The sequence below is a fragment of the Streptomyces mexicanus genome (assembly GCF_902506575.1).
Classification (GTDB): Bacteria; Actinomycetota; Actinomycetes; order Streptomycetales; family Streptomycetaceae; genus Streptomyces; species Streptomyces mexicanus.
The window spans coordinates 4,949,458-5,005,888 of sequence record NZ_LR732544.1 but is presented as its reverse complement, the minus strand read 5'-3'; the positions used below and the strand labels follow the sequence as shown (position 1 = coordinate 5,005,888).

Here is a 56,431-nt window from a genome sequence, read left to right as displayed (position 1 = left end):
GTGGCGGCACGGCTGGCCCGACAATCGGTCTTCGACCGCGATCCGGCGCCGTCGATCCACTTCGTCCTGGAAGAGGGGGCCCTACGTCGTCCGATCGGGGGCACAATTGTGTGGCGTCACCAGCTCGAACGGCTGCTGGAGGTGGGGCGGTTGCACAACGTCGTGCTGCAGGTGATGCCGATGGACTGCGACACCCACTCGGGGCTGGACGGCCGTATCGAGCTGCTTAAGTTCGCGGACGGCACTGCAGTGGGTCGCGCCGACGGCGCGTTCAACGGCCGACCGACCCACGATCCCCGGCGCCTACGCATCCTTGAGCTGCGGTATGGCACCATCCGGGCTCAGGCACTCTCGCCCCGGGAGTCGCTGGCCTTCATCGAACAACTGCTGGGAGAGACATGATCCGCAAGCCCACCACCGGGGACACCTCCGAGCTGGCGTGGTTCAAGAGCAGCTACAGCAGCGGCAACGACGGCAACTCCTGCGTCGAGGTCGCCCACGCTCCCGGCACCGTCCACGTCCGCGACTCCAAGAGCGTCGGCGGTCCTCAGCTCGCCCTCGCCCCGGCCGCCTGGGCCGACTTCGTGACCTACGCGTCGCGCGGCTGATCCGAAACCGACCACCCCACAGGCCCCGTCTGGTCAGGCGGGGCCTTCGCCGTCCCCTGTCCTGCTCGCTCCGACACGCAAGGGACGTGCCCGTGTTCACCGCGATATTCCGCGATCAGGTCGGCTACCTGGCCGCCTGCACTGTGACCGCTCTCGTGCTCGCGGGCGCGGCCTGGGTACTCGCCCGCAGGCTGGGTGCCGCGCACGGGGGGTGGTGGTCGGGCCTCGCCTTCACCCTCACCGGCGTACTGGGTGTCACGTTCATGGACGCCGGCCGGGCGAGCGGTGAGTGCGTCCTCAACCACCGGTTCGCCGAGCCGTTCCACACCACCCAGGGGCTGTGGAACCTCGCCATGACGGTGCCGGTCGGCTTCCTCGCCCTGATGGCCGTCCGGCGTCCGCTGCCCGCCCTGGTCGGCGTCGTCGTGCTGCCGCTGGGCATCGAGTTCACCCAGGCCACCGTGGACGGTCTGGGGCGCGTGTGCGACAGCTCGGACGCCGAGATGAACATCCTGGGCGGACTGGTGGGCTGGACCGTCGCCGCGATCGTGCTCACGGCCCGCCGGACGGTCGTCTGGCGGGCCGGGCTGAAGGGCGCGCTGATCGCCTCGCTCGCGTTCCTGGTCCTCGGCACGGGAGTCGCGCGCCCGATGCTCGCTTACACGAACGTGGACGGCACCGGCCTGTCCGCGGCCGACCCGGAGCAGAAGCGGGCCATGGAGGCCGCCGTGCGGAAGGCGTTCGGCGATCGGTACACGATGGGCCGAGTCTATGCGCAGCCGTGCACGGGAGCGCCGTGCACGAACATCGTCTCCATCCTGCTCAGCCGCGGGAAGGACCATCCGCAGGAGTTCGGTAACGGCACCCTGTCCTGGCCGGACAAGAGACACCTGAACGTGGTGCTGGAGGACGGGGACCGTCTCACCGTCATGGGCTACCCGGTGGCCGGCGCGAAGGCGCCGACGCGCGCCCAGGACGCCTACCGCGTGGCCGAGTCCTACGCCCGGCAGCGGTACCCGTGGGTGGCGGACGCGGACGTCCGGCGGACCTCTCCCGTGGGCGAGAAGGCCCGGCAGGGCTGGGTCACCCGCTGGCGGTGGACGCACAACGGCGTGCTGATGCCCAGGATGCTGGACGTCCAGGTGGACAGGGCCGGACGCATCGCGCAGATCGACGTCACCCTGGGCCCGTCCCGGGTGGACCTCGCGCGGGCCAGGATCGGCGCCCGGCAGGCCGAGGAGGCGGTCCGCGAGGAAGTGACCGCACGGCTGCGGCGCAATGGGAACGCCGACGCCGCGTTCGAGGTCAAGGCCCTCAAGCTGAAGGCGGTCTCCCAGGACGGCGTCTGGACGCCCCAGTGGCTCGTGCAGGTGACGGACGATGTGAGGCCGGCGCCGGACGACACGGCGCAGGAGCCGTACTCCGGTGACCGGTACCGCGTGAACGCCCTCAGCGGAGAGGTGTTCGACTACGACACGGCCGACTGAGGCCCCGCCCGCTCAGACCAGCGCGCCCGCCGACTCCTCCACCTCCAGCAGGGAGGCGCTGCGGCGTTCCTCGTCGAAGGCGCGGCGGCCGCCGCGCAGGCCGAAGAGGCGTTTGGCGACGGCGATGTAGAGGACGGCGAGGATGTTGAGGACCAGGGTGGCGATCTTCAGGGCGCTGACGTGCTCCGTCAGCTCGTAGATCTCCAGCGGCAGGAACGCGGCCGTGGCCACCACCGTCAGGTACTCCGCCCAGCGCTTGGCGTACCACAGGCCGACCGCCTCGATGATCTCGATCAGCGCGTAGGCCAGCAGCAGGGCGGCCACCAGGAGCAGGGTGGAGTGCTGGTAGCCGAAGGTCTTCTGGATGGTGCCGACGACCGGCGAGTGGTCGAGGTCGTAGTGGAAGTGCCGGAAGACCGGGCGGAAGACGTCCAGGTACTCGTCGAACAGCCGCCGGACCGCGTCCTTGCTGTTGCTGAACTTCCAGACGGCCACCGCCGCCAGGACGATGAACACCCCGCGCACGGCCCGTTCGAGGGCCAGGAAGCGCAGGACGAACAGGTCCCGCAGCACCTTGCCGCGCGGCACCAGCGGGGCCTCCGCCGCCGGGCCCGCGCCGTGCGGCTCGCCCAGGACGAAGTCGCCGCAGCGCAGGCAGCGCCACACCTCGCCGAGCGCGGTCTGGGCGTGCAGCCGGATGCGCAGCCGGGGGTCGTCCGGGGCGTAGGTCACATGCCCCTTGCGCGCGCAGGTGCGCCGGTTCCAGTCGATCGCCATCCCCCGAGTGCCTCCATCCACGTGCGGGACCGGATGTGCACGGCCGTGCCGTGACCGGTTGTTTCCGGCCACGGCACGGTAGTGCGTCGGGGTAAGAGACGCAGGCCCAGGGGTGTCAGTTCACCGGTGTCAGTTCACCCGGTCGTCCACCGGCTGCTTCGTCTCCTTCGTTCCCTTGGTCTCCTTCGCCGCTTCGTCCGCGTCCGTCGGTTCCGCGTCCGTCGGTTCCGCGTCCCGCCGGGTTCCGCGCGGCAGCAGCAGGGCCACCACGACGGTGCCCACGCCGAGGATCACGGCGCCGACCAGGCTGGTGTGGGCCACCGCGTCCGCGAAGGCGGAGCCGACCGCGTCCTTCATCTGGCGGGCGCCCTGGGCGAGTTGCCCGGCCTGGGCCTTGAGCTGGGCGGCCTGGTGGGGGTCGGTGGCGTGGGCCGCCTGCGCGGCGAGCTGCCGGGCCTTCGCCCCGATGCCCTGGGCGACGGCGTATCCGGCGCCGACGGAGTCCTGCGCGGTGGCCAGGGCGCTCGCGGGGAGCTTGCTGCCGGCGACGGCGTCGGAGAGCCGGCCGGAGTACGCCGTGGACAGCAGGGAACCGAGGATCGCGATGCCGAGGGAGCCGCCCAGTTCCAGCGAGGTGTCGTTCACGGCGCCGCCGACGCCCAGCTCGGACTCCGGGAAGGAGCCCATGATCGCGTCGGTGCAGGGGGACAGCGCGAGACCGATGGCCAGGCCCAGGATGATCAGGGGGGATACGAAGTCGCCGTAGGAGGAGGTGCCGTCCACCCGGGTGAGCAGGGCGAGGGCGGCGGTGCCGCCGGCCATGCCCGCGGAGACCGTCCACTTCATGCCGACGCGCGGGGTGAGGTAGCCGGTCAGGGCCGAGCCGACGAAGACGGCGCCCGCCAGCGGCAGCATCCGCACGCCGGTGGCCAGGGCGTCGTAGCCGAGGACGAACTGCAGGTGCTGGGTGAGGTAGTAGAAGGCGCCGAAGACGGCCAGGAAGAACAGGGCGACGGCCAGGTTGGCGCCGGCGAAGCGGCGGGCGGTGAAGCGGCGCACGTCGAGGAGGGGCCGCGGGTGGCGCAGCTCCCACAGGACGAAGGCCACCAGGCCCGCGCCCGCGACGACCGCGGCGGTGACCGCCTTGGTGTCCCAGCCGAAGTGCGGCCCCTGGATGATCATGTAGACGAGGGAGCCGGTCCAGAGCACGGACAGCAGGCCGCCGACGTAGTCGATGCGGTCCTGGTGACCGGCCCTGGAGGGCGGGACGAGGGCGAAGGCGGCCACCAGGGCCACGGCGGCCACGGGCACGTTGATCAGGAAGGTCGAGGCCCAGCCGTGGTCCTTGAGCAGGGCGCCGGCGACGACCGGGCCGGCCGCGATCGCAAGGCCCGCGGTGGCCGTCCACAGGGTGATCGCCTTGGCACGTTCGGCGCGCGGGAAGGTCGCGGCGAGCAGGGAGAGCGTGGCCGGCATGATCAGCGCGGCGCCGACGCCCATCACCGCGCGGGCGGCGATGACGGTGGCCGCGCTGCCGGCGAGGGAGCCGAAGACGGCGCCGCCGCCGAAGACCACCAGGCCGAGGACGAGCGCGCCGCGCCGGCTGTACTTGTCGCCGATCGCGCCGAGCAGCAGCATCAGCGCCGCGTACGGCACGGTGTAGGCGTCGATGACCCACTGCAGGTCGGCGCTGGACAGGCCGAGATCGCGGGTCATCTCGGGTGCGGCGACCGTGAGGGCGGTGTTCGCCATCACGATGATCAGCAGGCTCAGGCAGAGCACGAGGAGCGCCCACCAGCGCCGGGCGTAGGGGCGGTCCATCCTTTCGGCCGGTTCGGTCAGGACGAGTCGCATGGCTCAGGTCGCCTTCCTCGGATGCGCGACGGGGGTACTGCACAGCGAGTTGCACAATGACGTGCAACTACACATCCTTGTGCAAGGTACGCCTCTGCACACCACTGTGCAAATCCGCGGGAGGGCAGAATGTCAGCCATGACCACGGGTAACACCAGCCGCGCCGACGCGAACCGGCGCCGCATCCTGGACGTGGCCCTCGCCGAGCTGCTGCGGGACCCCGACGCGTCCATGGACCAGATCGCGCGCGCCGCGGGTGTCGTACGGCGCACGGTGTACGGCCACTTCCCCAGCCGCGAGGCCCTGATCGGCACGCTCGTCGACGACGCGGTGCGGGCGCTCGCGGACGCGCACGCGGCGGGACGGGCCGGAGTGGAGGACCCGGCGGAGGCGGTGGCGCGCTCGGTGCTGGCGATCTGGCCCATCGCCGACCGCTACCGGCTGCTGGTGGCGCTCGCCCAGCGCACGGTCACCATGCAGGGCATCCGCGAGCGGCTGGCCCCCGTGCGCGGCGAGACCGTGGAACTCCTCCAGCGCGGGCTCGACCAGGGCGTGTTCCGCTCCGCGCTGCCCGCGCCCGCCCTCGCCTACGTGCACGAGCAGGTGCTGTTCGCGCTGATGGAGGCCGTGAACGACGGCCTGGTGCCGGCCGGCGAGGCGGGCCGCGCGGCGGCGACGACCGTCCTGACCACCGCGGGGGTGCCGGCGTCACCGGCCGGGGCCCTGGTCAGCAGGATCGCCGACCGCGCGGACGGGGAGAACACGCGAGCGGCCGGGCCCACCTGAGGTGGACCCGGCCGCTCGGCCGCGTGGGGCGGGGGTGCGGACGGCCGGACGCCCGGCCCGGGTTCAGGCGGGGCCGGGCGTCCGGAGTCGGGGGCGGCGCGGACGGCCGCCTCAGGCCGTGGCCAGTTCCTTCTGGCCGTCCTCGCGCTGTTCGGGCCGCTCCGCCGACGCGCCCTCGGAGTCGTCCAGCAGCGTCCGCTCGTCGAACGGCAGCTCACCGGCGAGCACCCGGCGCACCCGGTCCTTGTCCACCTCGTGGGTCCAGGTGCCGATCAGCAGGGTGGCGACGGCGTTGCCCGCGAAGTTGGTCAGGGCGCGGGCCTCGCTCATGAAGCGGTCGATGCCGACGATCAGGCCGACGCCGTCCACGAGGGCGGGCTTGTGGGACTGCAGGGCGCCGGCGAGCGTGGCGAGCCCGGCGCCGGTGACACCGGCCGCGCCCTTGGAGGCGATCATCATGAACAGCAGCAGGGTGATCTGCTGGCCGATGGACAGCGGCTGGTCCATGGCGTCGGCGATGAACAGCGAGGCCATGGTCAGGTAGATCATGGTGCCGTCGAGGTTGAAGGAGTAGCCGGTCGGCACGGTGATGCCGACGACCGGGCGGCTGACGCCCAGGTGCTCCATCTTGGCGATCAGCCGGGGCAGCGCCGACTCCGACGACGAGGTGGACAGGATCAGCAGGAACTCGCGGCCCAGGTACTTCAGCAGCTGGAAGATGTTGACGCCGGCCACCAGGCGGGTCATCGCGCCGAGCACCACGATCACGAACAGCACACAGGTGACGTAGAAGCCGATCATGATGGTGGCCAGGGCCTTGAGGGCGTCCACGCCGGTCTCGCCGACGACGGCGGCCATCGCGCCGAACGCGCCGATCGGGGCCGCCCACATGATCATGGCGAGCACGCGGAAGACCAGCCGCTGGATGTGCTCGATCCCGCGCAGGACCGGCTCGCCCTTGCGGCCCATGGCCTGCAGCGCGAACCCGACGAGCAGCGCGACCAGCAGCGTCTGCAGCACCTGGCCCTCGGTGAACGCCGAGACGAGCGTGGTCGGGATGATGCCCAGCACGAAGTCGACCGGGCCCTCCTTGGCGGCGTCCGCCTGGGCGTGGCCGACGCCCCGGACCGCCTCGGTCAGGTGCATGCCGCTGCCGGGATGGACGAGGTTGCCGATCACCAGGCCGATGGCCAGCGCCACGAACGACATCACGATGAAGTAGCCGAGGGCGAGCCCGCCCACCTTGCCGACCTTCGCGGCCTTGCGCACCGACCCGACGCCGAGCACGATCGTGCAGAAGATGATCGGCGAGATCATCATCTTGATCAGGTTCACGAAGCCGGTGCCGAGCGGCTTCAGCTCCTTGGCGAAGTCCGGCGCGGCGAATCCCACGATCACGCCGAGGACCACCGCGGCGATCACCGCTATGTACAGGTAGTGGGTGCGGTCCCGCTTGGCGGCGGGGCCGGGCCCTGCTGCGGGCGCGGCAGGTGCCGTATCGGCTGCGCTGGTCACGGCGGCCCTCCTTGACGACGTCGTCGGCATCACCGGCGTGCGGCTCACGTCCGGGGGATATCGGGGATGCCGTGACTATCTCGTGCCGTGTGAGGGCGGTCACCCTTGCGTTCATTTAGTTCACGCCACGGCGGGGAGGCAGACTGACGGCATGCGCATACCCGACCTCCCGAGACCTCGCAGCCTGGCGGGCCAGCTCTTCGCGATGCAGGCCGTGCTGCTGGCTCTCGTGGTGGCCGGATATGCACTGTTCACGTTCGTCAGCGACCGCGGGCAGGCGGAGGCGGCGGCCCGCCGCCAGGCCACCGCGGTGGCCCGCTCGATCGCCGACTCCCCCTCGGTGCGGACCGCGATCCGCACCGCCGACCCCACGGCCCGGCTCCAGCCCTACGCGCTGAAGGTGCAGCGCGACACCCAGGTCGACTTCGTCACGATCATGAACCCCGAGGGCATCCGCTGGACCCACCCGGAACCGGACCAGATCGGCAAGCGGTTCCTCGGCACCATCGCCCCCGCGCAAAAGGGCCGCTCCTTCACCGAGACCTACACCGGCACCCTCGGCCCCTCCGTCCGCGCGGTCACCCCCGTCGAGGACACCGACGGCCGCGTGATCGGCCTGGTCAGCGCGGGCATCAAGGTGGAGGCGATCAGCGCGCGGATCCAGGAGCAGGTCACGGCGCTGTTCGCGGTCGCGGGCGGCATCCTGGTGCTCGGCGCGCTGGGCACGTACGTCATCAACGCCCGGCTGCGGCGGCACACCCACGGCATGGGCGCCGACGAGCTCAGCCGCATGTACGACTACCACCAGGCCACGCTGCACGCGGTGCGCGAGGGGCTGCTGATGCTGGACGCGCAGCACCGGGTGGCGCTGATCAACGACGGCGGCCGGGAGCTGCTGGGCGTGGGCGGCCCGGCCGGCGAGGCGGACGTGGTGGGCCGCTCGGTGGCCGACCTGGGGCTGCCGGCGCCGCTGACCGGGGCGCTGCTGGCCTCGGAGCCCCGGGTGGACGAGGTCCACCTGACCGCCTCCCGGGTGCTGGTGGTCAACACCTCCCCGGTGTCGGGCGGGCAGCGCCGCGGCACGGTGGTGACCCTGCGGGACGTCACCGAGCTGCAGTCGCTGATGGGCGAACTGGACTCCGAGCGCGGCTTCACCCAGGCGCTGCGCTCCCAGGCGCACGAGGCGGCGAACCGGCTGCACACGGTGGTGTCGCTGATCGAACTGGGCCGCGCGGAGGAGGCCGTGGAGTTCGCCACCGCCGAACTGGAACTGGCCCAGGCGCTCACCGACCAGGTGGTCGCTGCGGTGAGCGAGCCGGTGCTGGCCGCGCTGCTGCTCGGCAAGACGGCGCAGGCCAACGAGCGGGGCGTCGAACTGGTGGTCGGGCAGGACAGCGGCCTGGACGACGGACTGCTGCCGCCGAGCCTGCCCTCCCGGGACCTGGTGACCATCCTCGGCAACCTCGTGGACAACGCGGTCGACGCGGCCCAGGGCGGCGTACCGGCGCGGGTGACGGTGACAGTGCGCACGGCCGGGGACGAGCTGGTGCTGCGGGTGGCGGACACCGGTCCGGGCGTGGACCCCGCCCACGCGGACCTCGTCTTCGAGCGCGGCTTCACGACCAAGCCGACGGGACCGGGCGGCCGGGGGCTGGGCCTGGGCCCTGGTGCGGCAGGCGGTGCACCGGCACGCCGGAACGCTCACCGTGCGGGAGGCGGAGGGCGGCGGCGCGGTCTTCGAGGCGCGGCTGCCGCTCGGCGGCGGGGACGAGCGGCGCGCGGCCGAGCGGGCCGGCACCGGGACGGCCGGAGGCGCGGCATGAGCCGGACAACGGCGGACCCGGAGCCCATCCGCGTGCTGGTCGTCGAGGACGACCCGGTCGCCGCGGACGCGCACGTGATGTACGTGGGGCGGGTGCCGGGCTTCGTCGCGGTCGGCAAGGCCCGTACCGGCGCCGAGGCCCGGCGGGCACTGGAACGCACCCCGGTGGACCTGCTCCTGCTCGACCTGCACCTGCCGGACGTGCACGGCCTGCAGCTGGCCCGCACCCTGCGGGCGGCCGGCCATCACGCGGACGTGATCGCGGTGACCTCGGCCCGGGACCTGGCGGTGGTGCGCGAAGGGGTCTCGCTGGGGGTGGTGCAGTACGTGCTGAAACCGTTCACCTTCGCCACACTGCGGGACCGCCTGGTCCGCTACGCCGAGTTCCACGCGGCGGTCGGCGAGGCCAGCGGCCAGGAGGAGGTGGACCGGGCGCTGGCGGTGCTGCGCGCCCCGGCCCCGCCCGCCCTGCCCAAGGGCCTGGGCGCGCCCACCCTGGAGCGGGTGACGGGCGCGCTGCGCACGGCGGAGGACGGCCTGACCGCGGCCGGGCTCGCCGAGGCGGTGGGCATCTCCCGGATCACCGCCCGCCGCTACCTGGAGCACCTGGTCCAGGCCGGACGCGCGGCCCGCCGCCCGCTGTACGGGCAGGTGGGCCGCCCGGAGCTGGTGTACCGGTGGGTGCCGGACGCGAGCGGCCGGAGCAGGTAGGAGGCGCCGAAGCCGGGCGTGGGGCGTCGCCCGGGCGCGGGACACCGGCGGGACGCGGGGCGTCACCTGGGCCCGGTGCGGGGGCTACGGAACCGTACGTTCCCACAACCGGTGATCCTGGTGGAACGGACCGTGGTCACCGGCCTCGCGGGCCCCTAGCTTGTGCCCGTGCACCGACCCTCAGTTCCTCCGCTCCCCCCGGACCGGCCCCGCCCGTCCGGACCGTCGCCCGCCCTGCCGTTCAACGCGCTCGCCGCGCGCCGGATCCGGGCGGGCCTGGGCATGGGCCCCGAGCACGTCGCCCACACCCTGCGGATCTCCTACGGGCTGCCCCACGTCACCCCCGATCTCGTCACCGCCTGGGAACGCGGGACCGCCGCCCCGTCCACCCCGGAGCTGACCGCGCTCGCCGGTGCGCTGTGGTGCGCGCCCGGCGACCTGATCGGCCGGCCGCGCACCCTGCGCGAGCACCGCATCGCCCGCGGCCTGGCCGCGGAGGCCGTGGCCCGGGCCGTCGGGCTCGACCTGGCCCGCTACCGGCGCATGGAGGACGGAGACGACTGGCGCGGCACCGAACGCCAGTCCGCCGCGCTCGCCGAGGTGCTGGAGCTGTCCGTGCCGGACTTCGTCGCCGTCACCGGGCGCGAGGAACGGCTCGCCGGACTGCTGCGCAGCGCGGTCGGCACCCGCTGGCAGGCGTACGTGCGCCCGGTGGCCGAGGTGGTGCCGCTTCCGCGGCCGGTGCTGGAGCGGACGCTGCGCGCGCTGCACCAGGACTACCAGGGGCGGATGGTGGCCTCGCTCAGCTGGAGCGGCACCAAGGCCGCCGGCGCGGCGGGCGACGCCGGCCGGGCGTTCCTGGAGCGGATCGTGGAGCACTTCTGGCAGAAGGTCGGGCCGTAGGCACAACCGCCCCGGCGGCCCGTCGCTCCCGGGCTGGAAGACCGACCCCTGGAAGACCGACTCCTAGAAGACCGACTCCGCCTCCTCCATCCGGTCCTTGGGCACCCTCTTCAGCTCGGTGACCGCCTCCGCCAGCGGCACCATCACGATGTCGGTGCCGCGCAGCGCGGTCATGTGGCCGAACTCGCCGCGGTGCGCCGCCTCCACCGCGTGCCAGCCGAAGCGGGTGGCCAGGACGCGGTCGTAGGCCGTGGGCACGCCGCCGCGCTGGACGTGGCCCAGGATGACCGGCTTGGCCTCCTTGCCGAGCCGCTTCTCCAGCTCGTACGCCAGCGCCGTGCCGATGCCCTGGAAGCGCTCGTGGCCGTACTGGTCGATCTCGCCCTTGCCGTAGTCCATGGTGCCCTCGGCGGGGTGGGCGCCCTCGGCGACGCAGATCACCGCGAACTTCTTGCCGCGCGCGAACCGCTCCTCGACCATCTTGACCAGGTCGGCCGGGTCGAAGGGGCGCTCGGGCAGGCAGATGCCGTGGGCGCCGGCAGCCATGCCGGACTCCAGGGCGATCCAGCCCGCGTGCCGGCCCATGACCTCGACCACCATCACACGCTGGTGCGACTCGGCGGTGGTCTTCAGGCGGTCCATGGCCTCCGTGGCCACGCCGACGGCGGTGTCGAAGCCGAAGGTGCGGTCGGTGGAGGAGATGTCGTTGTCGATCGTCTTCGGCACGCCCACCACGGGCAGGCCCGCGTCGGAGAGCATGCGCGCGGCGGTCAGCGTGCCCTCGCCGCCGATCGGGATGAGCGCATCGATGCCGAACCGGTGGATCATGTCGGAGGCGTTCTCGCAGGCCTCCCTGAGCCGGTCGCGCTCCAGCCGGGAGGAGCCGAGAATGGTGCCGCCGCGCGCGAGGATGCCGCTGACCGCGTTGAGGTCCAGCTCGCGGTAGCGGCCGTCGAGCAGGCCCGCGTAGCCGTCCTCGAAGCCGATGACCTCGTCGTCGTACATCGTGACCGCTCGGTGCACGACCGACCGGATCACCGCGTTCAGTCCCGGACAGTCGCCGCCTGCCGTGAGAACTCCGATACGCATCGTGCTGTCGTCTCCTGCTCACTGTTGATACCGGTGATCCTGTCCGATTGTTTCACGTCCTGGAGCCGGCGATGCCTTGACGGGCGCCTTATCTAGCGGCGGAGGTATTGTCAAGAGGGTCCGCTCATCCCGGCGGGCGTTTTTTTGCCCGGGCGAGCGACAGATCAGCACATCCCTGACGAAACGGAGAGCCCGCGTGACCCGCAGCGTGTACGTGACCGGCATCGACCGCGGCGACGGCCGTCAGGTCGTCGAGCTGGGAGTCATGGAGCTGCTGACCCGGCAGGTCGACCGGGTGGGCGTCTTCCGCCCGCTCGTCCACGACGGCCCCGACCGTCTCTTCGAGCTGCTGCGCGCCCGCTACCGGCTCGCCCAGGACCCGGCGACCGTCTACGGCATGGGCTACGAGGAGGCGTCCGCGCTCCAGGCCGAGCAGGGCACCGACGAGCTGGTGTCCGTCCTCGTCGACCGCTTCCACCGGGTGGCCCGCGACTACGACGTGGTGCTCGTGCTGGGCACCGACTTCGCCGACACCCAGCTGCCCGACGAGCTGTCGCTGAACGCCCGCCTCGCCAACGAGTTCGGCGCCTCGGTGATCCCGGTGGTGGGCGGACGCCGGCAGAGCGCGCAGTCCGTGCTCGCCGAGACCCGCAACGCCTACCGCGCCTACGACGGCCTGGGCTGCGACGTGCTGGCCATGGTCACCAACCGGGTGGCCCGCGAGATGCGCGACGAGATAGCCGGGCACCTGGCGGACCGGCTGCCGGTCCCCTGCTGGGTGGTGCCCGACGAGCCGGCCCTGTCCGCGCCGACGGTCGCGCAGATCGCCCAGGTCCTGGACGGCAAGGTGCTGCTGGGCGACGACGCGGGCCTGGCCCGCGACGTGCTGGACTTCGTCTTCGGCGGCGCGATGCTGCCCAACCTGCTCAAGGCCCTGACCCCGGGCTGCATGGTCATCACCCCCGGCGACCGCGCCGATCTGGTCGTCGGCTCGCTGGCCGCGCACAGCGCCGGCACCCCGCCGATCGCGGGCGTGCTGCTCACCCTGAACGAGGAGCCCGGCGAGGAGATCCTGACCCTGGCCGCGCGACTCGCCCCGGGCACCCCGGTGATCTCGGTCACCGGCAACAGCTTCCCCACGGCCGAGCGCCTGTTCTCCCTGGAGGGCAAGCTGAACGCGGCCACCCCGCGCAAGGCCGAGACCGCGCTCGGCCTGTTCGAGCGGTACGTCGACACCGCCGACCTGAGCAAGCGGGTCTCCGCGCCCAGCACCGACCGGGTCACGCCGATGATGTTCGAGCACAAGCTGCTGGAGCAGGCCCGCTCCGACAAGCGGCGGGTGGTGCTGCCCGAGGGCACCGAGGAGCGCGTGCTGCACGCGGCGGAGGTGCTGCTGCGCCGCGGCGTGTGCGACCTGACGCTGCTCGGACCCCAGGACGCCATCCGCAAGAAGGCCGCCGACCTCGGCATCGACCTCGGCGACAGCCTGCTGATCGACCCGGCCACCTCCGAGCTGCGGGACGCCTTCGCGGAGAAGTACGCCCAGCTGCGCGCCCACAAGGGCGTCACCGTGGAGCTGGCCTACGACGTGGTGTCCGACGTGAACTACTTCGGCACGCTGATGGTCCAGGAGGGCCTGGCCGACGGCATGGTGTCGGGCTCGGTGCACTCCACGGCCGCCACCATCCGCCCGGCCTTCGAGATCATCAAGACCAAGCCGGAGGCGTCGATCGTCTCCTCGGTGTTCTTCATGTGCCTGGCCGACAAGGTGCTCGTCTACGGCGACTGCGCGGTCAACCCCGACCCGGACGCCGAGCAGCTGGCCGACATCGCCGTCCAGTCGGCGACGACCGCCGCGCAGTTCGGCGTCGAGCCGCGCATCGCGATGCTGTCGTACTCCACCGGCACCTCCGGCTCGGGCGCCGACGTGGACAAGGTGCGCGAGGCGACCGAGCTGGTGCGGCTGCGCCGGCCGGACCTGATGATCGAGGGCCCGATCCAGTACGACGCGGCCGTGGAGCCGTCGGTGGCGGCGACCAAGCTGCCCGGGTCTCAGGTCGCCGGGCAGGCCACCGTGCTGATCTTCCCGGACCTGAACACCGGCAACAACACCTACAAGGCCGTGCAGCGCTCGGCCGGCGCGATCGCGGTGGGCCCGGTGCTGCAGGGCCTGCGCAAGCCGGTGAACGACCTCTCGCGCGGCGCCCTGGTCCAGGACATCGTCAACACCGTCGCGATCACCGCGATCCAGGCCCAGGCCCAGTCCCCCGCCCGGTGACGCCCCAGCACACCCCCGAGAAGAGAGTTTTCCCCACCGTGACCGCCACCCGCGTCCTCGTCCTCAACTCCGGCTCCTCGTCGGTGAAGTACCAGCTGCTCGACATGCGCGACGCGAGCCGGCTCGCCGTCGGCCTGGTCGAACGCATCGGCGAGCAGACCTCCCGCCTGAAGCACACCTGCGTCACCTCCGGCGACACCCACGAGCGCAGCGGCCCCATCGCCGACCACGACGCCGCCCTGAAGGCGGTCTCCGAGGAGCTGGCCAAGGACGGGCTCGGCCTGGACTCCCCCGAGCTGGCCGCGATCGGGCACCGGGTGGTGCACGGCGGCATGTTCTTCACCGAGCCGACCGTCATCGACGAGGAGGTGCTCACCGAGATCGAGCGGCTGATCCCGGTGGCGCCGCTGCACAACCCGGCCAACCTCACCGGCATCCGCACCGCCATGGCGCTGCGCCCGGACCTGCCGCAGGTCGCCGTCTTCGACACCGCCTTCCACACCACGATGCCGGAGTCCGCGGCCCGCTACGCCATCGACACCAAGATCGCCGACCGGTACCGGGTGCGGCGCTACGGCTTCCACGGCACCTCGCACGCCTACGTCTCCCGCGCGACGGCGAAGCTGCTGGGCAAGGCGCCCGAGGACGTCAACGTGATCGTGCTGCACCTGGGCAACGGCGCGTCGGCCTCGGCGGTGCGCGGCGGGGTGTGCGTGGACACCTCCATGGGGCTCACCCCGCTGGAGGGCCTGGTGATGGGCACCCGTTCCGGTGACCTGGACCCGGCCGTCATCTTCCATTTGCAGCGGGTTGGCGGAATGTCCATGGACGAGATCGACACTCTTCTCAACAAGAGCAGCGGTCTGTTCGGTCTGTGCGGCGACAACGACATGCGGGAGATACGGCGCCGGATGGACGAGGGCGACGAGCAGGCGCGGCTCGCGTTCGAGATCTACATCCACCGGCTGAAGAAGTACATCGGCGCGTATTACGCGGTACTCGGCACGGTGGACGCGGTCGCCTTCACGGCGGGTGTCGGGGAGAACGCCGACTTCGTGCGCGCGGCGGCGGGGGCGGGCCTGGAGGGGCTGGGCCTGGCGGTCGACGAGGACCGCAACGCCCGCCGCGGCGACGAGGCGCGGCTGATCTCGCCCGAGGGCGCCCGGGTGGCCGTGGCCGTGGTTCCGACGGACGAGGAAATGGAGATCGCCACGCAGACCTACGCACTGGTCGGAAAGGCCGCCTGAAATTCGACCGGCACTCGCCTGAGCGCGGACGCGCCCATTTGTATTTTCCGCCAGACGGAATATTCCGCAGCGAAACAAACCGATAGGATCGCCCCATGCGCCGTTCGAAAATCGTCTGTACTCTCGGCCCCGCGGTCGACTCCCACGAGATGCTCGTGTCCCTGATCGAAGCCGGCATGAACGTGGCCCGCTTCAACTTCAGCCACGGCACCCACGCCGAGCACCAGGGCCGCTACGACCGGGTCCGGGCCGCGGCCAAGGAGACCGGCCGGGCCGTCGCCGTCCTCGCCGACCTCCAGGGCCCGAAGATCCGCCTGGAGACCTTCGCCGAGGGCCCGGTGGAGCTGGAGCGCGGTGACGAGTTCACCATCACCACCGAGGACGTCCCGGGCGACAAGCAGATCTGCGGCACGACGTACAAGGGCCTGCCGGGCGACGTCTCGCGCGGCGACCAGATCCTCATCAACGACGGCAACGTCGAGCTGAAGGTCGTCGACGTCGAGGGCCCGCGGGTGCGGACGATCGTCATCGAGGGCGGCGTGGTCTCCGACCACAAGGGCATCAACCTGCCCGGCGCGGCGGTGAACGTCCCCGCGCTGTCCGACAAGGACGTCGAGGACCTGCGCTTCGCGCTGCGCATGGGCTGCGACATGGTCGCCCTGTCCTTCGTCCGGGACGCCAAGGACGTCGCCGACGTCCACCGCGTCATGGACGAGGAGGGCCGCCGCGTCCCGGTCATCGCCAAGGTGGAGAAGCCGCAGGCGGTGGAGAACATGCAGGACGTCGTGATGGCGTTCGACGGCGTGATGGTGGCCCGCGGCGACCTGGCGGTGGAGTACCCGCTGGAGAAGGTCCCGATGGTGCAGAAGCGCCTGATCGAGCTGTGCCGGCGCAACGCCAAGCCGGTGATCGTGGCGACCCAGATGATGGAGTCGATGATCACCAACTCCCGCCCGACCCGCGCCGAGGCCTCCGACGTGGCCAACGCGATCCTGGACGGCGCGGACGCGGTCATGCTGAGCGCGGAGTCCTCCGTCGGCGCGTACCCGATCGAGACCGTCAAGACGATGTCGAAGATCGTCACCGCGGCCGAGGAGGAGCTGCTGTCCAAGGGCCTGCAGCCGCTGGTCCCGGGCAAGAAGCCGCGCACGCAGGGCGGTTCGGTGGCCCGCGCCGCGGCCGAGATCGCCGACTTCCTCGGCGGCAAGGGCCTGGTGGCCTTCACCCAGTCCGGTGACACGGCCCGCCGGCTGTCCCGCTACCGCGCGGCCCAGCCGATCCTGGCGTTCACCACCGACGAGTCCACCCGCAACCAGCTGGCGCTCAGCTGGGGCGTGGAGCCGCACGTCGTGCCGTTCGTCGCCAGCACCGACGAGATGGTCGACCTGGTCGACCAGGAGCTGATCAAGCTCAAGCGGTTCAACGAGGGCGACGTCGTGGTCATCACCGCCGGCTCCCCGCCCGGCGTCCCCGGCACCACCAACATGGTCCGTGTCCACCACCTGGGCAACACCGCGCGCGACTGACGGCGCGAGAGTCACGTCGAGGGCGCCCCTGCCGGGATCGGCGGGGGCGCCCTCGACGTGTGCGGCCGGTTGCGGCGGCGGTCCGTGCGCGGCTCGGGACGGCCGGGCGGCGGACCGCTCAGCCGATCCCGTCGGTGGTGTACAGGTGCATGCCGGGCACGTGCAGGTTGCCGCCGAACTGGGCCGCCTGCACCACGTGCACCTTGGTGAAGTAGATGATCGGGATGTTCAGCGGGGGCGGGCTGTCCGGGCTGAAGGTCACGGGGATCAGGCCGAGCAGATTGCCGGAGATGGACTCGGTGTACATCACCGTCTGCCCGCCGGTGATCGTGGACATCGAGCCCTTGGCGGCCTGCACGTGGTAGGTCTTGCCGGCCTGCTTGTCCTTCACCGTCTGGTGCAGATCGCCGATGTCGGTGCCGTCGGAGATGACGTACTTCAGCACCTTCTTGACGGCGCCGCTCGCGGTCCTCACCTCCACGACGCCCTTGTACTCGGCGCCCTTGAGCAGCAGGGAGCTGGCGTCCAGGTACCAGGGGTCGTCGGCCAGGGGCACCGTGTTGTCCACGCCGCCCTGGGCGTCGGTGGCCTTGGGGCAGTTCTCCGGGTCGGTGGACGCACTCGCCGACGGACTCGGGCTCGCCGAGCCGGTGGCCGCACCCGCGGTGTCCTTGACGGTGTCCGCGAGCTTGCCGGCGGTGTCCGTGAGCTTGCCGGTGGTGTCCTTGACGGTGCCGGTGACGTCGCCCGCCGCCTCGGACGCGGTGCCGGTGGTGTCCTTCACCGTCTCATCGACGGTGCCGGTGACCTTCTCGGTGGTGTCCTTCACCGTCCCGGTCACGCTGTCGGTCGCGCCCGCGGAGGGCGTGGCGGAGGCGGAGGGCGTCGTCTGCGCGTCCGTGTGCGTGCCGCCGCCCAGCAGGTCCCCGAGCGCGTCGCCGAGCCCGCCCAGCAGTCCGCCGCCCTTGCCCGCGGTGGCCGAGGGGGACGGCGTGGCGGAGGCGGTGGGCGCTGCGGCCTTGTCGTCGGCACCTGAAGCCGGCGAAGAGGCCGTGTCCGAGGAGGAGGTGCCCGAAGCCTTGTCCGCGCCGTCCGTGGCGGCGTCATCCGTCCGGTCGCCGGTCGCGGACTGCCCGGGCTTGCCCGTGGAGGCCGTCGCCGACGGGGTCGGCCCGGAGGAGGCGTCCTTGCCGTCCTTGGTGTCCTTGCCGTCCTCGGCGGAGTCGTCGGCGCTCGCGGAGGCCGACGGCGTGGGCGAGGCAGCGGTCTTGTCCTTGCCGTCGCCGAGCGCCGCCACGCAGTCCTTGTACTCGTCCGCGGTCAGGCTCTTGGCGGACGGCGCCGGGGTGTTGTTGTCCGCCAGGGCGAGCGAGGACGTGAAGCCCATCCCGACGATGACCGCCGTCGGCATCGCCGCCATGGCGATCGCCTTGCCGGCCGGCATGTGGAACCTGGTGAACAGTGGCTTCCTGGGGGCCGCGTGGCGCGCCCCGGTTCTCGCACGGGACCTGTCCGCATCCGCCCCGTGGGTCACCTCGTCAGCCGGCACTGTGCCTCCCGTTCGCCCCGTTGGCCGGGCTCGTTCCTGACAGGTCGTTCGACTGGTTCGTCCCGTTCCCCACCGGGCCGGGCGCGGCATCGGGAGCACCGCCCTGCCCCCGGCCGGTCTCCTGCGCGTCCTCCGGCGCGGGCGGCACACCCGGCGCCCACGACACGGCCAGCGCACCGCCGACGAGGGCGAGCAGGAAGCCGATGACGAAGCCGCCGAAGTTCGACACGGGGATGGACACCAGCGCCAGCAGGATCGACGCGACGCCCGCGAAGACCCGGATGTGCTTCTGGAACCACAGGCTGATGCCCAGGACGATGAGCAGCACGCCGATGATCAGGGAGCCGGCTCCCGCGGTGGTGGCCATCGCCAGGGTCAGGTGGCCGAGCTGGAGATGGGCGTACGGGAAGTAGATGATCGGAAAGCCGCCGAGCAGGACGAGCAGACCGGCCCAGAACGGTCGCGTGCCCCGCCAGGCGCGGAACTGCAGCCTCCGGCGGGTGAACTGGCCGGGTACGGCGGAAGTCTCGGCGCTCATGGAAAACAGCTCCCTGGTGCGGCTTGCTGTGAAGGGTGGTACGTGGGTGGTGTGGGGGGTGTGTGAAGGAGCGGCAGGAGGCGGAACGGGCGGGGGCGCCGTCGGCTCCCCCGCCCGTCACCGAGTGCTCAGTAGCACTCGTGCTTGCCCGTCTGCAGCTTCATGTGCAGCCCCGGCAGCTTGAAGGTTCCGGCGGTGGTCGCCCACGCCGTCTGCTTCACATCGGTCAGGGTCGCCGACTCGGCCTGCTGGGCGAAGCCGTAGGGATTCGTCTTCTTGTTCGCCACTTCGTCCTGGTTGAGGCCGGGACCCTTCTTGGCGTCCTTCGCGGCCACACCGATGTCGATGTTGCGGAACGTGGCGTCGGCACCGAGGTCCTCGACGTCGATGTACAGGTTCTTGGCGTAGACCTGCCGCTGCTGGTCGGTGCTGTCACCCGCCGTCAGCGTCAGGCTGACGGCTCCTCCGAACAGCGGGACCGGAGTGACGACGGACTGGCAGAGCTTCTGGATGCGCGCCTCGCTGAACGCCGAGACCGCGACCGGGTGATCTGCCTTCTCACCGGTGAGGGTGTAGCCCGAATCGATCGCGCCGTACTGCTCGAAGCCCGTGCCCTCGAGCGACTTGGCCGTCACCTTGAACGACTGGCCCGACACACTGAACGACGCGGCGAGCGCACCCTGCGCCAGCGCCACGCCTATCGCCGCCGTCGCGGCCACGCTGGGCACCATCACCACAGCGAACCGCTTCCATCTGGTCCCGCCACGCACCTGGGACTCCATATTTCCTCCTTCTCGGACGTACATCTCCTGGCCTCGGCTCAGCCCCCGGTCGGCGGCTGGAAGCCGGGCAGGGATGGGAGAAGTGCTACGTCCTCGGGAAGGAGAGCGCCCGCGCTCGGTGGCGCGTACCGCGCCCGAATCACCGGCGATCACCCCCGAGCGACAACCACTGGTCGCGCCTGACACGCATCACGCACAACCCTGCTGGACAGGCTTCGCCGGCCGGCGAAGACCCCCCTGTCCAAGAGCCGGCGCCACTGCCGCCGGTTCTGCTCGGTGGGGACCCAGACATCCCGTGACCCGATTGGCTGTCGGGGTACGGGAATGGACCGAGCGTGGCCGATCGTGGTGCATTCTCGCCGCCCGCACAAGGGGGTTCGTTACTCACTAGTAACGGCCGGATAACCGCGTGACGACAGACCGATCCCGAACGGCGACACTCGGTGGTAACAAAGGCCAGGACAAAACTGTCGATGCCCGGACGGAAGCGGGCACATCAACGGCCGGGACTTACTTGCAGTAACAGCGGCCGCGATGACCAAGTTTTGGTAAAGCGCGGCCGCTGTGACGACGTGTCGGCAGATCTTTCACCCGGGCATCACATGCCCGGGCGTTTAACGACTGGTCAGCAGACCGGTCCTCACCGGGCTCAGAACAGCGCCCGGGCGAGCGCCCGTCGGGCCGCCGTCACCCGGGGGTCCTCGGCGCCGACGACCTCGAACAGCTCCAGCAGCCGCAGCCGCGCCGCGTCCCGGTCCTCACCCGCCGTGCGCTGCACCGTGTCGATGAGCCGCCCGAAGGCGTCCTCCACGTGCCCGCCCACCAGGTCCAGGTCGGCGGCGGCGATCTGCGCCGCCACGTCGGACGGCTTCCCGGCCGCCTCCTGACGCACCTTCTGCGGGTCCATGCCCTGCACCCGCTGGAGCAACTCGGCCTGCGCGAGGCCCAGTTTGGCCTCCGGGTGGGCCGGGTCGTCGGCCAGTACGTTCTTGTACGCCTGGATGGCGCCGCCCAGGTCACCGGCGTCCAGGGCCTGCGCCGCGGCGTTCAGCGCCGCGTCGTGGGGGCCGGCCGGCTGCTGCGGCTGGGCGCCCGGCTCCGCCTCCGCGTCGACGGTCAGGCCGGTCAGGCCGAAGCGCTGCTCGGCGACCTGCACCAGCTGGTCCAGCGTCTGCCGGATCTGCGCCTCGCCCGCCGCACCCTGGAACAGGGGCAGGGCCTGGCCGGCGACCACCGCGAAGACCGCGGGGATCCCCTGGATCCCGAACTGCTGCATCAGCAGCTGGTTGGCGTCGACGTCGATCTTGGCGAGGAGGAAGCGCCCGTTGTACTCGACGGCCAGCCGCTCCAGGACCGGGCTCAGCTGCTTGCAGGGCTGGCACCACTCGGCCCAGAAGTCGATGACGACCGGCACCTCGGCGGAGCGCTGCAGGACGTCGCGTTCGAAGGTGGCCTCGCTGACGTCGATGACGAGGTCGGCCGGGGAGACGGCGCCGGTTCCACCCTCCCGGGCGGCCTGGGCGCGTGCCTGCTCCGCCTTCGCCTTGGCCTCCTGGGCCGCCTTCACCGCGGCGAGGTCGACGACGCCGCTCATGGACATGTTCCGTGGCTGCATGCGTCCATCCTCCCCCGTTCCGCCTCTCTGAGTGAAAACCGCCGTCAAAGCCGCTACCGGCCGGCCGTGCCGGGCGCCTGGTCCCCACCGGGTGCCCGAGCCGTGCGCGGTGCCGCCGTGCCGTCACGCGGGCGGGTCGTGCCGCGCCGGCCGCGTGACGATGTGTGCGTGTCGCTGTGCGTGGTGCTGTGTGGTCGTCGCTCGGGCGCGGGCCTCGGCCCACGCTTTCGCTACGACCCGTAGCGTAATGGCAGGCGACGCCTCCGCGAAAGCGCCGGCCGGTGATCTCCCTCACCACCACACGGAACCGCCCGGTTTCCCTCCGGTTATGGTCAAGGGATGCAGAGCCGCACCCCGCACGCCCGCGCCGGCCGTCCGCGCAGCGCCGCCGCGGACGCGGCGATCCTGGCCGCCACCCGCGCGGCCCTGGTGGAGCTGGGCTGGTCGAAGCTCACCCTGGGGGACGTCGCCGGCCGCGCCGGGGTTGCCAAGACGACGCTGTACCGGCGCTGGGCGGGCAAGAACGAACTCGTCGTGGACGCGGTCGCCGAACTCTTCGACGAACTGCGCCTGCCCGACCGCGGCAGCCTGGCCGCCGACATCGAGGGCGTGGTGCTGCAGTTCGCGGCGATCCTGGCCCGCCCGGAGGCCCGCAGCGGCCTGATGGCCGTCGTCGCCGAGTCCACCCGCGACGAGGCGCTGCGGGAACGGATCCGCACCTCGATCGTGGACCGCCAAAAACGGCTGGTCCTGCAGGGCCGGGCCCGCGCCCAGGCACGCGGCGAACTGCCCCGGGAGGACGACGCCGAGACCGCGGCCCGCACCGCCGACCTCATCTTCGACGTGGTGGCGGGTGCGGTGGTCCACCGCACCCTGGTCAGCGCGGAACCGGCGGACGAGGAGTGGGTGCGCAGGTTCACCCAGGTCCTGCTGCAGGGGCTGGGCGCGGTGTCCGGGTAGCCGCGGGCGGTCGGGCGGCGCGCGCCGGCCCGTCCGGCGCGGCACCGGCGGGCGCCTCAGCGCCGCGGCGGCCCTGCGCCCCGCCCGCCTGCCCGCCCGCAGCGGCTTCGGGCCTCAGAACCCGGCCGGCTCGGTGTACACCCCCCACTCCTGCCGCAGCGCCTCGCAGATCTCGCCGAGGGTGGCCTCGGCCCGCACGGCGTTCAGCATCGGCTCGATCATGTTGGCGCCGTCCCGGGCCGCCGCCAGCATGGCGTCCAGCGCGGAGCGCACCGCCGCGTCGTCCCGCGCCGCCCGGCGCTCGGCCAGCACCCGCACCTGCTCGCGCTCCACCTCGTGGCTGACCCGCAGGATCTCCAGGTCCCCGGTGACCGACCCGGTGTGCACGTTGACGCCGACGACCTTCTTGTCGCCCTTCTCCAGCGCCTGCTGGTAGCGGAACGCCGACTCGGCTATCTCGCCGGTGAACCAGCCGTCCTCGATGCCCCGCAGGATGCCGGAGGTCATCGGCCCGATGGGGTGCTGCCCGTCGGGGTGGGCGCGCAGTCCGCGCTCCTTGATCTGCTCGAAGATCTTCTCCGCGTCCGCCTCGATCCGGTCGGTCAGCTGCTCGACGTACCAGGAACCGCCCAGCGGGTCGGCGACGTTGGCGACGCCGGTCTCCTCCATCAGCACCTGCTGCGTGCGCAGTGCGATCTCGGCGGCCTGCTCGCTGGGCAGCGCCAGGGTCTCGTCGAGGGCGTTGGTGTGCAGCGAGTTGGTGCCGCCGAGCACCGCCGCCAGGGCCTCCACGGCCGTGCGGACGACGTTGTTGTACGGCTGCTGCGCGGTCAGCGAGACGCCGGCGGTCTGCGTGTGGAAGCGCAGCCACTGCGCCTTGTCGGACTTCGCGCCGTAGACGTCCCGCATCCAGCGGGCCCAGATCCGGCGGGCCGCGCGGAACTTGGCGATCTCCTCGAAGAAATCCACGTGCGCGTCGAAGAAGAAGGACAGGCCCGGGGCGAAGACGTCCACGTCCAGACCGCGGCTGAGGCCCAGCTCGACGTAGCCGAAGCCGTCCGCGAGCGTGTACGCCAGCTCCTGCGCGGCCGTCGCGCCCGCCTCGCGGATGTGGTAGCCGGAGACGGACAGCGGCTTGTAGGCGGGGATCCTGGAGCTGGTGTACTCCATCAGGTCGCCGATCAGGCGCAGGTGCGGCTCGGGCTGGAAGAGCCACTCCTTCTGCGCGATGTACTCCTTGAAGATGTCGGTCTGCAGGGTGCCGTTGAGCGCGGAGACGTCCACGCCCTGGCGTTCGGCGGCGACCAGGTACATGCAGAAGACGGGGACGGCCGGGCCGCTGATCGTCATCGAGGTGGTGACCTCGCCCAGCGGGATGTCCTTGAACAGGACCTCCATGTCGGCCGCGGAGTCGATCGCCACCCCGCAGTGGCCGACCTCGCCCAGCGAGCGCGGGTCGTCGGAGTCGCGGCCCATCAGCGTGGGCATGTCGAAGGCGACCGAGAGACCGCCGCCGCCCGCGGCGAGGATCATCTTGTAGCGCTCGTTGGTCTGCTCGGCGTTGCCGAACCCGGCGAACTGCCGGATGGTCCAGGTGCGCCCCCGGTAGCCGGTCGGGTACAGGCCGCGCGTGAAGGGAAACTCACCAGGCCAGCCGATCCGCTCGAAGCCCTCGTAGGTGTCCCCGGGCCGGGGTCCGTACACCGGCTCCACGGGGTCGCCGGAGAGCGTGGTGAAGTCCGCGTCGCGCTTGCGCGCCGCGTCGTACCGGGCCTGCCAGCGGCGGCGGCCCTCTTCGATGGCGTCAGCGTCCATGCTTCGAATTTACTAGGACGTCCTAGTAAATGTCGACGGCTGACCGCCGCACGGGGTCCGCGCGGCGGTGGGGGCTACGCCTTGGCGGCGGCCGGAGCGGGGCCGTCGACCTTGGCCTCCAGCTCGCGGCTGATCTTCCGCTCGACGAAGAAGGCGGCCGTCGGAATCGTCCCGGCCAGCAGGACCCACAGCTGGCGGCCGACCGGCATCTTCGCCTTGGAGCCCAGGTCGAAGGCGAAGATCAGGTAGATGACGTACAGCCAGCCGTGCGCGATGGCGACGACGCGGGTGAAGTCCGCGGCACCGTCGATGTCCAGCCCGTACTTGGCGATCATGCTCAGGCACAGGAGCACCAGCAGGACGCCGGTGACGTAGGCCATGACGCGGTAGCGGGTCAGCACGCTTCGTTTCATGGAGTCGAGCGTAACCGCACGTTCCGGTAGATCTTGGGCGGGGTCGCCCGGTCGGAGGCGCCCGGCTCCCCCGGGGCGGCCGGGCCGCTCAGCCCTCGTCGAAGTCGTGCGCCGCCACCCGCAGCGGGCGCAGCATCGCGAAGATCTCCGCGCACTCCTCGGCGTCGTAGACGCCCAGGCCGAAGTCCATCGCCATCAGGTCGCGCGTGGCCGACTCGACCACCTCGCGCCCCTTGTCGGTGATGACGGCGAGGGTGCCGCGCCCGTCGTTGGGGTTGGGGCGCTTGGCCACCAGCCCGGACTTCACCAGGCGGTCGACGGTGTTGGTCACGGAGGTGGGGTGCACCATGAGCCGCTCGCCGATCTTGGACATCGGCAGTTCGCCGGCCTTGGAGAAGGTGAGCAGCACCAGGGCCTCGTAGCGCGCGAACGTCAGCCCGTACGGCTTGACCACCGCGTCGACCTCGGCCAGCAGGATCTGGTGCGCGCGCATGATGGAGGTGATCGCCGCCATGGACGGCACATTTCCCCAGCGCTGCTTCCAGAGTTCGTCGGCTCGGGCGATGGGGTCGAAGGGGAGACTGAGGGGCTTGGGCACGTCATCACACCCTACCCGGCGGTCATATCGTGGTCAGCCCTGTCTCGCGGATCGGTCCGCATGGTGACCTCGGGTGGTCGGGCCGGGGCGCCGACGGGGCATGGCGCGGGCGCCGGCGGGGCATGCCGACGGACGGATCGCGCGGGTGGGCGCCCGGCACCGGACGCGCCCGCGCGGGCCGCTCCCGGCCCCGCGGGGGCCGTGGTGCCGGTGCGGGGCCCTACTGGGCCAGGTGCCGCTCGACCGTCTCCACCTTGCTCGTCAGGCCGTCCGTGACGCCGGGGCGGATGTCGGCCTTGAGGACCAGGGAGACCCGGGGGGCGCGGGCCTCCACCGCGGCCACGGCGCGCTTGACCACGTCCATGACCTCGTCCCACTCGCCCTCGATCGAGGTGAACATCGCGTCGGTGCGGTTGGGCAGACCGGACTCGCGGACCACGCGGACGGCCTCGGCGACGTACGCACCGACGTCCTCGCCGACGCCGAGCGGAGTGACGGAGAAGGCGACGATCATGCGTTCACGACCCCTTCGCGACGGGCGCGGGAGGCGATCACCGCGTCCTCGGCGGCCCGCTTGAGCTTGCGCTCGGCGAAGAAGCCGCCGGTGGGCAGGACGGACAGGACGAAGTAGAGCGCGGCGGTCTTCAGCGGCCACTTCGTGCGGTTCCAGGCGTCGGCCCAGAAGAGCACGTAGAGGATGAAGAGGATGCCGTGGATCGACCCCATCACGGGCACCGCGTTGAAGTCCGTGGTCCGCTTCAGGACCGAGCAGACCAGCAGGAGGATGAAGGACACCGCCTCGGGGGCGGAGACCAGGCGGAGGCGGCGGAGGGCGGTGGCGGTTTTGATGTCCACGGGTCACCTTCGGTGAGAGAGACGCTCAGTTTGTGAACGCGGGCACAAAGTCTCCGTCCATTGTGGCAAACCGGTCGCCGTGCCCGTCCTCAGGGGGTGTCTCGGCGGGATGCCGGTCCGGATGCCGGGGTGTCTCGGCCGGACACCGGGGTGTCTCGGCCGCACACTCCGAGCCGGACCCCTAAGGGTGCGGTCCGGGGTCTTCTCCACCCGTGGGCCCTGTCGGTGGGCGGGCGTGCGCCGCTACCTTCGCAGCGTGGCGATGTTCCGACTGCAAGGCAGCAAGGTGCTCGCCGTCGAGATGACCGGGGACGCCGTGAAGGCGAAGAACGGCTCGATGGTCGCCTACGACGGGCAGATGGCCTTCAAGAAGCTGACCGGGGGCGGTGAGGGGCTGCGGGGCATGGTGACGCGGCGGCTCACCGGGGAGCAGATGACCGTGATGGAGGTGCGGGGGCAGGGGACCTGCTGGTTCGCCGACCGGGCGTCGGAGATCAATCTGGTGCGGCTCGCGGGCGACAGGCTGTTCGTGGAGTCGAGCAATCTGCTGGCGACGGAGGAGGGGCTGAGGACGGGGACGACGTTCACGGGGCTGCGCGGCGCCTCGCAGGGCAACGGGCTGTTCACGACGACCGTGGAGGGGCACGGGCAGGCGGCGATCCTGTCGGACGGCCCGGCGGTGGTGCTCCGGGTCACGCCGCAGTACCCGCTGATCGTGGACCCGGGGGCGTACGTGGCGCACCAGGGGAATGTGCGGCAGTCCTTCCAGTCCGGGGTCACCTTCCGCACCCTGCTCGGCGAGGGCGGCGGGGAGGCCTTCCAGATCCGGTTCGAGGGCGACGGGCTGGTGTACGTCCAGCCGAGCGAGCGGAACACCGTCGCGGGGGACGTCTGACATGGCCTTCCGGGAGATCAACGCGAAGATGGTCGAGGCCACGGTGGTGCCGGGGCAGCGGCTGTTCAGCCAGCGGGGGGCGATGCTGGCGTACCGGGGCGAGGTGTCGTTCACGCCGAACGTGCAGGGCGGTCAGGGCGGCGTGATGTCCATGATCGGGCGGCGGGTCGCCGGGGAGGCGACGCCGCTGATGACCGTGGAGGGCAGCGGGACCGTGCTCTTCGGGCACGGCGGGCACCATGTGCACGTCATCGAGCCGGCGGGCGACACCCTCTACGTGGAGGCGGACCGGCTGCTCGCCTTCGAGGGCACGCTGCGGCAGGGCACGATGCCCCCGCACCCACCCGGATCTCGGGCTTGTGGTGGCTGGCCACGGCGGGCACCGGCTGGGTGGCGCGACGGTGCACGGACCTGCTGCCGCAGCTGGTCGCGCTGGCCGCCGAGGATCTGCGGCATCAGGTCCGCGGCACCGGTGCGCAGCTGGACGTGCGCGCGTCCGCCGCGGTGACGGCCGCTCTCGCGGGGTTGCCGGCGAGGACGGGATGGGCCTGCTGACGCCGGGCGGACGGGGTCCGGCCGGGGTGAGCGCCGGTCGGACCGGGCGCGTCAGCAGCCGCAGTCGCCGTCGCCGACGGGTGCGGTGAGCGGGTCGGCGGTGCGTCGCTCACCGCCGCGCCAGGTCTCGTAGGCGAAGCCCTCACGCACCCAGTACTCGAAGCCGCCGAGCATCTCCTTGACCTGGTAGCCGAGTTCGGCCAGGGCGAGGGCGGCCCGGGTGGCGCCGTTGCAGCCCGGGCCCCAGCAGTAGGTGACCACGGGGACGGACGGGTCGAGGAGGGCCGGGGCCTGCTCGGGGATGAGCGCGGTCGGCAGGTGGACGGCTCCGGGGAGGTGCCCCTGGTCCCAGGACTCGGTGGAGCGGGAGTCCAGCAGGACGAACCCCGGGTGGCCGCCGGCGGCGAGCGCGGCGGCGACGTCGGACACGTCGGCGTGGAAGGCGAGGGCGGCCCGGAAGTGGGCGGCGGTCGGTGCGGTCATCGGGAAGTCCTTGCCTGGTCGGGATCGACACCGGCAAATCTATGGCCCAAGATCACGCCCGCGAAGGGGCGATCCCCGGTGAACGGCTTGATCGACCGGGGATCGAGCTGCTATCCCTCGCCCATGACCGCGTTTTCCCCGGACGCCACCGACTGGCGCATCCTCGACGTCCTCCAGCGGCAGGGCCGCGTCAGCTTCGCCGATCTCGCCCGGGTGGTGTCCATGTCCGCCAGCGCGGTCACCGAACGGGTCCGCCGTCTGGAGGAGGCGGGCGTCATCCAGGGGTACGCGGCCGTGGTCGACCCCGAACGGCTGGGGCTGCCGATCCTCGCCTTCGTCCGGCTGCGCTACCCTCACGGCAACTACAAGCCGTTCCACGACCTGGTCGCGGCCACCCCGGAGATCCTGGAGGCCCACCACGTCACGGGTGACGACTGCTTCGTCATCAAGGTGGCCGCGCGCTCCATGCGGCATCTGGAGGAGGTGTCCGGCCGGATCGGCGGGCTGGGATCGGTGACCACGAGTGTCGTGTACTCCTCGCCGCTGCCCCGGCGCGCCCTGGTGAACTGACCGGCCGCCGACCGAGAGGACCGCCGGGAGCTTCGCCACCGTGTGGACGACGCACCGGCAGACGCGCGTGGCGGCACCCGCCCCACGCCACCGGCACGGCCGCACCGGCCGGTCGTCGTGGGCCGGTCCCTGGGCGGCCACACCACTCATGCCCTGGCAGCCGCGACGGGCCGGCCCGGTACGGGGAGGTGCCGGGGTCAGAAGGGGCGCGCGGGCATGGGCGTCGCCGCGCCGTCGATCACGGCGACACAGCGGGGCGCGCCGGGTTCGAGCGTGACGTCGACGGTCACGGTCACCGGTGGATCGGTGGGCAGCTCGCCGCAAAGGAGCAGGGGGCGGCGCCCGCGCAGGTCGGCGCGGCCGGTTTCCTTGCCGTCGATGAGCAGCTCGACCGCCCCGCGGCGGCGGCCCTCGACGTTCACGGTCACCGAGTGGCCCCTGGCATCCAGGTGGAAGTGGTGACGCGGGCCCATCAGGTGTCTCTCCCAGGGATCGGCAGGCGCTGTCGGCCTGTGCGGCTCCTTCCATTCTGGGACAGGACCGGCTCACGGCAAAGCGTGGGTAAAAGGGGAAGGGGAGCGGGCCGGGGCCGTCCGCTATCCGCCCGGGTCCGCGGCAGCGGCGGTGACCTCGAACCAGACCGACTTGCCGCGCCCGCTCGGAGAGTTGCCCCACGCGGAGGCCACCGCCTCGACGATGACCAGACCCCGGCCGTGTTCCGCGTCGGCGTCGACCTCCTCCGTGACGGTGATGGGGGCCGGCATCGGAGGGCGCGGGTCGCAGTCGCGCACCTCCACGCGGATGCGGTCCGGGTATTCGCGCAGCCTGACGTCGACGTCGCTGTCGGCGTGGACCAGCGCGTTGGTGACCAGCTCGGTGGCCAGCAGCTCCACGTCGTAGGAGACCTCCCGCCAGCCCCATTCACGCAGCTTCGCGTGCAGGAAGTGCCGGACCTCCCTGACCGCTTGGAGGTCGTGGCGCTGAACGGACATCCGGCTGACCCTGCGGTGTGCGCCCGGCAGTGCCCCGTCGTAGCGGGCGAGCAGCAGGGCCACGTCGTCCTCGCGCTCCTCCCCCGCGTCCTCCCCGGTGATGCCGAGGAGCCGGGTGGCCAGTTCCTCCAGGCGCTGCTCGTCGGCTTCGGCGAGGAGGCGGCACAGGGTCTTGGTCCCGGAGACCAGGTCCGTGCCCCGGGAGTGGATCAGGCCGTCGGTGTACAGCGCGAGGACGGTCCCGGGAGGGAGGGTCACCTCCACGGAGTGGTACACCGTGTCCGGCGCGACCCCGAGCGGGATCCCCGCCTCCGGGTCCGCCACCTCGACGCTGCGGTCGGGCAGGCGCAGCAGGGGGCTGGGGTGTCCGGCGCAGGAGATCTCGGCCGTGCCGGCCGCCCGGTCCAGCCAGATGCAGCTGCAGGTCACGAACAGGTCCGTGCCCAGTTCGGCCAGCAGCCGGTTGGTCCGGCCGAGTACGTCGGCGGGTCCGTGCCCCTCGGTGGCGTAGGCCCGCACGACACTGCGGATCTGGCCCATGATCGCCGCCCCGGTCGGGCTGTGCCCCTCGACGTCGCCGATGACCAGGCCCACGTTGCCGTCCGGCAGGGTGAGCACGTCGTACCAGTCCCCGCCGACGTCGGCGCCCGGGGCCGGCACATAGCGGGCCGCGGTGTCCAGTTCCTCCAGATGGGGGAGCATGTGGGGCAGCAGCCCCTGTTGCAGTCGGCGGACCACGGCGTGCTCGGTCTCGAAGTGCCGGGCCCGGTCCAGGGACTGGGCGAGCAGGCCGGTCATGGAGACCAGGACCGCCCGGTCCTCGGCGCCGAAGCGGCGCGGGTGGTCGAAACCGAGGACGAAGGTGCCGGTGACGCGGCCCTCGCTGACCAGCGGCAGCAGTGCGCACGCCCGCACGCCCTCGGCGAGCGGGCCCAGGTGTGCCGCCGCCAGGTCGGTGTCGTTCTCCAGGAAGAGCGGTTCGCCCGGGGCGGGCACCGGGCCGGAACGGGTGACCTCCGGCGGGTACCCGGTGTAGCCGAGTACGCGCGAGCGGCCGTCGTCGAGGACGGAGACCAGCATGCTCTGCGCGTCGAAGGGCGCCATGATCCGCTGCACCACCGTCTCGATGACGTCCTGCGGCCGCACGGCCTGCGTCAGCGCGGACGCCACCTTCTGGAAGTCGTAGAGGAAGGACACGTTCGAACCGAGGGTGTCCTCGGCTCCCGGGAGCAGGAAGAACGGCACCGACGCCGGGCGGGCCCGCGCATGCCGCTGCCGGGCGATGTCCAGGTCGTGCGCCATCGCGTCCGCCCACCGGGTGCATCGCTTCTTCTCCTCGGGCAGGAGCTGCCGGGGTCCGAGCGGGGGCACCCACAGCAGCGTGAGGACGCCCACGTCGTGCCCGGCGGCCGCCACGGGCGTCGAGGCGACCGTGTAGGGGAACGGCATCGTCACGTCGGCGGTCGAGGGGGCCGGCAGGGTGCCGGGGCAGGAGCCGATGATCTGCTCGCCGGTCCGGTAGGCGACGGCCGGGGTGTACCTCTCGTTGTCCACGCCGATGCCTTCCAGCGCGGTGTAGAGGGAGACGGGGGTGCCGACGACCGTCACCGCGGCGAGTGACCGTCCCTCGTCGACGGGCACGTAGGCGATGCCGGTACTGGCGCGCAGCTCCTGCACGGCGCGTCGCAGCGCCGCGGCCAGCCGGCTGTGATCGTTGTCGCTCACCACGGTGCTCCTGACGCGCGCGGAGGACGACCTGGCGTCGTGTGGTCCACCTCAAGGTAAACACGCCCGGGCCGGCGACGGCACGAGGAGGCCGGCTCCGGCCTGCGCCGAACGGCCCGTCTGGAGATCGGTTCGGCTCGCCCCCCGGGAATCGGCGAGGGCGGTCTTCGGCCCTCCTCGGTGGCTGCGCCCGGGAGTGCGGTCGATGGCCGGGCTGGTCCTGTTGTGGACGCTTCATCCACCAGGGCGTCCGGAGAATGGACGTCCCGTCCATTGAGGTGGGCCGGTGCGGTCCCTAGCGTGCTGTCATGCGCGACGAATCGACCACCGCTGCCCTGACCGAGCGGCTGGGCCGCGAACTGCCGGCCGGCCGGTTGCTGACCGACCCGGCCGCGACCGCGGGCTACGCCCACGACGAGGCCGAATGGGCGCCGTACGGCGCACCCCTCGCGGTCGTCCGCCCGAGGACGGCCGCGGAGGTGCCGCGGGTCGTGCGGGCCTGCCGGGACCACGGGGTGCCGATCGTCACCCGCGGCGCGGGTACCGGGCTGTCCGGCGGTGCGAACGCGGTGGACGGCTGTGTCGTCCTGTCCACCGAGACGATGACGACGATCAAGGAGATCGACGCGCTGGAGCGGCTCGCGGTGGTGGAGCCGGGCGTGGTCAACGACCACCTGCGGGCCGCGTGCGCCGAGCGGGGACTGTGGTATCCGCCGGACCCCGCCAGCGCCCCCTGGTCGACGATCGGCGGCAACGTGGCGACCAACGCCGGCGGTCTGTGCTGTGTGAAGTACGGCGTCACCCGGGACTACGTGCTGGGCCTGGAGTTCGTCACCGGCACCGGCGAGCTGGTCCGGGTGGGCCGCCGCACCGCCAAGGGCGTGGCCGGGTACGACCTGACCGCGCTGATGGTCGGCTCGGAGGGCACCTTGGGGGTGATCACCGAGGTGACGGTGCGGCTGCGGCCGCGCCGGCTGCCCGAGCACACCGTCGCCGGGTACTTCTCCTCGACCGTGGACGCGGGGCGGGCCGTGGCCGCCGTGGGCGCCGCCGGGCTGACCCCGTCGGCGCTGGAACTCGTCGACCGGCACTGCCTCGCGGCGGTCGACGCCTGGAAGAACATGGGCCTGTCGACCGAGGCGGACGTGGTGCTGCTGGGTCGCACGGACGCCCCCGGCCCCGCCGGCGAGGAGGAGGCGGAGGCGATGCGGCGCTGCTTCGCCGAGGCGGGTGCGACGTACGCCGTGCGCTCCACCGACCAGCAGGAGGCCGACGCCCTGTTCGAGGCCCGCCGGCTGGCCTATCCGGCGCTGGAGCGGCTCGGCCCGGTGCTGACCGAGGACGTGTGCGTGCCCAAGGCCGCGGTGCCGGAGATGCTGGGGCGCATCGACGCGATCGCCGCCCGGCACGAGACGCTGATCGCCAACATCGCGCACGCGGGCGACGGCAATCTGCATCCTCTGCTGATCACGCCGCCCGGGGACGAGGCGGCCAGGAAGCGGGCGCAGGCCGCGTTCCACGAGATCATCGCCGAGGCCCTGGCGCTGGGCGGCACGGTCACCGGGGAGCACGGGGTGGGCCTGCTCAAGCGGGACGGCCTGGAAAGCGAGCTGGGCCCGGAGGTGCTGGCCCTGAACCGGGCGATCAAGGACGCCCTCGATCCGCAGCACCTGTTCAACCCCGGCAAGGTGGTGGCCCGGGGCGCAGGGCGCTGACGGCCGGCTGCGGCCGCGCCCTGCCCGGTGATGCCCCCTGGCGCCGCCTGCCCGCCCGGCGGTGTCCGGTGCGGCCGCCCCGCCCGACGATCACCGGTGCCGCCGCCCCGCCGGACGGTGCCCGGTGCCGCCGTCCGCCCTACGGCTTGCGGGCCAGCCCGGCGGAGATGAGCCGTTCCCAGACGGTGAGGTCCCGCTCTCCGCCGTGCAGGGGGCTGTCGACCGCCTCGGGGCGCCACAGGGGTGCGGGGACGACGCCGGGGTCGAGGATCTCCAGGCCGTCCAGCAGGGACTCGATCTCCTCGTCGGTGCGCCACCGGCCCCGGCCGAAGGTCTGTTGCAGCACCCGCTCGGCCTCCTCCGTCTCCGGGTTGTTGCCGGAACGGAAGTGGCTGACGAAGAAGTAGCTCCCGGAGGGCACGTGGTCGCGCCAGTAGCGGACGATCCCGGCGGGGTCCTCCTCGTCGTTGACGTGGTGGAGGATCGCGCTGAACATGACGGCGACCGGGCGGTCGAAGTCGATCAGGTCCCGGGTGTCGGGGTGGGTCAGGACGCCTTCGGGGTCGCGCACGTCGGCGGCGACGACGCGGGTCCGGTCGTTCTCCTCCAGCAGCGCCCGGCCGTGGACCAGCACCTGGGGGTCGATGTCGACGTACACGACCCGGGACTCCGGCGCGTGCCGCTGCGCCACCTGGTGGACGTTGTCGGCGGTCGGAAGGCCGCTGCCCAGATCGATGAACTGCCGTACGTCGGTGGTCGTCGCGATCTGGCCGACCGCCCGTGTCAGGGCCGCGCGGTTGGCGAAGGCGATGGCCACCGAACCGGGAAGGTCGCGTTTGAACACGTCACCGATCTCCCGGTCCACGGCGTAGTTGTCCTTGCCGCCGAGCAGGTAGTCGTAGACGCGGGCGATGCTGGGCCTGGTCGGGTCGATGGAGATGCCTTCATCCGTCATGGCGACCATCCTGCCCTGGGACACCGCCTGTTGACCATCACTCGGGCTGCGCACCGTCCCCGGGCAGGGGCGCTCCCGGAGGAACAGCGCCTTCGGCCGCACCGGCCCGCGGATGCTCGGCCGGCAGTGCCACCACGAGGCGGTCCCGGCGCAGGGGGTGGACGGCGGGGGACGGGTCGAGCCGCACTGACCTGGCCTGCTGAGCCGGCCGCCGTCGGCGGACATCGTGCCGGTCGGCCTCGCACCGCGGAGCGACGCTCCGGCCGGGTGGCCGGCGGACGTCTTCGCCGCGCAGGCATCCGGGAACGCAGTGTCACACCGTCCGGTTCTCCGAGCTGACCATCCAGGCGTACTTCTCCAGGGAGTCGATGATCCCGTGGAGCAGGTCAGCCGTGGCGGGGTCCTCGCTGTCGACCTGGTCGTGGTGGGTCCGCAGCGTGTCGACCGTGGCGCGCAGGCGCGTGGTGACGAGATCGACGACGGTGCTCACGTTCAGCTCGCCGTCGGGGAACGCGGGGAGCGTGGTACCGGCTGCCACGGTGTCGGACCGGCCGTCCGGCCGGGCCGCGAGAGCACGCATGCGTTCGGCAATGGTGTCGGCCGCCTCCCGGGCTTCGTCGACGATCTCGTCGAGCTGCAGGTGCAGGTCCCGGAAGTTGTGGCCGACGACGTTCCAGTGGGCCTGTTTGCCCTGGAGATGCAGTTCGACGAGATCCACCAGGATCTGCTGCAGAGCCTGGGCAAGCTGCGGTGAGGCCGTGAATCCGGCGACATCGCTCTCCGCACGTCGGGAAGCACCGGGGGCAGCGGTCATGGAGTGACTCCTCTGTGAATGCGCGACACAGCAGCCCCCTGGAACAGGAGAGCCGTCTTCCTACCGATCAAGCGTAGGGACGTCTCCCCGGGCTGCCACCGCGCGTGATCCGCTCGGGCGGACACCCGCGTCGGGGGACAGCGTGTCCCTCCCCCGTCACCGCCCCGCCTGCGCGCGGCGCGCCGTGCCGAAGCGGCGCTGATAGGCGGCAGGGCTGATGGACAGCTCCCGTGCGAAGACCCGGCGCAGACTCTCGTAGCTCGGGAATCCCGCCGAGGCAGCCGCCTGGGTGGCGGTGTACCCCTGGTCGAGGAAGGCCTTGGCCAGGTCGAACCGGATCGCCTCCACGTACCGGGCCGGCGTGGTCGACAGCTCCTCGCGGAACAGTCGCGTCAGATGTCGGGGACTGACGTTGAGGTGCTGGGCGAGTTCAGCGAGGGAGTGGCGTCCCGCGGGATCGGCCTGGACGAGTTCGAGGACCCTGCGCAGCGCGGGCGACCGGGGCGGCGGGCCCTGCAGCGGAGGAGAGAACTGCGACTGACCGCCCGCGCGTTGCAGGTAGACCACCAGGGCGCGGGCGACGTTCCGGCTGAGTTCGGCACCGTGGTCCTCTTCCACCAGAGCCAGCGCCAGGTCGATGCCCGCGGTGACCCCCGCCGAGGTGTACGTGGTGCCGTCGCGTACGTAGATGGCGTCGGGCTCCACGTGGGCCCTCGGACAGCGGGTGGCGAGTTCGGCCGCCACCTGCCAGTGAGTGGTGGCACGCTTTCCGTCCAGCAGCCCGGTGGCAGCGAGGACGAACGCTCCCGAGCAGACGGAGGCCACACGGCCGGAGCGGCTGGCCAGATCCCTCGCGGCCTCGACCAGATCGCGCCCGACGGGAGTCCTCGGATAGACGTCGCCGCCCGGCACCACGAACGTGTCCGGGGCCGGCTCCGAGTCGGGGGTGCCGTCGACGGTGATCCGGATGCCGACCGAGGACGTGACATCGTCGCCGGTCGTCGACAGCAGGACGATCCGGTAGTCGGCGCCGAGTCGATTGGCCTCCGCGAACACGTCGGCAGGACCGGCGACGTCCAGGAGTTTCACCCCGTCGTAGACGAGAAGGGCGACCCGGTGCTGCACGTGTGAGCTCACCGTCTTCTTCCTCGGGCATCTACGATTGACTGATGCACGGCCGGACCCGGGCTGCACGATCCTCACCCGGAGCCGCGGCGCTGTCCACTCGTCCCTGCGCCACATCCCCCACGCGGACATCGTGGCCCGCGGCGGCGCCGGGAGACCGGCGACGGCGCCGCGGCACAGGCCAGGCGGTCGTCGCCCGCGAGCGACCAGTGTCTCATCCGCCATCGCCCGGCTGCGGCAGGCCCGATCAGTCCTGCGCACCTCTTTCCGGCGCCCCTCGGTGTCGACCTTGGAGGTGCGGGATGCCTTTCGAGGGGGATTACGTTACAGTCATTGACTGTAACGACAGTCGGCCGGCGGCTCGGCTGCCGACCCTTGCTTCTACGCCGGAGGACGGTCATGGCGACTGACTACGAACGCGGTCGGGTGGGGTTGCTTCTCGTCGACCTGGTCAACGAGAACTTCTCCGAGGACGGCAACGCCTACTCCATCTACGCCCCCGAGTTCGAACGGCTGGGCACGATCGACAGCCTGAAGAAGCTCATCGCCGGGGTGCGGCAGCGCAAGGACATCCCGATCTTCTACTCGAGGACCTCCTTCACCGACGAGGACTACTCCTCCTGGAAGCACGTCTCCGGGATCCACCGGCAGATGTTCGACAACCGCCTGTTCCGGGCGGACACCTGGAACACCGAGTTCTACCCGGACCTGGCCCCCCGGCCGGGCGACGTCGTCCTCCCGCCGCACAAGAGCCTCGACGTGCTCCACCACACCGACCTCGAGTTCCAGCTGCGCCAGCGCGGCGTCGAGTACCTCGCGATCGCCGGTGTCTCCGGGATCATGGCCGTGGAGTCGACGGCCCGCACCGCGATGGAGCGCGGCTTCCACGTCACGACGTTCACCGACGCGATCGCCGCTCCCGGTGGCCTGGTCACGTACCAGGCGATGATGCGCGGCCTGAACATGGTCTCCCACCGTGTGGTCGGCGTCGACGACTTCCTGGCCTCGCTCGACGAGCCGGCCCGGTAGCACCTGACCGGCAGGGCGTCCAGGGGAGAAGCCGGAGCATGCGGCGAGCACGAGTGAGGCCGGCGGGCGTGCGGGATCGGTTCCTGGCATCCGATCCCGGACTGCTCCGGCTGCTGTCCGCTCTCAGCACGGTCTGCGCGGTGCTGCTGACGCTCGGCGCCCTTGCGGCGGTGGACGCGTCGGTGCCGATCCTGGTGACGGGCGCGCTCACCGCCATGGTCAGCACGGTGGCGGTCACCGAGCGTCGTCCGCGCGACCAGGCCCTGACCCTCGCAGCCGGAGTGCCCGTCGCGCTGGTCGTCGTCGTGGTCGGCAGCGCGCTGACGCCGTACCGGGTCCTGGCCGACGTGGTGTTCGTGGCAGTGATCTTCACCGCCCTCTACATCCGGCGGCTGGGGCCGCGTGCGACGACGCTCGGCGTCTTCGCCTTCCAGCTGTTCTTCGTGACCCAGTTCGTCGGAACCCGCCTGGCGCAGCTGCCGCACCTGGTGCCGGCCGTGCTGGTGGCCTTCACCGCCTCCGCGCTGGTCCGGTTCGCCCTCCTGCGCTCGCCGCCGGAGCGGACGCTCATGCGGCTGCACCAGGCGTTCCGGCTGCGGCTGGCCCTGATGCTCGACGCCCTGATCGAGGTGGTCGACGGCGGACCGGGTACGCCGCGGGCCGAGCGTGCGGCCGACGACCTTCGCCGGCAGGCGGCCAGGCTGCACGCGGGGGCACTGATGATCCAGAGCCGGCTGGAGACCGGAACACCCGACCGGGGCGTCGCCGCCACGATCCAGCGCCGCGTGGCGGAAGCGGAGACGGCCGCGGAACGGCTGGCCGTCCTCGTGCTGCGGCTGGTGTGGCCCGCCGCCGACATCGACACCCTGACCCGGCACCCGACGCCGGTCCACCGCACCGGCTCCCGTCTCGACGTCCGGGTCGCGGTCTGGCTGCCCGCGCTCGCCTCGAAGCTGCGCGCGCTGCGCGCCGCCGTCCGTCCTGACCCCAGGCGGCCCGGACGGACGGACAGCACCGAGTCGTGGGCCGATGGCGCGCAGGCCCGCGACCGGCTGCTCGGCCACCTCGACGACGAGCCACTGTCCGACGCGCCCCCGGCGGTACAGGACGCCTTGCGCTCCGCCGGGGACTTCGCGTGCGCCCTGTCCGACCTGCGCCTGGCCGTCGACGCGCAGGCCCCTGCGCCCCGGGAGACCCCCGAGGCGGCGCGGTCGGCCAAGGGGCAGGGCCCGCAGGGCTCGGGTCCGGCGGAGGACGTGGCACCGGAGCGCGAGGGCCGCCACGTCCGTCCCACCACCAGGACCGCGCTGCAGGTGGCCACCGGATCGGCGCTGGCCGTCGTCGGTGGCGAACTGCTGTCGCCGCAGCGCTGGTACTGGGCGGTGTTCACGTGCTGGGTGGTGTTCATCAGCACCTCCTCCACCGGCGACGTCCTCGTGCGGGGGTACCGCCGGCTGGTCGGCACCGTGACGGGTGTCGTCGCCGGTCTCGCCCTCGCCGCGCTGATCGGCGGCCATCCCTGGCCGGCCTTCGCCCTGGCGGTCCTCAGCGTTTTCGGGATGTACTACACGGCCACGGTGTCCTACACGCTGATGTCGTTCTTCGTCACCACGATGATCGGCATGCTGTACGCCCTGCTGCACGCCCTCACCCCGGGCGTGCTGGTGGTGCGGATCGAGGAGACCGCGCTGGGGATCGCGTGCGGGCTCGCCGCGGCGCTGCTCGTGCTGCCGGCGCCGACCCGGGAACGTACGGACCGGTTGCTGCGCGAGGTGCTGGAGCGGCTGCGCGCGGTGCTCGCCCGGTCGCTGGCCCGGTTGTGCGGAGAGCCCGACGGTGATCTGCTCGGGTCGGCCCGCGCGCTGGATGCGGCCCTGGACGGCCTGCGTCTGGCGGTGCAGCCGCTGATCACTCCGCTCAGCCCCTTGCGGTCCCGGCGGCGCACCGCGCTCGCCGTGCTGGGGCTGCTCGAGACAGCGGCCCTGCACACGCGCAGCCTGGCCGGCACCGCCGAACTGATGCCGGCCGGCATCCGCATCGGCACCGAGCACTGCCTCGTCGACATGGCCGTCCGGATCGACCGCAACCTGGCGGCCCTGATCGGCCAGACGGCCGGCGGGGACGCCACCCCGCTCGAGCGCGGCCCCGGGACGACCGCCCGGCCGGCACTGGGTGAGGAGGGGGCACGCGCCGAGGACGTCCGCACGACGCGGCGGGTGCTACGGCATCTGGAACGCGTGGACCGGAGCGTCCAGGGCCTGGCCCGCACGCTCGGCGTACGCGTCCGTGACGACCCCTGACCCCGGCGCCGGGCCGGGCCCGGGGGCGCGTGGCACGGGACACGTGGCTCCGGGCACGCGGTCTGCGGCACCCGTCGCGGGACGCCTGCCTCGGAAGCTCGGCCCCGGGCGCCTGGCTCACCTCGCCGGGCCCGTACCCCGGCGCGACGAGCGCAGCCCAGCCGTCGCGACGCCTTCCACCGACCGGCCTCGCCGCATCGCAGGAATCTCCCCTGCCGGGAGCGTGCCGACTCACGGCTCGGCTCACGCCGTGAGTGAACTACCGGTCGGCCTGTCCCGTCAAGGCTTCACATCACCGATCGCTGCCACGACGGCACGCAACCGGCTCACGACCACGTCAATCGCAACTCACGGGCGACTCCGGGGACTTGCTCCCTTCAGGCTGTGAACGCGCATCCTCTTGACGCACGCCCTGAGCCGTCATTTACTCACGGCTCGCACGCCCCCGTCCCCCACCTCAAGAAGGGCGGCGCAGTATGAGAAGACCCCTGCGCGCGGCTCGGCTGCTCCTTGCCGCACTGCTGGCCACGACCGGCCTGACCACACTCGGCACTGCGTCCGCGCACGCGGCCGGCGAGCAGGTGACGGCCTGGCTGACCACGACCGACGACTCCGGTGGCCGGCACGTCGTGCGCGGCCTGGAGCCGCAGACGCCGTTCTCCTTCCAGGCCGGCACCGGTGGCGGCGGGGAGAACATCACGGTCGACGAGAACACCCGGTACCAGACCTTCACCGGCGGCGGAGCGTCGTTCACCGACACCGCGGCTTGGCTCATGAACAGCAGCGGAGCGCTGTCCCAGGCCACGCGGGACGCCACCATGCGCAAACTGTTCTCGCCGTCCGATGGGATCGGCCTGTCGTTCCTGCGCAACCCCATGGGCGCCTCGGACCTGGCCCGTTACGGGTACACGTACGACGACGTGCCGGCCGGCCAGAGCGACCCGTCGCTGGCGAAGTTCTCCATCGCCCACGACCTGGCGGACGTGGTGCCACTGACCCGGCAGGCGCTGCAGCTCAATCCGTCGCTGACGGTGATGGCCACACCGTGGACGGCGCCCGCCTGGATGAAGGACAGCGGGCAGCTCAACGGCGGCTGGCTGAAGGCGGAGGACTACGGCGCCTACGCGTCGTACTTCGTGAAGTATCTCCAGGCCTACCGCGACCAGGGCATCCCGGTTTCCTACGTGACGGCGCAGAACGAGCCGACGTGCTGCTCCGGGTATCCCTCGATGAGCTGGAACGCCTCCGGCCTGGCCTACTTCACCAAGAACGAGCTGCTGCCCAAGCTGCAGTCGGCGGGCCTGACGACCAAGGTTCTCGCCCACGACTGGAACTGGGACACCTACGACTCCTACGCCGCCCAGACGGTGGACGACGCCGCGGTGCGCTCGCACCCGAACTTCGGAGGCATCGCCTGGCACGGCTACGGCGGCGACGTAGCCAAGCAGACGAGCGTCCACAACCAATACCCGCAGCTGGACGCCTTCGCCACCGAGCACTCGGGCGGCACCTGGATCGAGAACCAGCAGCGCGAGGACATGCACGACATCGTCGACTACACCCGCAACTGGGCGAAATCGGTGACGAAGTGGTCGCTGGCGGTGGACCAGGACCGGGGGCCGCACAACGGCGGGGGCGGCCCCTGCAGCGGCCTGATCACGGGGCACAACGGGGACGCCCGGTCGGGCCAGGTCGACTACACCGTCGAGTACTACGACATGGGTCACCTGACCAAGTTCGTACGACCGGGCGCGCAGCGTATCGCGTCGACCGCCTCGGCATCGGTGCCGAACGTGGCGTGGCGCAACCCGGACGGCAGCAAGGCGCTGATCGCCTACAACGACGCGTCGAGCAGCAAGACGATGACCATCGACTGGGGTTCCCAGCACGCCACTTACACGCTTCCCGGCAAGACGTCGGCCACGTTCACCTGGGCGGGTGCGCAGTCGGGCGGCGGAAGCCGGTCGGGAACGTTCGTCGGGATGGCGGGCAAGTGCCTGGACGTGGCCGGCGGCGCGGCCGTCAACGGTACGGCCGTGCAGCTCTACGACTGCAACGGCACGGCCGCCCAGCAGTGGACGGTGCAGGCGGACGGGTCGATCCGGGCGCTCGGCGCATGCCTGGACGTGGCGTCCGGTTCGACGGCCGACGGTGCGAAGGTGCAGCTCTACGAGTGCAACGGCACCGGGGCGCAGCAGTGGTCGTACAACGCCTCGACCGGTGACGTGGTGAACACGGCCGCGGACAAGTGCCTGGACGTGACCGACAATTCCTCGGCCAACGGCACCCGGACGCAGATCTGGTCGTGCACGGGGGCGTCGAACCAGAAGTGGCAGCTGAAGTGAGCATCCGCCGACCGCCCCGTCACCTGCCCTCTGCCGGGCGGTCGGCACACCCCGTCGGACGAAGGATGCGTTGAGCCCGCCGGGACGGGTCGCTCGGCCCGAGCCGGGGCTCCCGGCACACGCGCCGCAGGCCGGGGTCCGGGCCGCCGCCCGTTCGCTGCGGCCGGCCGTGCGACCGCACCTGCTCGCTCCGGCGCCGCCCTACGCGGCGGCCGTGGCGGACCGGGAGGGACGGATGTCGTACGAGATGCGTCCGGCGGGCAGGTAGAACAGCGCGATCAGCGCCCCTCCCCGCACCTCGGGGTAGTGGTGGCTGCCCGGAGCGGGCGCGGTCCAGCCGGGCCCCTGCCAACCGTTCGGCCCCGCCAGCTGGGCTTGGGGGTCGATGGGGGCCACGAGGTTCACTTCGCCGTACGGATGCGCGTGGTACTGGCCCCGGTAGCGCTCCACGCTGTTCATGTAGACGGCCGTGATGCTGAAGTAGTGCGTCTGCGCCGACGGTTCGGCGATGAGGCTGCGGCGGTAGCGGGGGCCGTCGACCTCGACGTTGGCCGCCCAGCCCTCCTCCAGGACGCCGATGGTGATCAGGCGCGCGAGGTCCTGGTAGAGCTCGCTGTCGGGGCCGTAGGCGGTGTTCAGCCAGCTCTCCAGGTCGTCGCCGGCCGTGCGGTTCCTGACCTCGGCCAGGAACGGGATGCTGCGCTCGATCAGCGCCTTGCGGTTGTCGTCGCTCATGGGCGGAGTCCTTTCGTGTCGCCACGGGTCTGACACGAGAACGATGCCTCGACATTTCGTTACAGTCAACAGCTGTAACGAAATGCGGGTGCCGATCGGCATGGGGTGAAGCGCCGTCGGGTGTGCCCCGGGGCCGCACTCGCGCAGCGCCGCCCCGAAGAGCTCCTCTCAGGCGGACCCGGCCTCGCCGTCCACGGCGAGCATGGGCCAGACCGTGGCGACGATCCGTTCGGCGAAGTCGTCCGGCACGCCGCGACCGGTCCGCAGGTAGTCCGCGAAGTAGCTGCCGAAGCAGAGCGTGACGATCATGTCCAGGTCCACGTCCTCGCGCACGGCCCCGCGGCGCTGCAGCGAGACCAGCGTCATCAGCAGTTCCTCGCAACGAGGCCGCACGCCGTGCTCCCGCAACTGCTCCAGCAGGCCGGGCGCCCGCTCCACCTCGGCCATGAAGTTGCCGTGCAGGGACATGGCCCGATCGTTGTGGTAGCGGGGATCGAGGCGCCGAACGGCTTCGACGAGCGCCTCGCGCGGAGTCAACTGCTCCATGTCCAGCGGAGGATAGGCCTCGCGCTGCTTGCGCAACCCGTACTGCAGGGCGTCGATGACGAGGTCGTACTTGTTCGCCCACCGCCGGTACAGGGTCGGCCGGGTGACACCGGCGTCCGCGACGATGTCCCCGATCGTCATGGACGAGTAGCCGTCGGTGGCCAGCCGCTCGCGTGTGGCCCGGATGATCGCCTCCTCGATCGCCGGGTCCCGGGGCCGTCCGCCTGCGGGCGCCGCCGACTCCGCCCCCGGGCGCCCCGCACGCCCGCCGGCCCGTTCACCGGAACGCGTCGTCTTCGCCTTCGCCATCTCATCCCTTCCGACACACAAGCCGACCGGAGCCGGGTCGTCCATCGGCTCCGTCGCCGCACCAGCACATTACGCGACCGCAGGCCCACCACCAGCAGCGCCTTCGATGCCCGTGGAGGAAAGCCCGGGGGATGCCCACGTGGGTCGCGCCGTGGTCGCCGACGGAGGCCGCGGCCCGGCCCCGTCGGCGCGGTTTGGCTGTCCCCCGGGCGGGATCCGGGGCGCCGTGCGCGGTGTCGCGTCAAGCAGCGCGCTCCGGTGCGCGACCCGGCGCCGAGGGGTGCCGAAGGCCGCACCGCGCCGATCGGCCGGGCGGCGGCGCGGTGCGCGCTCGCCGCGAGGTCATTCGGCCGCGGGCGCCCACAGGGGCTCGGTGACCCTCGCCCCGATGTCGTGACCCCAGGTGTTGCGGCTGGCCACCTCATGGATCGGTCGCCGGTTCGCCGCCACACCCCAGCGGCCGAGCGGGTAGCCGAGGGCGAGCATGACGTTCATCTTCCAGCCCTCAGCGGTGGGCACTTGGAGCAGCTTGTGCACGGCCTCCTCCTGGTACCGCAGGACGGTCGTGATGACACCGCCCACCCCTTCCGCCCGCGCGGCGAGCAGGGCGCTCCAGATGGCGGGGTAGATGTTCGCGCCACCGTGGTCGTCGATGGAGAACACGAAGAGCAGCAGGGGGATGTCGGTGAAGTGCTCGGTGAAGTAGTCACCCGAGTCCTTGATCCTGCGCATCGTGGCGGCGTGTTCCTCGGGGTCGTGGATCGTCTTCGCCAGTGCCCCTTCGGCGATCTCGGCGTACTCCTGCCGGCGGCAGGCGCGGTACAGCTCGGCGATCTCGCTCTTGCGTGCGGGGTCGTCGACCACCAGGAAGTGCCAGCGCTGGGCATTGCCGCCGTTCGGCGCCCGGATGGCGGCGTCGAGGATGCGGCACTGCGTCTCCAGCGGGATGGGGTCCTTGCGCATGCGCCGCATCATCCGCGTGGTGTACAGGGCCTCGTATACGTCCATCCGCTCCTCCTGGGACGGCGATGACGGAGATCGCGCGGCGCCGTCGGGCCGCCGACCCCCCGACGTGTTCGATCACCGCACACCGGGGTTCCTTACGGCCGCCGGGATGCTGAGGCGGGCTGGAACGAGGAGGCAAGGTGGGGCGCGGCGTCACCTATGACGCTCCCCCACCGGCGCGTGTGCCGCAAGGGGAAGCGGCGCAGCCCCCCGCCGTGCCACGGGACACCCGTGCTCCTTGACACGGATCCGGTACCACTGCACTCTGCCAGCAATCAGCAGGGGTCTACCGGGGAGTGGAATCGATCTGGTCGCCAACGCCTCGCAGTGCCCATGAGACACCGCATCCGGTGCCGCCTCGGCATGCGCACGAGCGCCGGACCGTACGGTCTTCCGTCTCCCTGCCCCACCCCGACCCTCGACAGGCGCACGTGCCGTCCCGCAGCCCGCCACGGCGCCGACCCGTGGCGCGGCCCCTCCTCTCCGGTGGCGTAGAAAAGGGTGCTCCATGATCCTCGCCGACTATCAGCAGAACTACAGTCCTGTGGGCGATTCGCTGGGACTGTCGTCCATCATCGCGATTCTTCCGCTGCTGGTGCTGTTCGTGCTGCTCGGTGTGGTGCGGATGAAGGCGTGGCTGGCTTCGCTGATCTCTCTTGTCATGGCCGTGGTGCTCGCGGTCGCCGTGTACTCGATGCCCCTCGTCGACGCGCTCGACAGCGGGTTGCTGGGGGCCGCGTTCGGCTTCTTCCCGATCATGTGGATCGTCATCAACGCGATCTGGATCTACAACCTCACCGTCGAGACCGGTCACTTCGACGTACTGCGCAGGTCGTTCGCGTCCATCAGCGACGACCAGCGGGTGCAGGCCATCCTCATCGCGTTTTCCTTCGGCGCCCTCATGGAGGCGCTGGCCGGTTTCGGCACGCCGGTCGCGATCAGTTCGGTGATGCTGATCGCGCTGGGCTTCGAACCGCTCAAGGCGGCCACGGTCGCCCTGGTCGCCAACACCGCTCCCGTCGCGTTCGGGGCGATAGCCGTGCCGATCACCACACTGGCGGGCGTCACCGGCCTGCCCGTGGACGACCTCGGCGCGATGGTGGGGCGGCAGACGCCGATCCTGGCGCTGTTCGTGCCGTTGGCCCTGGTGTTCATCGTGGACGGCCGCCGAGGTCTGCGGCAGACCTGGCCGCCGGCGGTGGTGTGCGGTGTGTCCTTCGCGGTCTTCCAGTACCTGTCCTCGAACTTCTGGTCCGTGCCGCTCGCCGACATCGTCGCCGCGCTCGCCTCCGCGCTGGCGGTCCTCGGGTTCACCCGGGTGTGGCGGGCCAGGGAGACATATCGGGAGAGCGGCGACAGGGGTGGCCTCGACGGTGCCGGCGACGACTCGCGCCGGCCGCGGCCCCCCGCCGCCGAGCCACGCCCGAACGGCGGCGAGCCGGTGGACACCCGGGCAGTGGCCGGAGCCCGCGCGGACTCCGGCCACGACACGCACGACGCGCCGTCGGCCGTCTTCAAGGCGTACGCGCCGTACCTGGCCGTCATCGTGGTGTTCGTCCTGGCCACCCGCGTACCGGCCATCACCGGGAAGGCCCCGACCGAGGTCGGCGCGAGCGGCACGGGCCTGGAGTCGGTGACGCACATCATCGACTGGCCCGGGCTGCACATAGCCAAGCCGAACGGCGACCCGGTCGCCACCACCTTCAAGCTCAACTACCTCTCGGCCGCCGGGAGTCTGCTGCTGATAGCCGGCCTGACCAGCATGGTACTGATCGGGATCGGACCGCGCCGCGCCCTGCGCGCCTACGGACGTACCCTCGACCAGCTGAAGTTCGCGGTGCTCACCGTCATGCTCGTCCTGGCACTCGGTTACATCATGAACGAGTCCGGCGAGACCACCACACTGGGTCTGTGGGTGGCCGGCGCGGGCGGTGCCTTCGCCCTTTTGTCGCCTGTGCTCGGCTGGCTGGGCGTTGCCGTCACCGGCTCCGACACCTCCTCCAACTCCCTGTTCGGCGCCCTCCAGGTCACCGCCGCCCACCAGGCCGGTCTGTCCCCCACCCTCATGGCCGCGGCCAATTCCTCCGGTGGCGTGCTGGGCAAGATGATCTCTCCGCAGAACCTCGCCATCGCCGCTGCCGCGGTCGGCTTCCAGGGCCGCGAGGGGCTTCTCTTCCGCCGGGTCATCGTGTGGAGCGTGGTCTTCACGGCCTTCATGTGTGCGCTGGTCTACCTGCAGAGCACCCCGGTGCTCGACTGGATGGTCGTGCGCACGTCGGCCACCACACCCTGACAAGGACGTGTCGGCGGCGCCGGTGCCTGACACGGAAGACCTGCGCGAGCCGTGACGCCACCGCGCCGCACCACGTCGGCGGCCCAGGGGCCCGGTCGGGCCGGTGATGTGCTGCGCGGGCCGGCTCCGCTCCACCACGCCACGGCGAGGAGCCGGGCGATGTCCGCGGTGTCGTAGCGGGTGCGGACGCGCCGATCCGGACCCGCACCTCCCGGAACGGGCCGCACAGGCGGCAGTCCTCACGGCTGCCGCGGGCGCCTTCTCCCAGCCCCTGTTCGCAACCGCGTCCGCGAGGCCGGCCTTCGTGGGCGCGCCCACGGCGGCGTGCGGCGGGTCGCCCCCGGCGACGTGCCGGGCGGCCGCGGGCCACCGGAAGCGGCCGGGCGCCCGTCGGCGGCGACCTGCACAGCCGCGCTCGGCCTCCTGCGGTGGACACGCCGGGCGCACACTGGAAACGGAAGGCCATGGGCACAGGAGCCGGACAGGGAGGTGCGCCGTGAGCACCCTCGAAGAACATGTGGACGTCTCGGTGCCGCTCGACCGGGCATGGGAGGGCCTGCACCGGATCGAGGACTATCCGCGCTTCGTGGCGGGCGTCCGCGACGCCCGGGCGGAACAGGCGGGCCGGACGCATCTCGACATCGAGGCCGGCGGCCGCTCCCGGGAGATCGAGGCCGAGGTCTCCGACCGCCGGGAGCAGCATGTGGTGGAGTGGCGGACCACCGGCGCTCCCGACCTGGCGGGGTCCTTCTCGCTGCAGCCGATCGACGACGGCCACACCCGGGTCCAGGCACGCGTGGAGTACGACCCCCGCGCTCTCCGGGACGCCTTCGGCGGGCCGAGGGGCTTCGCCCAGGCGACCGCGATAGAACGGCTCGTCCGCAGTGACCTGGAGCATTTCAAGGATTGCGTGGAACAGGGACGGTGAGCGGCGGACGCCCGGCGCCGTGGCGGTTCCCGACGCGAGCGCTGGGTACGCGGTGCGCCAACGGATCCGGATCGCCCACGATCCACCGGATCGGCACGTGGCCGACCACGTCCGCGGGACCGGCACGTGGCCGTACACGTGGAAAGACACGTGGAAAGACACGTGGAAAGGCACGTGGAACAGCACGGGGAAGAAGTTGATGCCGGTGATCTCCCAGATGGTCCTGGTCCACACCAGCGACGCCGCGCTCCCCGGTGACCTCGTCGTCCCGACACCGGCCCGGGCCGTGGTGCTGTTCGCGCACGGCAGCGGCAGCTCCCGGCACAGCTCCCGCAACCGGGCGGTGGCCGCCGAGCTGCGCACCGCCGGAGTCGGCACGCTGCTGCTGGACCTGCTCAACGAGCGGGAGGAACGGCACGACGCGCTCACCGCCGAGCACCGTTTCGACATCCCCCTCCTCGGCCGGCGGCTCGTGGGCGCCATCGACTGGCTGCGGACGCAACCGGACACCCGCGGCCTGCCCGTCGTCCTGTTCGGCGCGAGCACGGGCGCCGCCGCGGCGCTGGTGGCCGCGGCCGAACGCCCGGAGCGGGTGCTGACCGTCATCGCGCGGGGCGGCCGGTGCGATCTCGCCCAGGACGCCCTGACACGGGTGCGGGCACCGGTCCTGCTCATCGTCGGCAGCCAGGACCGGCAGGTGCTGGCGCTGAACGAGGAAGCGGCCCGGCGGCTGCGCGCCCCGCACGCCCTGCACGTCGTTCAGGGGGCGACGCACCTGTTCGAGGAGCCCGGTGCGCTGCAGGAGGTCGCCGCGACGGCCAGGCGGTGGTGCGAGGAACGGCTGCGTGCCGCGTCCGGGCACCGCAGGACGCCGCAGGAGGAGACGTGAGCGGCCCACGGGACGAGCGACGACACCGGGTGAGGTCAGCGGCCGTGGGGTGGGCGCCGTGACGGGCGGCGAGGACCCGGTGCTGGCGGGGGTCGACGACACGTCGCACGCCTGGCGCGCCGCCGACTGGGCGGCCGGGGAAGCGGGGCTGCGCGGCAGTGCGCTGCGGATCGTCCACGCCGTCGGCCCGGGCCCCGAGGTCGGATACGACGAGACCGGGGCGGGACTGAGCCGACCGGTGTTCGAGGCGGCGACCGGGATGCTGGACCGGGGCCGCACCCGGCTGGCGGCGGGCCGTCCGGGACTGCGGATCGACGCCGTCCTCGCCCACGGCCGGCCGGCCGAGGCGGTCCTGGACGAGGCCGGCGACGCCGGCCTGATCGTGGTGGGCACCCGGGGCCGGGGCGGTTTCACCGGTCTGCTGCTCGGCTCGGTGAGCCTGAAAGTGGCGGCGCACGCCGACCGCCCGGTGGTGGTCACCCGCGGGGATCCGGGCCAGGTGGCGGACGGCGCCGTCGTGGTCGGGGTGCGCGACGACAGGGACGCGGCGGCGGTGCGGTTCGCACTGGCCGAGGCGGGGCTGCGGCACACGGGTGTGCGCGTGGTCCACGCCTGGTCGCCGGTCGCCGAAGCCGGCCTGGTGGTGCCCGAGGTGGACAGCGTCGACGCGGAGCAGCGCGCCCGCCGCCGGCTGCTGGACCGCCTCGCCCGTCCCGACGGGGACGCCCCGCAGGTGCCCGTGGAGACGGAGCTGGCCCTGGGATCACCTGCGGAGGCACTCGTGGAGGCGTCGCGGCGGGCGTCGCTGGTGGTGCTGCCCCGCCACCCGGTCGAGGGCCGGCTCGGGCTGCCCCTGGGGTCGGTGACCCACGCGGTGCTGCACCACGCTCAGTGCCCGGTCGCGATCGTGCCGGTCCGTTAGGGGCTTCTGGGTCTTCGCACCAGGCCCCGGCCCGGCTCGTGTGCCGTGCCGGCGGTCCGGCGAAGTGCGCCGTTCCGGCGGTACGGCGAGGTGTGTCGTGCCGGACCGCCGGATCCTCACGCCGCTGTCGTCGGTCCGACGGGTTTCGGCGCACCACGTCGACGAGTGACCGGTCGGTGATCTTCGCGGGCGATCTGGGCCACGGGTCGGGCGGAGAGGACACCGCCGACGGGCAGCGGCAGCCACGCGGCGACCGTGTCGCCGGCCCCGCCCCGAACGACGGCCACCCCGGCGCCGTCGGCGACCACGGCGGCGGCAGGGGCGGGTCCGGGGGAGCGCGGGTCAGGTCTTGCGCAGGTCGGGCGCGGGCACGCCGATGAGCAGGCGGCGCAGGGCGTCCCAGGCCGTGTGCACGGCGCGGGCCACGGCCGGCGGGTCGCTGCCCATGATCCGTGCCCAGGCCCCGCACTCGTCGGGCAGCTCGCTCACCCCGAAGGACACCGCGCACGTGCGCAGCGCCTCGTGGAGGGTGTCGGCGACCTGGGCGGCGGGTGCGAGCGGGGTGAGCGCGTAGAGCGTGGCCATCAGGTCGTGGGCGCCGAAGACGGCCGGGCCGGTGACCGAGCCGGGCTCGTGCGGGTCCAGGCGTACGGTGTCGATCACCAGCGGTTCGCCGTCGGGGCGCGTGATCTCCAGGTCGCTGAACAGCATGCGGTAGGCGTGCCGTTCGCCGCGGGCGAGCCGGCCGGCCGCGATGGTCTCGCCCAGCAGCACGGTGGCGGTGGGGTCGGCGACCACGTGGGTGTGCTGGTAGAAGCGCGCGTCCCGGTACGGGATCAGGGCGTCGGGCAGGTACTCCACGTAGCTGCCCGCCTCGGCGGTGAGGCGGACGACCTGGGTGGCGTGGTCGAACTCCATGCGGTGCAGCTTGGTGGCCGCCTGTGTGGTCAGGTGGACCGCGGTGCCGGGTCCGCAGTCGATGTCGATGCGGTTGCGGTCGGCCTGCACGACACCGCCGCCGACGGACATCAGATAGGTCACCGGCATGTCGGGCCGCTGCGGATCGACGTACAGCGGGCGCATGATCTGCAGGGGTGACTTCTGGTAGCGCTGGACGAGTTCGGTGCGGTCGCCGACGCGCGCGTAGCGCAGTTCGAGCAGGCCGACCTTGCCGGGGCGCCCGGCGGCCAGGGTGTCCGGGGTGCCGGTCAGGGCACGCATCCGCTCCGGTACCCGCCGGGGTTCGTAGTGTGCGGGGTCCAGCCGCGCGGGCGCCGTGGTCATGCGGAGACCGCTCCCTGGCCGGCCGGTCGGGCGGCCTCGTGGGCCAGGAGGAAGTCGGCGATCGCGTCCAGGCCCTCCCCGGTGAGGGAGTTGGTGAGCTGCACCGGCCGCCCCTGCCGGACCTGGTGGGCGTCCGCCTCCATCCGGGCCAGGTCGCACCGCACGTACCGGGCGATGTCGATCTTGTTGATGACGAGCAGGTCGCACTCGGTGATGCCCGGTCCCCGCTTGCGGGGCATCTTGTCGCCCTCGGCGGTGTCCAGCACGAACAGGAACAGGTCGACGAGCGCCGGGCTGAAGGTGAGGGTCAGGTTGTCGCCGCCGCTTTCGAACAGGAGGGTGTCCACCTCCGGGAAGCGCTCCAGGATCTCGTCGGCGGCGGCCTGGTTCATCGTCGGGTCGTCGCGGACCGCGGTGTGCGGGCACGCCCCGGTCTCGACGCCGACGATGCGGTCCGCGGCGAGGACGCCGTCCAGGGTGCGCCGGACGTGGTTGGCGTCCTCGGAGGTGTAGATGTCGTTGGTGATCACGGCGGGGGTGCGGCCGCGGGCGATCAGCACCGGCACGAGCGCCTCGATCAGCGCTGTCTTGCCGGAGCCGACGGGGCCCGCGACGCCCACGCGCAGCACGCCGTCCTTGGGGCGCTGCACGAGGTCGTCGTCGTGGTCGTGGTGGTGGGAGTGGCGTACCTGGGTGGGGTCGTGCATGGTCGTCCTCGTCGGAAGTGGTGGGGTTCGGAAGGGGTGGTGCGGTGTGTGGACCGGGGGCCGGGTGCTAACTCGCGAACAGGCGGGCCTCGGCGCGCTCGTGCCGGCCGGCCATGACGTCGGCCACGGGGACGCATCCGCCGAGGTCGGCCAGGTCGCGCCGCAGGGCCGCCTCGACGGTCTCCTCGATCACGGGCGCGGCGGTGTGCAGGACGACCTGGGCCCGGCGGTGGTCGGTGAGCCGCAGCCGCAGGGCCGCGCCGACGAAGCTGGCCGCGAACGCGAACAGTTCGCAGGTGACCGCCTGCCGGGTGGTCAGCCCGTTGCCCGCGTGGACGGCGGCGGCCACCACCGGCTGGCAGCCGCGGACCGCGCCGTCGGCGTACAGCTCCCGGTACCGGGCGACCTGCGGGGTGGCGTAGACCTCGCCGGCCAGGTCGAGCAGCTGCCGTCCGGTGCGCACGGCGGCCTGCCGGGCCTCGCGGCCCAGTTTGGTGGCGTACAGCCGCCGTTCGACGGCCACCACCTCGTCCCAGTCCTGCGCGCCCACCGCGCGGTGGGCGAGAGCCAGGGCGGTGGCGTCGGCCGGTCCGGCGCTGTGCCGCAGCAGGTCGGCGAGGAGGGCGGGCAGGGTGCGCGGGGTGACCGCGCGGGCCTGCTGGAAACCCTCCAGGCCGTGGGAGAGGGTGTAATAGCCGCTGGGGAACGCCGAGTCGGTGAGCTGAAGCCCCGACAGCAGCGCCGCGGTCGGCATCGGTTCGTTCACACCTGGTCTCCGTTCTGCCGGGTGTCCGTCGTCTCCGCCCGGGGGTCCGGCTGTGGTGGTCCGGCTCGGTCGTGGTGCCGTGGGGCGCGCGGGCCTACCGGGCGCCCCGTGCGGCGCCCGCGCGTCAGACGATGTAGAAGAGGTGGTTGAGCGGGAGGCGCTCGGCGGGCTCGATGGTGGCGGGCTCGCCGTCGACGGTGACCTTGTAGGTCTCGGGGTCCACCTCGATGCGCGGCAGGGCGTCGTTGCGGACCATGTGCTGCTTGCCGATGGAGCGGCAGCGCTGCACCGGCTCGATCCGCCGCCGCAGGCCCAGTTCGCCGGGGACGCCGGCGGCGATGGACGCCTGGGACATGAAGGTGACCGAGGTACGCGTCCGGGCGCGGCCGTAGGAGCCGAACATCGGGCGGTAGTAGACCGGTTGCGGGGTCGGCAGGGAGGCGTTCGGGTCGCCCATCAGCGCCCAGTTCACCATGCCGCCCTTGATGATCAGCTTGGGCTTGGCGGCGAAGGAGTGGATCGGCCACAGCACGATGTCGGCGAGCTTGCCGGGCTCCAGCGAGCCGATCACGTCCGCGGCGCCCACCGCGATGGCCGGGTTGATGGTGAGCTTCGCCAGGTAGCGCAGCACCCGGGCGTTGTCGTTGCGGGAGCTGTCCTCGGCCAGCGCGCCGCGCACTTCCTTGCAGTGGTGCGCGGTCTGGAAGGCGCGCAGGAAGGACTCGCCGACCCGGCCCATGGCCTGGGAGTCGGAGGAGAAGATGCTGATCACGCCGAGGTCGTGCAGCACGGTCTCGGCCGCGATGGTCTCCGCCCGCACCCGGCTGTCGGCGAACGACACGTCCTCGGGGATGTCCCGGGACAGGTGGTGGCAGACCATCACCATGTCCAGCAGTTCGTCCACCGAGTTGATGGTGTACGGCAGCGTGGGGTTGGTGGAGGACGGCAGGACGTTGGGTTCGCCGGAGACGCGCATGATGTCGGGGGCGTGACCGCCGCCCGCGCCCTCGGTGTGGAAGGTGTGGATGGTCCGGCCGTCGATGGCGGACAGGGTGTCCTCGAAGAAGCCGCCCTCGTTGAGGGTGTCGGTGTGGATGGCGAGCTGCACGTCGTGCTCGTCGGCGACCCTGAGCGCGTTGTCGATGACGGCCGGGGTGGCGCCCCAGTCCTCGTGGACCTTCAGTCCGGCCACACCCGCCTCGACCTGCTCGCGCAGTGCCTCGGGCAGGCTGCCGTTGCCCTTGCCGAGCAGGCCCACGTTGACCGGCAGGTCCTCCACCGCCTCCAGCATCCGGTGGATGTTCCACGGGCCGGGGGTGCATGTGGTGCCGTTGCTGCCGTCGGTGGGGCCGGTGCCGCCGCCGAAGAAAGTGGTGATGCCGTTGGACAGGCCCTCCTGGGCCTGCTGGGGCGAGATGAAGTGGATATGGGTGTCGATGCCGCCGGCGGTGGCGATCAGGTGCTCGCCGGAGATGACCTCGGTGCCGGGGCCGATGACCAGCTTGGGGTCGACGCCGTTCTGCACATGCGGGTTGCCGGCCTTGCCGACGCCGACGATCAGGCCGTCGCGCACGCCGATGTCGCCCTTGACGACGCCCAGCACCGGATCGAGGACCACCACGTTGGTGATCACCAGGTCCAGGGCGCCCTCGCGGTTGAGCGCGGCGGGGTCCTGGGCCATGCCGTCGCGGATGGCCTTGCCGCCGCCGTAGACGGCCTCGTCGCCGTAGGAACCGGCGTTGTAGTCGTGCTCGACCTCGACCACCAGGTTGGTGTCGGCGAGGTGGAACCGGTCGCCCACGGTGGGGCCGAACAGGTCGGTGTACTGCTTGCGGGGGATGATCGCCATCAGTGGTCGGCCCCTTCGGTGTCGGTGGCGGCGCCGCCGGTCTCGCGGCCGGTGTCGGCGAATCCCAGGTCTGCGGCGCGGCGCAGGGCGGCGCCGCGGGTGTCGGCGGTGTTCAGGCCGCCGTTGACGAGTGCGGCGAACCCGACCAGGCGCCGGGTGCCGCCGGAGGCGACCAGCTCGACCTCGCGGCTGTCACCGGGCTCGAAGCGCACGGCGGTGCCGGACGGGATGTCCAGGTGCATGCCGTAGGCGGCCTCGCGGTCGAACCGCAGGGCGCGGTTGGCCTCGAAGAAGTGGTAGTGGGAGCCGACCTGGACGGCGCGGTCGCCGGTGTTGGCGACGGTGAGGCTGACCCTGGCCCGGCCGGCGTTGATCTCCACGGGGTCGTCCCCGTAGAGGTAGTGTGCTCCACCCGACATCGTTGTCTCCTTGTCCTGGGCGGTGGTGGGGTCGGCGGTCAGGCGCTGATGGGGTCGTGGCAGGTGACCAGCTTGGTGCCGTCCACGAACGCCGTCTCGACCTGCAGCACGGTGAGCATCTCGCGCACACCGGGCATGACGTCGTCGGCCGTGACGACCTTGCGGCCCAGTTCCATGCACTCGGCCACGGTGTGGCCGTCGCGCGCGGCCTCCAGGACCGCTTCGGTGATCAGCGCGGCGGCTTCGGTGACGTTGAGTTTGGTGCCCCGGGCCCGGCGCCGTCGTGCCAGGTCCGCGACCACGTAGACGTGGAGCTTGTCGATTTCGCGGGGTGCGAGGTTCATGGCGTCACTTCGCTTTCTCGAAGGAGATGCCGGGCCGGTCCAAGGCGGGAGCGGCCGCGAGGAAGAGCCAGGTCGTCACGACGAACGGCCAGGTGTAGGGAGATCCGCCGACGGGCTGGGCGAAGGCCAGCCAGGCGGCCGTGAGGGGGACCGTGGCCACGGCGGCCAGTGCGGCGTATCCGGCGCTCCACGGTGTGGGGGTGAGGAAGGTGGCGCCGAGCGCGAGGGCGACGAGCACGGCGTTGTAGCCGTACAGGCCTTGGGCGATCCGGTCGGCGGGCAGGCCCATGACGCAGGCGGTGAGGATCGCGGCGACGCTGCCGCCGGCGGCGGCGACGGCGGCCTTGCGGGAGGCGACGAGCAGGCCGACGAGCAGGATCAGGCCCGCGTACCACCGGTCGAGCAGGAAGACCTGGCCGATGTTGTCGCAGAAGGCACGGCCGAGTTGCGCGGCCGACAGGGAGGTGAACTCCGGCCGGGGCTCCCAGGGGGCGGCCGTGGCCGGCGCGGTCGGCAGCGCGACCGCCAGTACCCCGGCGACCACGCAGAACGGAGCGGTGAGCACCGGCAGTCCGAGCCGACCGAGCAGCCGGCCGGTCGCCGCGGCCAGGACGGCGCAGACGGCCCCGGCCAGGACGGCGAGCAGCGCGGTGCGCCAGGAGACGCCGAGCCGGCTGACGACCGCGATGCCGGTCAGGCATCCGCAGTAGCCCTCCAGGCCCTGGCTCACCCCGTCCCGGTCCGCGCCCAGCACGACCGCGGCCAGCGTGGAGGCCGCCGCACCGAGCAGTCCGTAGACGCCGATCCGCCAACCGCCCGTGAAGAGCGCGATCGTGAAGAGCAGTCCGGTCCACGCGCTGGGGCTGAGCGCCACCTGCGCCACGCCGCGCAGCTGTACTCTTCCGACATCGGCCGGAGCCCAGCGCATGGGCCGTGCCACCTGCCCCGCCGTCGGCATGACTGCTCCCTGATGGACGCGCACGAACGTGCCAACACCCGTCCGATCGCCGGGAGATGGCCTTGATCAACAACTTGTTGAAGCGTACGCCTCGCGCCGGACGGGACCGTTCGGCGACGAAGCGTGACGAGGAGTGAGCCCAAGGATATCGCCGCAGGTGACAGGGTCCGTCTCACGTCCGCGGCAGGTGACGGAATTGCACGTTGTTGGCGGTTCTTGGGAACTCCTTGGACTCAGCGAGACGAAAATTCGACCGACGGGGCGGCCCGGAAACGGCGACGACCGGTGACGACCGGCACGGTGGTCACCGGGGGGTGGTCGGTGCGCGGGGCCGCCCCTGCTCGTAGGCTTCCGCCATGACCACGAAGACACCCTCTCCGACCCCGCGCGAAGCCTTCGACCTGCTGATGTCCGGCAACCAGCGCTTCGTCGCGGGCACCCCCGAGCACCCCAACCAGGACGCCGCCCGCCGCACCGAGACCGCACCGGTGCAGCACCCCTTCGCGGTGCTGTTCGGCTGTTCCGACTCCCGGCTCGCCGCCGAGATCATCTTCGACCGCGGCCTGGGTGACCTGTTCGTGGTGCGGACCGCCGGCCACGTCATGGGACCGGAGGTACTCGGCAGCATCGAGTACGGAGTCGGCGTGCTCGGCTGCCCCCTGGTGGTGGTGCTGGGCCACGACTCCTGCGGCGCCGTCGCGGCCACCCGGGCCGCCGTCGCGGACGGCACGACCGCCGACGGGTACGTGCGGGACGTGATCGAGCGCGTGACCCCGAGCGTGCTGGCCTCGCGCGCCGCCGGGCACACCGAGGACGCGGACTTCATCGCCGAGCACGTGCGTCGCAGTGTGGACCTGCTGCTGGACCGCTCCCGCGCCCTCGCCGAGGCGGTGGCGGACGGCCGCGCCGCCGTGGTGGGCCTGTCCTACCGGCTGGTCGACGGAACCGCCCACGTGGTCACCACCCGGGGCCTGGAGGAGGCGGCCGGCACCGCGGCGTGAGGCCGGGCGACGGCGCCGGACCGACCCGGCGCCGTCGCCCTCAGGGGCGAGGGCCGTGAAGCCCTCTCTGTCCGGGGCCACCGCACCGCGTACGGACTCTCGTCGCCCCAGCGGATTCGGCTGAGCCCCTGGGACCGGCGCGAGGACCGCCCGACCGCGCGACAGCCGGCCTTCGCCCGGAGCGCACCACGGCGAGCGGCCCGGGCGAAGGCCGGCTGCGGTGCTCCGCCGGAAGGGCGGGGCAC

General features: G+C 72.1%; 50 protein-coding genes and 3 pseudogenes (1 of these 53 cut by a window edge). 24 read left to right on the top strand and 29 right to left on the bottom strand.

Annotation, left to right across the window (positions count from 1 at the left end):
* The 3 genes from GV126_RS22540 to GV126_RS22530 form a co-directional block, all read left to right on the top strand.
* Positions 1–402 carry the 3' portion of a helix-turn-helix domain-containing protein gene (locus GV126_RS22540; RefSeq protein ID WP_159669777.1) on the top strand. The gene continues 474 nt to the left of window position 1, outside the view, so the window shows 402 of its 876 coding nt (coding positions 475–876); its start codon lies beyond the left edge, outside the window; the stop codon is at positions 400–402.
* Positions 399–608 (top strand): DUF397 domain-containing protein, encoded by a 210-nt coding sequence (locus tag GV126_RS22535; RefSeq protein ID WP_159669774.1) that lies wholly within the window; start codon positions 399–401, stop codon positions 606–608. The genes GV126_RS22540 and GV126_RS22535 overlap by 4 nt, the downstream gene beginning before the upstream one ends.
* A gap of 92 nt (positions 609–700) precedes the next feature.
* Complete coding sequence (locus GV126_RS22530) at positions 701–2,095, top strand: VanZ family protein (RefSeq protein WP_159669771.1); 1,395 nt, start codon at positions 701–703, stop codon at positions 2,093–2,095.
* 12 nt (positions 2,096–2,107) lie between these two features.
* On the opposite strand, the gene GV126_RS22525 is transcribed toward GV126_RS22530, so the two are convergent.
* The gene (locus tag GV126_RS22525; RefSeq protein ID WP_159669768.1) at positions 2,108–2,872 is read right to left on the bottom strand and encodes a DUF2127 domain-containing protein; all 765 of its coding nucleotides are present in this window, start codon (positions 2,870–2,872) and stop codon (positions 2,108–2,110) included.
* Between the two features lie 129 nt (positions 2,873–3,001).
* Positions 3,002–4,726 carry an MFS transporter gene (locus GV126_RS22520; protein WP_159669765.1) on the bottom strand — a complete coding sequence of 575 codons (1,725 nt, stop codon included), beginning with the start codon at positions 4,724–4,726 and terminating at the stop codon, positions 3,002–3,004.
* Positions 4,727–4,855: 129 nt separating this feature from the next.
* On the opposite strand from GV126_RS22520, the gene GV126_RS22515 reads away from it, so the two are divergent.
* The gene (locus GV126_RS22515) at positions 4,856–5,512 is read left to right on the top strand and encodes a TetR/AcrR family transcriptional regulator (protein WP_159669762.1); all 657 of its coding nucleotides are present in this window, start codon (positions 4,856–4,858) and stop codon (positions 5,510–5,512) included.
* Positions 5,513–5,623: 111 nt separating this feature from the next.
* Here GV126_RS22515 and GV126_RS22510 read toward each other — a convergent pair whose 3' ends face one another.
* On the bottom strand, positions 5,624–7,057 hold the full coding sequence (locus tag GV126_RS22510) for a cation:dicarboxylate symporter family transporter (protein ID WP_237331626.1): 1,434 nt from the start codon (positions 7,055–7,057) through the stop codon (positions 5,624–5,626).
* 121 nt (positions 7,058–7,178) lie between these two features.
* Here GV126_RS22510 and GV126_RS22505 point away from each other — a divergent pair.
* The 3 genes and pseudogenes from GV126_RS22505 (at position 7,179) to GV126_RS22495 (ending at position 10,463) form a co-directional block, all read left to right on the top strand.
* A pseudogene (locus tag GV126_RS22505) lies at positions 7,179–8,850 on the top strand (sensor histidine kinase).
* Positions 8,847–9,560 (top strand): response regulator, encoded by a 714-nt coding sequence (locus GV126_RS22500; RefSeq protein WP_159669756.1) that lies wholly within the window; start codon positions 8,847–8,849, stop codon positions 9,558–9,560. Before GV126_RS22505 ends, GV126_RS22500 begins: the two are co-directional and overlap by 4 nt.
* A gap of 168 nt (positions 9,561–9,728) precedes the next feature.
* A complete protein-coding gene (locus GV126_RS22495) occupies positions 9,729–10,463 on the top strand; it encodes a helix-turn-helix domain-containing protein (protein WP_236570073.1) in 735 nt (244 codons plus the stop codon).
* Between the two features lie 63 nt (positions 10,464–10,526).
* Here the strand turns inward: GV126_RS22495 and GV126_RS22490 are convergent, their stop codons facing one another.
* On the bottom strand, positions 10,527–11,552 hold the full coding sequence (locus GV126_RS22490) for an ATP-dependent 6-phosphofructokinase (RefSeq protein WP_159669753.1): 1,026 nt from the start codon (positions 11,550–11,552) through the stop codon (positions 10,527–10,529).
* A gap of 196 nt (positions 11,553–11,748) precedes the next feature.
* Here GV126_RS22490 and pta point away from each other — a divergent pair, with 196 nt between their 5' ends.
* The 3 genes from pta to pyk all read left to right on the top strand — a co-directional run bounded on the left by pta (position 11,749) and on the right by pyk (position 16,603).
* Positions 11,749–13,830 (top strand): phosphate acetyltransferase, encoded by a 2,082-nt coding sequence (gene pta / locus GV126_RS22485; RefSeq protein WP_159669750.1) that lies wholly within the window; start codon positions 11,749–11,751, stop codon positions 13,828–13,830.
* A 38-nt stretch (positions 13,831–13,868) separates the two neighbouring features.
* Positions 13,869–15,077 (top strand): acetate kinase, encoded by a 1,209-nt coding sequence (locus GV126_RS22480; protein WP_159669747.1) that lies wholly within the window; start codon positions 13,869–13,871, stop codon positions 15,075–15,077.
* A 95-nt stretch (positions 15,078–15,172) separates the two neighbouring features.
* Positions 15,173–16,603, top strand: a complete 1,431-nt coding sequence (pyk, locus tag GV126_RS22475) for a pyruvate kinase (RefSeq protein ID WP_159669744.1) — start codon at positions 15,173–15,175, stop codon at positions 16,601–16,603.
* Between the two features lie 118 nt (positions 16,604–16,721).
* On the opposite strand, the gene GV126_RS22470 is transcribed toward pyk, so the two are convergent.
* The 4 genes from GV126_RS22470 to GV126_RS22455 all read right to left on the bottom strand — a co-directional run bounded on the left by GV126_RS22470 (position 16,722) and on the right by GV126_RS22455 (position 21,087).
* Entirely contained in the window at positions 16,722–18,152 is a 1,431-nt protein-coding gene (locus GV126_RS22470) for a hypothetical protein (protein ID WP_159669741.1), read from the bottom strand.
* On the bottom strand, positions 18,142–18,690 hold the full coding sequence (locus GV126_RS22465) for a DUF6114 domain-containing protein (RefSeq protein ID WP_159669738.1): 549 nt from the start codon (positions 18,688–18,690) through the stop codon (positions 18,142–18,144). Before GV126_RS22465 ends, GV126_RS22470 begins: the two co-directional genes overlap by 11 nt.
* 128 nt (positions 18,691–18,818) lie before the next feature.
* A complete protein-coding gene (locus GV126_RS22460; protein WP_159669735.1) occupies positions 18,819–19,472 on the bottom strand; it encodes a DUF6230 family protein in 654 nt (217 codons plus the stop codon).
* A gap of 649 nt (positions 19,473–20,121) precedes the next feature.
* Positions 20,122–21,087, bottom strand: coding sequence for a tetratricopeptide repeat protein (locus GV126_RS22455; protein WP_185948291.1), 966 nt, complete (start codon positions 21,085–21,087; stop codon positions 20,122–20,124).
* A gap of 339 nt (positions 21,088–21,426) precedes the next feature.
* Between GV126_RS22455 and GV126_RS22450 the strand changes: the two genes are divergently transcribed.
* Entirely contained in the window at positions 21,427–22,047 is a 621-nt protein-coding gene (locus GV126_RS22450) for a TetR/AcrR family transcriptional regulator (protein WP_159669732.1), read from the top strand.
* 114 nt (positions 22,048–22,161) lie between these two features.
* On the opposite strand, the gene icmA is transcribed toward GV126_RS22450, so the two are convergent.
* The 5 genes from icmA to GV126_RS22425 all read right to left on the bottom strand — a co-directional run bounded on the left by icmA (position 22,162) and on the right by GV126_RS22425 (position 25,728).
* A complete protein-coding gene (gene icmA / locus GV126_RS22445) occupies positions 22,162–23,862 on the bottom strand; it encodes a coenzyme B12-dependent isobutyryl-CoA mutase large subunit (RefSeq protein ID WP_159669729.1) in 1,701 nt (566 codons plus the stop codon).
* A gap of 74 nt (positions 23,863–23,936) precedes the next feature.
* Positions 23,937–24,275 carry a DUF3817 domain-containing protein gene (locus tag GV126_RS22440; RefSeq protein WP_037752926.1) on the bottom strand — a complete coding sequence of 113 codons (339 nt, stop codon included), beginning with the start codon at positions 24,273–24,275 and terminating at the stop codon, positions 23,937–23,939.
* Positions 24,276–24,363: 88 nt separating this feature from the next.
* Entirely contained in the window at positions 24,364–24,873 is a 510-nt protein-coding gene (locus GV126_RS22435; RefSeq protein WP_159669727.1) for a MarR family winged helix-turn-helix transcriptional regulator, read from the bottom strand.
* 220 nt (positions 24,874–25,093) lie between these two features.
* Complete coding sequence (locus tag GV126_RS22430; RefSeq protein ID WP_159669724.1) at positions 25,094–25,387, bottom strand: MTH1187 family thiamine-binding protein; 294 nt, start codon at positions 25,385–25,387, stop codon at positions 25,094–25,096.
* Positions 25,384–25,728, bottom strand: a complete 345-nt coding sequence (locus tag GV126_RS22425) for a DUF3817 domain-containing protein (RefSeq protein ID WP_028420263.1) — start codon at positions 25,726–25,728, stop codon at positions 25,384–25,386. The genes GV126_RS22430 and GV126_RS22425 overlap by 4 nt, the downstream gene beginning before the upstream one ends.
* A 262-nt stretch (positions 25,729–25,990) precedes the next feature.
* Here GV126_RS22425 and GV126_RS22420 point away from each other — a divergent pair, with 262 nt between their 5' ends.
* From GV126_RS22420 to GV126_RS36620, 3 genes and pseudogenes are all read left to right on the top strand, one after another.
* Entirely contained in the window at positions 25,991–26,623 is a 633-nt protein-coding gene (locus GV126_RS22420) for an AIM24 family protein (RefSeq protein ID WP_159673999.1), read from the top strand.
* A gap of 1 nt (position 26,624) precedes the next feature.
* Positions 26,625–26,954, top strand: a pseudogene (locus tag GV126_RS22415) (AIM24 family protein); the annotation flags it as partial.
* A 2-nt stretch (positions 26,955–26,956) separates the two neighbouring features.
* A pseudogene (locus tag GV126_RS36620) lies at positions 26,957–27,178 on the top strand (SGNH/GDSL hydrolase family protein); the annotation flags it as partial.
* A 51-nt stretch (positions 27,179–27,229) separates the two neighbouring features.
* On the opposite strand, the gene GV126_RS22410 reads toward GV126_RS36620, so the two are convergent.
* A complete protein-coding gene (locus GV126_RS22410) occupies positions 27,230–27,661 on the bottom strand; it encodes a rhodanese-like domain-containing protein (protein ID WP_159669719.1) in 432 nt (143 codons plus the stop codon).
* 123 nt (positions 27,662–27,784) lie between these two features.
* Between GV126_RS22410 and GV126_RS22405 the strand changes: the two genes are divergently transcribed.
* Positions 27,785–28,231, top strand: coding sequence for an Lrp/AsnC family transcriptional regulator (locus tag GV126_RS22405; RefSeq protein WP_159669717.1), 447 nt, complete (start codon positions 27,785–27,787; stop codon positions 28,229–28,231).
* Between the two features lie 197 nt (positions 28,232–28,428).
* On the opposite strand, the gene GV126_RS22400 is transcribed toward GV126_RS22405, so the two are convergent.
* Both GV126_RS22400 and GV126_RS22395 read right to left on the bottom strand, forming a co-directional pair.
* The gene (locus tag GV126_RS22400; protein WP_159669714.1) at positions 28,429–28,704 is read right to left on the bottom strand and encodes a hypothetical protein; all 276 of its coding nucleotides are present in this window, start codon (positions 28,702–28,704) and stop codon (positions 28,429–28,431) included.
* A 123-nt stretch (positions 28,705–28,827) separates the two neighbouring features.
* Positions 28,828–30,948 (bottom strand): ATP-binding SpoIIE family protein phosphatase, encoded by a 2,121-nt coding sequence (locus GV126_RS22395; protein ID WP_159669711.1) that lies wholly within the window; start codon positions 30,946–30,948, stop codon positions 28,828–28,830.
* Positions 30,949–31,256: 308 nt separating this feature from the next.
* On the opposite strand from GV126_RS22395, the gene GV126_RS22390 reads away from it, so the two are divergent.
* Positions 31,257–32,663 (top strand): FAD-binding oxidoreductase, encoded by a 1,407-nt coding sequence (locus tag GV126_RS22390; protein ID WP_159669709.1) that lies wholly within the window; start codon positions 31,257–31,259, stop codon positions 32,661–32,663.
* A 139-nt stretch (positions 32,664–32,802) separates the two neighbouring features.
* Here the strand turns inward: GV126_RS22390 and GV126_RS22385 are convergent, their stop codons facing one another.
* From GV126_RS22385 to GV126_RS22375, 3 genes are all read right to left on the bottom strand, one after another.
* Positions 32,803–33,627 carry an SAM-dependent methyltransferase gene (locus tag GV126_RS22385; RefSeq protein ID WP_159673997.1) on the bottom strand — a complete coding sequence of 275 codons (825 nt, stop codon included), beginning with the start codon at positions 33,625–33,627 and terminating at the stop codon, positions 32,803–32,805.
* Between the two features lie 304 nt (positions 33,628–33,931).
* The gene (locus GV126_RS22380) at positions 33,932–34,432 is read right to left on the bottom strand and encodes a Dps family protein (RefSeq protein WP_159669706.1); all 501 of its coding nucleotides are present in this window, start codon (positions 34,430–34,432) and stop codon (positions 33,932–33,934) included.
* Positions 34,433–34,588: 156 nt separating this feature from the next.
* Positions 34,589–35,569 carry a GlxA family transcriptional regulator gene (locus tag GV126_RS22375; RefSeq protein ID WP_236570072.1) on the bottom strand — a complete coding sequence of 327 codons (981 nt, stop codon included), beginning with the start codon at positions 35,567–35,569 and terminating at the stop codon, positions 34,589–34,591.
* A gap of 387 nt (positions 35,570–35,956) precedes the next feature.
* On the opposite strand from GV126_RS22375, the gene GV126_RS22370 reads away from it, so the two are divergent.
* The 3 genes from GV126_RS22370 to GV126_RS22360 all read left to right on the top strand — a co-directional run bounded on the left by GV126_RS22370 (position 35,957) and on the right by GV126_RS22360 (position 41,231).
* Complete coding sequence (locus tag GV126_RS22370) at positions 35,957–36,586, top strand: cysteine hydrolase family protein (RefSeq protein WP_159669701.1); 630 nt, start codon at positions 35,957–35,959, stop codon at positions 36,584–36,586.
* 68 nt (positions 36,587–36,654) lie between these two features.
* Positions 36,655–38,886, top strand: coding sequence for an FUSC family protein (locus GV126_RS22365; RefSeq protein ID WP_236570071.1), 2,232 nt, complete (start codon positions 36,655–36,657; stop codon positions 38,884–38,886).
* Positions 38,887–39,362: 476 nt separating this feature from the next.
* Positions 39,363–41,231, top strand: coding sequence for a lectin (locus GV126_RS22360; RefSeq protein ID WP_159669696.1), 1,869 nt, complete (start codon positions 39,363–39,365; stop codon positions 41,229–41,231).
* A gap of 201 nt (positions 41,232–41,432) precedes the next feature.
* Here the strand turns inward: GV126_RS22360 and GV126_RS22355 are convergent, their stop codons facing one another.
* From GV126_RS22355 to GV126_RS22345, 3 genes are all read right to left on the bottom strand, one after another.
* On the bottom strand, positions 41,433–41,966 hold the full coding sequence (locus tag GV126_RS22355) for a 4-hydroxylaminobenzoate lyase (protein WP_159669693.1): 534 nt from the start codon (positions 41,964–41,966) through the stop codon (positions 41,433–41,435).
* A gap of 168 nt (positions 41,967–42,134) precedes the next feature.
* A complete protein-coding gene (locus GV126_RS22350) occupies positions 42,135–42,821 on the bottom strand; it encodes a TetR/AcrR family transcriptional regulator (RefSeq protein WP_159669691.1) in 687 nt (228 codons plus the stop codon).
* A gap of 342 nt (positions 42,822–43,163) precedes the next feature.
* Positions 43,164–43,829: a nitroreductase family protein gene (locus tag GV126_RS22345; RefSeq protein WP_159669688.1), complete on the bottom strand. Its 666-nt coding sequence runs from the start codon at positions 43,827–43,829 to the stop codon at positions 43,164–43,166.
* A 505-nt stretch (positions 43,830–44,334) separates the two neighbouring features.
* On the opposite strand from GV126_RS22345, the gene GV126_RS22340 reads away from it, so the two are divergent.
* The 4 genes from GV126_RS22340 (at position 44,335) to GV126_RS22325 (ending at position 48,858) form a co-directional block, all read left to right on the top strand.
* Complete coding sequence (locus GV126_RS22340; RefSeq protein ID WP_159669685.1) at positions 44,335–46,119, top strand: L-lactate permease; 1,785 nt, start codon at positions 44,335–44,337, stop codon at positions 46,117–46,119.
* A gap of 496 nt (positions 46,120–46,615) precedes the next feature.
* Positions 46,616–47,047 carry an SRPBCC family protein gene (locus GV126_RS22335; RefSeq protein WP_159669683.1) on the top strand — a complete coding sequence of 144 codons (432 nt, stop codon included), beginning with the start codon at positions 46,616–46,618 and terminating at the stop codon, positions 47,045–47,047.
* Between the two features lie 205 nt (positions 47,048–47,252).
* The gene (locus GV126_RS22330) at positions 47,253–47,936 is read left to right on the top strand and encodes a dienelactone hydrolase family protein (RefSeq protein ID WP_159673995.1); all 684 of its coding nucleotides are present in this window, start codon (positions 47,253–47,255) and stop codon (positions 47,934–47,936) included.
* 58 nt (positions 47,937–47,994) lie between these two features.
* Positions 47,995–48,858: a universal stress protein gene (locus tag GV126_RS22325; RefSeq protein ID WP_236570070.1), complete on the top strand. Its 864-nt coding sequence runs from the start codon at positions 47,995–47,997 to the stop codon at positions 48,856–48,858.
* Between the two features lie 342 nt (positions 48,859–49,200).
* On the opposite strand, the gene GV126_RS22320 is transcribed toward GV126_RS22325, so the two are convergent.
* The 7 genes from GV126_RS22320 to GV126_RS22290 all read right to left on the bottom strand — a co-directional run bounded on the left by GV126_RS22320 (position 49,201) and on the right by GV126_RS22290 (position 55,155).
* The gene (locus tag GV126_RS22320; RefSeq protein WP_236570069.1) at positions 49,201–50,142 is read right to left on the bottom strand and encodes an urease accessory protein UreD; all 942 of its coding nucleotides are present in this window, start codon (positions 50,140–50,142) and stop codon (positions 49,201–49,203) included.
* Positions 50,139–50,849: an urease accessory protein UreG gene (gene ureG, locus GV126_RS22315; RefSeq protein WP_159669680.1), complete on the bottom strand. Its 711-nt coding sequence runs from the start codon at positions 50,847–50,849 to the stop codon at positions 50,139–50,141. The genes GV126_RS22320 and ureG overlap by 4 nt, the downstream gene beginning before the upstream one ends.
* Positions 50,850–50,916: 67 nt before the next feature.
* Positions 50,917–51,603 carry an urease accessory protein UreF gene (locus GV126_RS22310; protein WP_159673989.1) on the bottom strand — a complete coding sequence of 229 codons (687 nt, stop codon included), beginning with the start codon at positions 51,601–51,603 and terminating at the stop codon, positions 50,917–50,919.
* A 136-nt stretch (positions 51,604–51,739) separates the two neighbouring features.
* Positions 51,740–53,464 carry an urease subunit alpha gene (gene ureC, locus GV126_RS22305; protein ID WP_159669678.1) on the bottom strand — a complete coding sequence of 575 codons (1,725 nt, stop codon included), beginning with the start codon at positions 53,462–53,464 and terminating at the stop codon, positions 51,740–51,742.
* Positions 53,464–53,883, bottom strand: a complete 420-nt coding sequence (locus GV126_RS22300; RefSeq protein ID WP_159669676.1) for an urease subunit beta — start codon at positions 53,881–53,883, stop codon at positions 53,464–53,466. Before GV126_RS22300 ends, ureC begins: the two co-directional genes overlap by 1 nt.
* Positions 53,884–53,921: 38 nt before the next feature.
* Complete coding sequence (locus GV126_RS22295; RefSeq protein ID WP_028423813.1) at positions 53,922–54,227, bottom strand: urease subunit gamma; 306 nt, start codon at positions 54,225–54,227, stop codon at positions 53,922–53,924.
* 4 nt (positions 54,228–54,231) lie between these two features.
* Positions 54,232–55,155, bottom strand: a complete 924-nt coding sequence (locus GV126_RS22290; RefSeq protein ID WP_236570068.1) for an urea transporter — start codon at positions 55,153–55,155, stop codon at positions 54,232–54,234.
* A 386-nt stretch (positions 55,156–55,541) separates the two neighbouring features.
* On the opposite strand from GV126_RS22290, the gene GV126_RS22285 reads away from it, so the two are divergent.
* Positions 55,542–56,186 (top strand): carbonic anhydrase, encoded by a 645-nt coding sequence (locus tag GV126_RS22285; RefSeq protein ID WP_159669671.1) that lies wholly within the window; start codon positions 55,542–55,544, stop codon positions 56,184–56,186.
* The last annotated feature ends 245 nt before the right edge of the window (positions 56,187–56,431 follow it).

Bases quoted from the DNA above. Each gene is read 5' to 3' on its own strand.
- GV126_RS22535 (WP_159669774.1), top strand. From the start codon at position 399: ATGATCCGCAAGCCCACCACCGGGGACACCTCCGAGCTGGCGTGGTTC.
- GV126_RS22525 (WP_159669768.1), bottom strand. From the start codon at position 2,872: ATGGCGATCGACTGGAACCGGCGCACCTGCGCGCGCAAGGGGCATGTG.
- GV126_RS22520 (WP_159669765.1), bottom strand. From the start codon at position 4,726: ATGCGACTCGTCCTGACCGAACCGGCCGAAAGGATGGACCGCCCCTAC.
- GV126_RS22515 (WP_159669762.1), top strand. From the start codon at position 4,856: ATGTCAGCCATGACCACGGGTAACACCAGCCGCGCCGACGCGAACCGG.
- GV126_RS22510 (WP_237331626.1), bottom strand. From the start codon at position 7,057: ATGCCGACGACGTCGTCAAGGAGGGCCGCCGTGACCAGCGCAGCCGAT.
- GV126_RS22500 (WP_159669756.1), top strand. From the start codon at position 8,847: ATGAGCCGGACAACGGCGGACCCGGAGCCCATCCGCGTGCTGGTCGTC.
- GV126_RS22490 (WP_159669753.1), bottom strand. From the start codon at position 11,552: ATGCGTATCGGAGTTCTCACGGCAGGCGGCGACTGTCCGGGACTGAAC.
- pyk (WP_159669744.1), top strand. From the start codon at position 15,173: ATGCGCCGTTCGAAAATCGTCTGTACTCTCGGCCCCGCGGTCGACTCC.
- GV126_RS22465 (WP_159669738.1), bottom strand. From the start codon at position 18,690: ATGAGCGCCGAGACTTCCGCCGTACCCGGCCAGTTCACCCGCCGGAGG.
- GV126_RS22460 (WP_159669735.1), bottom strand. From the start codon at position 19,472: ATGGAGTCCCAGGTGCGTGGCGGGACCAGATGGAAGCGGTTCGCTGTG.
- GV126_RS22455 (WP_185948291.1), bottom strand. From the start codon at position 21,087: ATGCAGCCACGGAACATGTCCATGAGCGGCGTCGTCGACCTCGCCGCG.
- GV126_RS22450 (WP_159669732.1), top strand. From the start codon at position 21,427: ATGCAGAGCCGCACCCCGCACGCCCGCGCCGGCCGTCCGCGCAGCGCC.
- icmA (WP_159669729.1), bottom strand. From the start codon at position 23,862: ATGGACGCTGACGCCATCGAAGAGGGCCGCCGCCGCTGGCAGGCCCGG.
- GV126_RS22440 (WP_037752926.1), bottom strand. From the start codon at position 24,275: ATGAAACGAAGCGTGCTGACCCGCTACCGCGTCATGGCCTACGTCACC.
- GV126_RS22430 (WP_159669724.1), bottom strand. From the start codon at position 25,387: ATGATCGTCGCCTTCTCCGTCACTCCGCTCGGCGTCGGCGAGGACGTC.
- GV126_RS22420 (WP_159673999.1), top strand. From the start codon at position 25,991: ATGTTCCGACTGCAAGGCAGCAAGGTGCTCGCCGTCGAGATGACCGGG.
- GV126_RS22410 (WP_159669719.1), bottom strand. From the start codon at position 27,661: ATGACCGCACCGACCGCCGCCCACTTCCGGGCCGCCCTCGCCTTCCAC.
- GV126_RS22405 (WP_159669717.1), top strand. From the start codon at position 27,785: ATGACCGCGTTTTCCCCGGACGCCACCGACTGGCGCATCCTCGACGTC.
- GV126_RS22400 (WP_159669714.1), bottom strand. From the start codon at position 28,704: ATGGGCCCGCGTCACCACTTCCACCTGGATGCCAGGGGCCACTCGGTG.
- GV126_RS22390 (WP_159669709.1), top strand. From the start codon at position 31,257: ATGCGCGACGAATCGACCACCGCTGCCCTGACCGAGCGGCTGGGCCGC.
- GV126_RS22385 (WP_159673997.1), bottom strand. From the start codon at position 33,627: ATGGTCGCCATGACGGATGAAGGCATCTCCATCGACCCGACCAGGCCC.
- GV126_RS22380 (WP_159669706.1), bottom strand. From the start codon at position 34,432: ATGACCGCTGCCCCCGGTGCTTCCCGACGTGCGGAGAGCGATGTCGCC.
- GV126_RS22370 (WP_159669701.1), top strand. From the start codon at position 35,957: ATGGCGACTGACTACGAACGCGGTCGGGTGGGGTTGCTTCTCGTCGAC.
- GV126_RS22360 (WP_159669696.1), top strand. From the start codon at position 39,363: ATGAGAAGACCCCTGCGCGCGGCTCGGCTGCTCCTTGCCGCACTGCTG.
- GV126_RS22355 (WP_159669693.1), bottom strand. From the start codon at position 41,966: ATGAGCGACGACAACCGCAAGGCGCTGATCGAGCGCAGCATCCCGTTC.
- GV126_RS22350 (WP_159669691.1), bottom strand. From the start codon at position 42,821: ATGGCGAAGGCGAAGACGACGCGTTCCGGTGAACGGGCCGGCGGGCGT.
- GV126_RS22345 (WP_159669688.1), bottom strand. From the start codon at position 43,829: ATGGACGTATACGAGGCCCTGTACACCACGCGGATGATGCGGCGCATG.
- GV126_RS22340 (WP_159669685.1), top strand. From the start codon at position 44,335: ATGATCCTCGCCGACTATCAGCAGAACTACAGTCCTGTGGGCGATTCG.
- GV126_RS22320 (WP_236570069.1), bottom strand. From the start codon at position 50,142: ATGACCACGGCGCCCGCGCGGCTGGACCCCGCACACTACGAACCCCGG.
- ureG (WP_159669680.1), bottom strand. From the start codon at position 50,849: ATGCACGACCCCACCCAGGTACGCCACTCCCACCACCACGACCACGAC.
- GV126_RS22310 (WP_159673989.1), bottom strand. From the start codon at position 51,603: ATGCCGACCGCGGCGCTGCTGTCGGGGCTTCAGCTCACCGACTCGGCG.
- ureC (WP_159669678.1), bottom strand. From the start codon at position 53,464: ATGGCGATCATCCCCCGCAAGCAGTACACCGACCTGTTCGGCCCCACC.
- GV126_RS22300 (WP_159669676.1), bottom strand. From the start codon at position 53,883: ATGTCGGGTGGAGCACACTACCTCTACGGGGACGACCCCGTGGAGATC.
- GV126_RS22295 (WP_028423813.1), bottom strand. From the start codon at position 54,227: ATGAACCTCGCACCCCGCGAAATCGACAAGCTCCACGTCTACGTGGTC.
- GV126_RS22290 (WP_236570068.1), bottom strand. From the start codon at position 55,155: ATGCGCTGGGCTCCGGCCGATGTCGGAAGAGTACAGCTGCGCGGCGTG.
- GV126_RS22285 (WP_159669671.1), top strand. From the start codon at position 55,542: ATGACCACGAAGACACCCTCTCCGACCCCGCGCGAAGCCTTCGACCTG.